The following is a 57,671-nucleotide window of genomic DNA, read 5'->3' as shown; positions in this document are numbered from 1 at the left end:
GAAGTTCACGAGAGCGATTGACCATGATTGCGCACTAGAACGCAGCACGCTCTCAACCCTGAAAAGGTCGTTTTATGACGAAATGGCTGCTAGCTGCCGGTGTCTTGATACCGCTTTACAGCGCTCAGGCTACACAGGATCCGGAAGCTGTGTACAACCGTGTTTGTGGTGCCTGTCATTCCGGCCAACTACCCATGGCGCCCCAAAAAGGCGATCAGGAAGCTTGGACGCCGAGGTTGGCGAAAGGTATGGAGACGCTGGTGCAACACGTGACCCAGGGTTTCAAGGCGATGCCGCCGCGTGGTTTGTGCATGGACTGCAGTGCCGAGGATTACCAGGCCATCATCCAGTGGATGAGCGAGTGATCCCGGTCCATAACTCTTTAACCCTTAGCCGTAGTTGGATTAGCTGATGAACAAACTGATCGTGAGTCTGCTGTTGACCGTGGGGATCTCTGGCATTGCCCATGCTGCAGATGGTGCAGTACAGCCCGGTGACGCAAAAGCCGGCCAGGCAAAAGCCGCCGTCTGTGGCGCCTGCCACGGCCCGGATGGCAACAGCATGGCGCCTAACTTTCCAAAACTGGCCGGGCAAGGTGAACGCTACCTGACCAAGCAACTGCACGACATCAAGTCGGGCAAGCGCACCGTTCTGGAAATGACCGGCCTGCTGACCAACCTGAGCGACCAGGACCTGGCCGATATCGCCGCCTACTTCGCCAGCCAGAAAGGCAGCGTTGGCGCCGCCGACCCGAAAGTCGTTTCTCGCGGTGAAGCCCTGTTCCGTGGCGGCGACCTGGCCAAGGGCATGCCATCCTGCACCGGTTGCCACTCGCCAAATGGCGCGGGTAACGCCGCTGCCGGCTTCCCGCACCTGGGCGGTCAGCACGCTCAATACGTCGCCAAGCAACTGACCGACTTCCGCAAGGAAGAAGGCGGACGCACCAACGATGGCGACACCAAGCCGATGCAGAGCATCTCCAAAAAGCTGAGCGACGAAGACATCGCGGCAGTGTCCAGTTACATTCAAGGCCTGCACTAAGGCCGGTTGATCGAGCGTTGCGAGCGATGGACACCTCCTGCAACGTTAACGCTCGATTAATCCGTCGATGCAAGCATAAAAAGGGTGGCTTTGGCCGCCCTTTTTTGTGGCCGCTGCCGTTACACTACAGAACTCACGCCCGCCATGACCTGTCTTAAAACAGGTCGCGCGAGGCGACTAAAATTGTCCAGGAGTAAAGCATGCGTAATCTGATCATCAGCGCCGCATTCGTCGCTGCCAGCCTGTTCGGCATGACTGCCCAAGCCGCCGAAGCCCCCGCCGCCCCTTACGTCGAACTGAGCAATCCGGTTCCGGTCGCCGTGCCTGGCAAGATCGAAGTCGTCGAGCTGTTCTGGTATGGCTGCCCGCACTGCTACGCTTTTGAGCCAGTGATCAATCCATGGGTCGAGAAGTTGCCTTCCGACGTCAACTTCGTCCGCATTCCGGCCATGTTCGGCGGTCCGTGGAACGCACACGGCCAGATGTTCCTGACCCTTGAAGCCATGGGCGTCGAAAACAAGGTTCACGCTGCGGTGTTCAACGCAATTCAGAAAGAACACAAGAAGCTGGTCGACAAGAATGAAATGGCAGACTTCCTGGCCACTCAGGGCGTAGACAAGGACAAGTTCCTGGCCACCTTCGACTCCTTCGCCATCAAGGGCCAGATCGTCAAGGCCACTGACCTGGCCAAAAAGTACGAAATCTCCGGCGTTCCGACCATGATAGTCAACGGCAAGTATCGCTTCGACGTGGGCTCTGCCGGCGGTGCCGAGCAAGCCCTGCAACTGGCCGACAAACTGATCGACAAAGAGCGAGCGGCTAACAAGGCTGCCGCCAACTAAGGGCTGCCTCTGCCATGCGCCGATGGGGTACTGAACGCATCGTTGGCCTGCATGATCCACGGGTCAACGAACATCATCTGGAGTCGACGGGCTTGCCCGCAGACAGTCGTCTGCGCTTGCTCAGTTTTAATATCCAGGTCGGCATCAGTACCGAGCGGTACCGGCATTATCTGACCCGGGGTTGGCAACACGTGTTGCCGCATACCGGGCGTGCCGACAATCTGCAAAAAATCGGCAACCTGCTGGGCGACTTCGATCTGGTCGCCTTGCAGGAAGCCGATGGCGGCAGTCTGCGCTCAGGCTACGTCAATCAAGTCGAACACCTGGCCCAACTCGGCGCCTTTCCTTACTGGTATCAACAACTCAACCGCAATCTCGGACGCCTCGGCCAGCACAGCAATGGCGTGCTCAGCCGCCTGCGCCCATGGGTGATCGAGGACCATCCGCTGCCGGGGCCCAAGGGTCGCGGGGCGATTCTGGTACGTTTCGGCGAAGGTCCGGAAGCGCTGGTGGTGGTCATGATGCACCTTGCGCTCGGTGCCCGCGCCCGCAGCATGCAACTGGCCTATATCCGCGAGTTGATTGGCGGCTATAAACACCAGGTGCTGATGGGCGACATGAACACCCATGCCAGCGACTTGCTGCAAAACTCCCCGTTGCGCGACCTCGGCCTGCTCGCGCCGCAACTGGAAGCGACCTTCCCCAGCTGGCGCCCACAGCGCTGCCTGGACCATATTCTGCTAAGCCCCACGCTGACCCTTGAAAAGGTCGAGGTCTTGGCACAGCCCATTTCCGATCACCTGCCGGTCGCGGTAGAAATTCGTCTGCCGGGTTCGCTCACGGCCGATGCATTGCCCGCGTTGAGTCCTGCCCTTCGCGGATCCCATGAATGAGCGACGAAACACAGCGCTGGAAAGAGAAATACCTTAAAAACATCGAACAACAGGAAAAGCTCGAACGTCGCTGGGACGCCCGGCTCGACCTGTTGCGCCGTGGGCTGGTGCGTAGCACGCTGGCGGCAGAAGGTACGGACCGTGCCGTCGACCAATGCATGAAGGAAATGCGCGAAGTCGTGCGTACCGATGACATGGACGCCGGTTTGGCCGCCCTGCTGCCGCGCCTGGAAAAAGCCGTACTCGATTCCGAGCAGCGCCGGGCAACCCGGGTCAATCAAACCAGCGCCGCACTGACCGCGCTGGTCACGCAGCTGCAATCATTGCCGCTGCCCCGGGAAGTGAGTCGACCGCTCAAGAGCTTTGCCAAAAGGCTCGATGGAAGAGTCAGTCAGGCCCGTGAGATTCCGTTACTGCTCAGTGAACTGAGCGGCCTGCAAGGCAAAGCCTTGAACCAATTGGAGAACCCTGCCGAGCCTGAACGCCCCGGTTTTCTGCAGCGACTGTTCGGCGGTCGCGAAGCGGATGAGGACATTCCGCGAGTGGTTGCTCAAGCCGTGCACACACCGGCTGCGCAGCCTGTGGAAACGGCTACCGAAATTGCGCCCGTCGTTCCCACACCCAACGAGGACACGCGATCAACCCAGCAGCCGGCAATACATGCTCCTCTCCCCGACGCGGCTGCACCTGAGCCACTGGAAATTGAAGCATCACCGGTAGTCACTGCTGAAGTGGTGGCGTTTGTCCCGCCCGTCCTTCACCCAGGCACCCCATGCGCGTCCGCTTCAGAACCACACACGCCGTCAGACATTGAAGTCCTGGAAGTGCCCGCCCTTCCCGTCCTTGCACCAGCCACTTCGGCAATCAATCCTGACGAGTTGATCCATACGGAACACACTGAACCAGAGCACTTCCTCTACGCCTTGCCCGACTCACCAGAGCCGTCCTATAGCTCCGTCGCCAAGCACATCGAAGACACGCTGCTGGGTCTTCTCGAGGACCTGACGTTACCTGAACGCCACCGCCCACAAGCTGAAGCGATGCGCGATCGCCTTCAAAACGGTTTGAACTGGTACGAATTGATCCCGATCCTCGACGATTTGGCGACCTTGATGCTGGCGATCAACGACAGCGGTCAACACGAATTCGAAGTCTATTTACAGCAACTCAATGAACGCCTGGAGTCCTTCCAGAGTAACTTGCAGGCCGCTAGCGAAGGACACGCGGACAGCCGTTCAGCGGCGCGCCAGATGGATTCGCAAATCCGCGAACAGGTCGATGGCCTGCAAAGCAGCATGCACGAAGCGGCGGACCTGGACGATCTCAAGCAGGTACTGGAGAGTCACCTTGAAGGCCTGCTCGGCACCATGGACCATCACCAGAAACAACGCGACGAGCGTGAGCAGGAGGTTGCGGCCCGGTTACACAGCCTGGCCGAACGGGTGGCGCACATGGAACAGGAAGCGCTGGGTTACCGTGAACACCTTGAAGAACAGCGCCAGAAGGCCTTGATCGACCCGCTCACTGGCCTGCCCAATCGCGCCGCCTGGAGCGAACGCCTGGAGCACGAAATCGGCCAGTGGCAGCGGCACGGCAATACCTTGCTGCTGGCCATGCTTGATCTCGATCATTTCAAAAGCATCAACGACAACTATGGCCATCTGGCCGGCGACAAGGTGCTGAAAATCATCGCCAACGTGCTGCGCAAGCGACTGCGCGGGACTGATTTCATCGCACGGTTTGGCGGCGAGGAGTTCGTTCTCATGATGCCCGGCACGGTGCCAGCAGTCGGTGCAAAACTGTTGGAAACCTTGCGCGCCGCGATCGAAGCCTGCCCTTTCCACTTCAAAGGTGAGCGAGTCACCATCACTATTTCGATGGGGCTTACAGCATTCAAACCCGGCGAACATAGCGATATGGCGCTGAAAAGAGCCGATCAGGCGCTGTATCGTGCGAAAAACGCCGGGCGCAATCGTGTGGAGGCCGGCTAACGGCCAATTGTTCCATTTTGTTTAAAACCGAGCATTTGCCGTCGGCACACAAGGCAGTACGTTACACTGTTGCATTACTGTCTTGTGTGTACTGTCTCTTGCCATGAAATATCTAGCTCTCATTGTGTCGTTGCTGTTGGCCGGTTGCGCCAGCGGTCCCCGGATCGACACCAGCCATCCTTCGGCCAATTACGACAGCCGTATCCAGTTCGTGGTGGTGCATTACACCAACGCCTCGCTAGAGCGCTCACTGCAGTTGCTGACCCATGGTGAAGTCAGCAGTCATTACCTGATTGGCGACGACAAGGGCGCCACCATCTATAAGCTGATGGATGAAAATTATCGCGCCTGGCATGCGGGTGAAAGCGAATGGCAAGGCCGGACGTGGCTGAACTCCAGCTCCATCGGCATCGAGATCGTCAACCCTGGCTTCAAAGACACTCCCACCGGGCGCCAGTGGTACCCCTACAGCGAAGATCAAGTGCAATCGTTGATCGTCCTGCTCAAGGACATCAGCAAGCGTTACCACATCAATCCCCGCGCCATCATCGGCCACAGCGACATTGCGCCGGGGCGCAAGCTCGATCCCGGTCCGCTGTTCCCCTGGAAACGCCTGGCCGCCGAAGGCCTTGGTATCTGGCCAAACCAACAGGCCGTTGCGCGCCAGCAAGTACGGTTTGCCGCACAACTGCCGAGCATCAGCTGGTTTCAGGGGCAACTGGCAACGCTGGGATATGCCACGCCACAAACCGGTGAGCTGGACGTAGCGACGCGTCAGGTACTGGCGGCTTTTCAGATGCATTTCCGCCCCTCCCGTTTCGATGGCACCCCGGACGCTGAAACCGCGGCGCTCCTGCAAGTCTTGAATCAGACAAAATAATGGCACCCGTCCGACGGTAAGAGCTTTTTCCCCATCAGCAGCTATAACTCATTGGTAATTCTTCGGATATCTATGATGGCTGTAGCTCGAGAGACACTCCGTAGCTGGTTCTATCGCCCCTGGTTTTTGGCGATGCTAGCTGCTGTCCTGAGTGCAGCTATTTTGATGGCCGGCAGCCTGTTCGTGGCGATGCATCAAGTCGAACAGAGCGAAAGCGAGGAAATGAATGCTCAGGGCGAACGCTTCCTCGCCCGCCTGGAACAGCTGTTCGGGCAGCTGCGCGAAAGCCTCGACGACCTGGAAGCCCAGCCGCTGAGAGGCTGCGATGATGAAATGATCGCGACCTTGCAACAGGTCAGTTTCAATTACCGCTTTGTCTACGAAGCGGCCTACATCGATGCGTCACGCCTGTGCTCCAACCGTCCTCGCCAGGAAGGCCTTTCGCGCCTGCGACCTCCCGATATCAGAGGCCCCACCTACAGCTACTGGCTGAATACCACGACAGAGCCCGATGAAAACCGGGCCGCGCTGATGCTTGGCAGGGGCAATTTCCGGGTGGCGACGTCTCGCGGGCATTTGACGGACATGGTCGACTTGTCGCCCGGTAGCAGTTTGCTGGTGGTGCTGGACCACGGTACTCGCGCCATTCCCGTCCTGGGTGCCGCCCAGGTCTGGCCGCCGACGGAATCCTGGACCCCCAAAAGCCGCGACGCACTGCAAGTCACGCAAACTCGTTTGATTTACCGCATGCCGACCGACAATCCGGAATACCAATTGGTCCTGATCACACCGCGCACCGGCATGCACGTGCCGGCGGTGTGGTGGTGGCTTCTTCCTGCCAGTCTCGTGTTGGGCATTATTGTCGGTTTTCTGGTGTTTCTACTGGTGCGTCAGCGCCAGTCGCTGGACGCCGAGCTACACGGAGCCATACGGCGGGGCGAGCTGCAGGTGTTGTACCAACCGATCTTCGATCTCGACAGCCGCAATTGTGTCGGTGCCGAAGCGTTGCTGCGCTGGCGAAGGCCCGACGGCTCACTGACCAGCCCCGATCTGTTTATTCCGATGGCGGAAAACACTGGCCAGATCCGGCAGATGACCGATTTCGTCCTGCAGCGCCTGCTCGAGCAACTGGGTCAATTGCTACGCGCCAACCCGCAGTTGTACATCTCGGTTAACCTGGCGGCATGCGATGTGATGGTGCCACGTATCGGCCAGGTGATGGCCCGCCTGCTGTCGCTACACCGCGTCGCTGCCAAACAGATTGCCTTCGAGGTGACCGAACGGGGTTTGATTGACGTGGTGGTGGCCAGGGAAAACCTGCAAGCGTTGCGCGATGTCGGGCATCAAGTGCTGATTGATGACTTTGGCACCGGCTATTGCAGCCTCGCGTACCTGCAAACCCTGCCGGTGGACTGCCTGAAGATCGACAAGGCGTTTATCGACGCCCTGGGCCATGACGCCGCCAGCAGCGGCGTGGCACCGCATATCATTCACATGGCACAAGCGCTGCAACTCAGGGTGATCGCCGAAGGCATCGAGCATGAAGCCCAGGCGGCGTTTCTAAGCAGCGAAGGGGTGAAATTCGGTCAGGGCTGGCTATTCGCTCATGCCTTGAGCGCCGTGCAGTTCATTGAACTGATCACCCGTGGGCGCCGAATGTCGGGCCGACGCATGAACGACGAACCGTGAAAACAACTTACACCGCCAGCGCCATGTAGAACTGAGTGCCCTGCCCCGGCCGTGAATAGACGCCCATCCGCCCACCATGCAACTGCACGATTTCCTTGCACAGTGCCAAACCCAACCCGGCCCCGCCCTTCTTGCGGCCGACCTGGACAAAGGGCTCGAAAATCCGCCCTTGCTGGCCATAGGCGATTCCTTCGCCGTTGTCCTCGACACTGATAATCACCCGCTCGCCGTGGCGCCGGGCCTGCAACCGAATCAGCCCTTCCCGTGCGGTATGGCGCAAAGCATTGTCGATCAAGTTGTCGAGCACCCGATCCAATTGCGGTTGATCGGCCTGCAGTCGGGGCAGCGGCCCCTGTACTTCAACCCGCAATTCAATCCCCTGCTCTGCTGCGGCTTCGGCAAAACGCGCCTGAGCCTGCGACAGTAGATCCTCGATGGAACATGGTGCCAAAGTCAGTTTCTGCAATCCGTTCTGGTAGCGAGAGAAATTCAGCAGGTCGTTGATCAATTGCATCAAGCGCTGCATTTCTTCATTCACGGTATCCAGCAAGTCGGCTTCGCGCGAATCCTGCGCAAATTTCGCCCGCTCGCGAAACAGACCAAAGGCCATGTGCATGCCGGTGACCGGCGTTCGCAACTCATGGGACGCACGCAGGACAAACTCGCTGCGCACCCGTTCAAACGCACGCTGTTCGGTCACGTCATGCAACACCATCACCGCACCAAGGATGTGACCTTGGGTATGGCTGACCGGCGTCAGGCTGTAGGTCAGCAACCTCGACTCGCCATCGACCTCGATGCTCAAGTCTTCCGGTGCACGCTCCAGCGTTCCACCTCGCAGCACCAGTTGCAGCTGTTCATCCAGCTCGGGACGTTCGAGGGCTGCGCCCAGCCCTTGGCCGAGACGATCGGTTTCCCAACCCAACTGGCGCTGAGCCACCGGATTGAGGTGTTCAAGATGACCTTCGCGATCGATCATCAACAAGCCATCGTCGATGCTGTCGAGTACAGCTTGCAGGCGTTGTTGACCGGCGAGCAACTCGTCGACGTTGGTGGCCTGGTGTTCACGCAATGCCTCGGCCATGATCCCGAAACGCTTGGTCAGCAGATTCATTTCCACGGCGGATGAAATCGGCAGGGTCACCTCGAAATTGCCCCTGCCAATATTATCGGCGGCCTGGGCCAAGGCTTCGATCGGAGTCCCGAATCGCCGTGCAATCCCATGGGCTGTCACGAACCCGATGATCAACACGGCCAATCCCACCAACCCGAGAAGCCCGGCGATCAGCAGCGCGCGCTCCCGGGACTGGCGCTCGGTGTCATTGATGTTATCCAGTGCGCGTTTGTGTTCAGTGAGCAGACCATTGCGCAGGGTGTTGAATTTTTCCGTCAGGACGTCATTGCCATTCAATACCTTGGTGGGATCCGTGACGTGGTCGTAGGCCTGAATAAAACTGAGATAGTCATCCTTGGCCTGCCTGAACCCGTACTCACTACCATTACCGGATTGCTCGAGCGCGATACCTTCCTCGAGCAATTCCATATAGTGCTTTCTGGCCGCCTCGAATTTTTCGGCATCAGGCTTCTCGCTGACCATGACCATCAATTGATCGCCCAAGGCCTGGCGTAGTTTGAGTCCCAGGTCCAGGGTGACGAAGTTGTCGCGAACAAGCACTTCCTGAGAGCCGGCCATCTGCATCACGCTGACCAGTCCGAGCAACAGCCCCAGCAGCGCCACGGTGATCAGTGCAGAAATACTCAAAAACAGCCGAGTACGCAGCTTCATCGCCAGTCTCATCGGTCAGCAGCTCACAAGTTGTACTGCTTGCGTTTGCGGTACAGGGTCGAGGCATCAATACCCAGTGTCTTGGCTGCCTGATCCAGTGTATCCGCCGTGGCGAGCACTGCACCGATGTGGGCTTTTTCCAGTTCATCCAGGCTCAACGCCGCACCGATGCGTGGCGCATTGTTGACCGGCGCTTCGGCCATGCCCAAATGGCTGATTTCGACTCGTTCTTGCGGACAGATGATGCTTGCCCGCTCCACCACGTTGCGTAGTTCGCGGATGTTGCCGGGCCAGCGATAACCCAGCAACGCCTCGCGGGCCTCATCGCTGAAGGCCCGGGCCGGGCGCGCGTATTCCTTGACGAAACGGGCCAGGAAACGGTCGGCCAGCGTCAGGATGTCTTCACGGCGTTCGCGCAGCGGCGGCAGGTGCAACGTGATCACGTTCAGGCGATAGAGCAAGTCTTCGCGGAATCGGCCGTCGCGCACCATGTCTTCAAGGTTCTGGTTAGTCGCCGCGAGAATGCGCACATCGGCGCGGCGGGTCACCGGGTCGCCCACCCGCTCGTATTCCTTGTCCTGAATGAATCGCAACAGTTTGGGTTGTAAAACCAACGGAAAATCGCCGATCTCGTCGAGAAACAGCGTGCCACCGTCAGCCTGATTGACGCGCCCCAACGTGCTTTCGCTGGCACCGGTAAAGGCGCCACGACTGTGACCGAAAAGTTCGCTTTCCATAAGTTCGGCGGTCAAGGACGGGCAATTGATCGTGATGCAGGACTTTTTCTGACGCTTGCTCCAGCCGTGGATGGCCTGGGACAGTTCTCCCTTACCGGTGCCGGACTCCCCCAGAATCAGAATATTGGCATCCGTGTTGGCGACCTGGCGGGCGGTTTCGAGCACCACCTTCATGGCCGGGCTGTGGGAATCCAGACCATCCTTGGGTTTACGCACCTCCCCCTCAAGGGCCTCCAGGCGAGCGGACAGCTGCCGCACTTCCAATTGCTTGGCGGTGGCCAGGCGCAATTGATCGGGGCTGCACGGCTTGACGAGGTAGTCGGCAGCCCCTGCCTGAATCGCATCGACTGCAGTGTCCACGGCTGAGTGCGCAGTGACGATCACCACCCGCATCCATGGCGCCTGGATGCGCATTTGCGCCAGGACATCCAGGCCATTGTCCTCACCGAGGCGCAAATCAAGGAAGCAAAGATCGAACACCTGACGCTGCAACAAGGCGTCGGCCTGGGCCGCGCTGGTCGCGGTGGAGACGCTATAGCCTTCATCTTCGAGGCAGTAACGGAAGGTTCGCAGGATCGCGGACTCATCGTCCACCAGCAGAATGCGGCCTTGATGCACAGTGGCTGATTCCATGTTCCTACGCTCCTTTAGTGATTATCTTGGTTAGTCCCGGATAAATCGGGCAAGTTGCATGGTCGATTCTGATCCATTCCAGCACTGGCAGGGTAGCTATCTACTGTCACCTTGCCTAATCCACTGAATAGTCTGGTTTTTTACCCAAACATCGGGTTCCAGGCGAATGCCCGCCTCCCTCTCTGACATCTGCGCTGGTCGCTCAATTCAAAAATAATCAAAGCGGCGGTGAATCTATCGTGCAATTCGCACGACCCTGCCGGGGTCATCGTGCAGGATGCGTCGCAATCGATTTGCACAAACTTTATAACTAATTGTTTTTGTTGATTTTTATTTGCAAAAAAAGCTGGCATGCCGACTGCAATGGTCTGGGTAATCAGGGCATTTAAATAACCGCCTGACAAGATCACCACCAAAGTGGGAGGAGCTACAGGATGAATAGCCACCGTGCCGCCCAAATGCGTATCTCGCCACTGCACATCCAACAAGGCTTGTTTGTTGTGCTGGCATTGCTGATCACGCTGATCGCCGGCCAACAGTTCCTTCGTTGGGAACAGAGCCAGCAGCCAGAGACGCCGCACGTGTCGATTCAACATGCAGCCCAAACCCACTTCAGCGCCGCCAGCAGCAACCTGGCTGACACCGCTCCCATGCGGATGATGGATGTCGACCAGCCTCAACCGCTGGATGAGCTGCCGCGCCAGGAGCGTTGGGTGTTCTAGGTAAACGAACTTGGCGTGCACCGCGCGCCGGGAAAAGCACCACAAGCGACACTTCTAAATAATGAAGCGTAAGGAGAATCACCATGTTGAGCTGGGCAATCACATTCTTGATCATTGCCATCATCGCTGCAGTACTGGGCTTCGGTGGTATCGCGGGCACCGCCACGGGTATCGCCAAGATTCTCTTTGTCGTGTTCCTGGTGATGTTCATCGCCTCCTTCTTCTTTGGCCGTCGCGGCCGAGGGTGAACTTTAGGGTTATGTCAAAAGACACTGGCAGCCGCCCAGCTTCTGGGCGGTAGTGCCGTCGCAAAAGCGGCGTGGTGAAGTAAGTGCGATCAGGGCATGCAGGACTGATTGATGGAACGGCTCAAAAAAATCCGCACTGGTAGCGAATTCGTCATATGAAAGAAGCACCATGCTTCTTTCTACTGCGCTACCCGAAGAAGGTAGACGCATGACCATGGGGCCGGGACGTTCTGACTGTTACAGGGTCGGAGTGACCTACGGGTACAGGGAGTACCTGCGCAAGGGCCGGGTCAGGCAAAAGCTGCGACGCAAGTTCGCCGGGTCATCGGGACTCGGCGAATTTGCGGAGAGCTTCACTCGCTGCACGCATTGTCCCCCAGACAACGGCTTTTATATCCCTATGCTGTTTCCGCTAAATCCTCGCAAAAACATTACGCAGTGTTTCTTATGGTTCTTCGCGACCGTATATCGAGAAAGCTGTGAACAAATAACACTGATTTTTCGCGGCTAAACGTAGGTTTTTTCTGAATTTTTAGCCCGTGATCCTTCGCACGAAAAATACCCAACCTCCTCTGAAATGGCCGGTTCGCGGCACTTATAGCTGCCGAAATGTCGTATTCGAACCGGTTGGGACGCCAGTTTCATTTAGAAAAGCTCATGCCGATTCGGCATAGGGTAGGCGTTTACGGCATTAGACGTCGCCCCCTTGCATCGGAATAGTTGCGCCTTTTTTCGCCTGCCAGAGAGCCATAACAAGCGCTCCGGGGCTCCTTATACGGGGGCAGATGCAAACACTTTTCGCCACAAGCGTTCCAGTGACCGCGTCTGTCTGAGTCAAACGCAAGTAAGGGTAATGATATGAAGAAGGCAAAGCTTAGCCTCGCCTGGCAGATCCTCATCGGTCTGGTATTGGGGATTGCAATTGGTGCGCTGCTCAACCATTTCAGTGCCGAAAAAGCCTGGTGGATCAGCAACGTCCTGCAACCGGCAGGCGATATCTTTATCCGTCTGATCAAGATGATCGTGATCCCGATCGTGATTTCCTCGCTGATCGTCGGTATCGCTGGCGTCGGCGACGCGAAGAAGCTCGGGCGCATCGGCCTGAAGACCATCGTCTACTTCGAAATCGTCACCACCATCGCGATTCTGGTGGGTCTGGTGCTGGCCAACGTGTTCCATCCGGGCACCGGCATCGACATGAGCACCCTGGGTACCGTGGATATTTCCAAGTACCAGGCCACGGCCGCCGAGGTTCAGCATGAACACGCGTTCGTCGAAACCATCCTCAACCTGATCCCGTCGAACATCTTCGCGGCCATGGCGCGCGGCGAGATGCTGCCGATCATCTTCTTCTCCGTGTTGTTCGGCCTCGGTCTGTCGAGCCTGCAATCGGACCTGCGCGAGCCGCTGGTGAAGATGTTCCAGGGCGTATCGGAAAGCATGTTCAAGGTCACTCACATGATCATGAACTACGCCCCGATCGGCGTGTTCGCCTTGATCGCGGTGACCGTGGCCAACTTTGGCTTCGCGTCCCTGCTGCCGCTGGCCAAGCTGGTGGTGCTGGTGTACTTCGCCATCGCCTTCTTCGCGTTTGTAGTGCTGGGCCTGATCGCTCGCCTGTTCGGCTTCTCGGTGATCAAGCTGATCCGCATCTTCAAGGATGAGCTGGTGCTGGCCTACTCCACCGCCAGTTCCGAAACCGTGCTGCCGCGTGTGATCGAGAAAATGGAAGCCTACGGCGCGCCGAAAGCCATTTGCAGCTTCGTGGTTCCAACCGGCTACTCGTTCAACCTCGACGGCTCGACTCTGTACCAAAGCATCGCGGCCATCTTCATTGCCCAGCTGTACGGCATCGACCTGTCGATCAGCCAGCAGTTGTTGCTGGTACTGACCCTGATGGTCACCTCCAAAGGCATCGCCGGCGTTCCAGGCGTGTCCTTCGTGGTGTTGCTGGCCACCTTGGGCAGCGTGGGGATTCCGTTGGAAGGCCTGGCATTCATCGCCGGCGTCGACCGCATCATGGACATGGCCCGTACCGCACTGAACGTCATCGGCAACGCCCTCGCCGTGCTGGTCATCGCACGTTGGGAAGGCATGTATGACGATGCCAAGGGTCAGCGCTACTGGAACTCCCTGCCGCACTGGCGCAGCAAGGAAAAGCTGCCGGCAGGTGAAACCACCCGCAACTGATCACGCCCCCTGTAGGAGCATGGCTTGCCCGCGATGAACGATAGCGCGGTGCATCTGATAAACCGAGGCGCCCCAATCGCGGGCAAGCCTTGCTCCTACAAGTGCGGTTACGCGTCTAAACAAACCCCGGAGAAATCCGGGGTTTGTCGTTTCTGGCTACCCCGCTATCATTCGCCGCATCTTCCGGGGGATTTGACTGATGCTTAATGGCCTGTGGCTTGGCTTTTTCATCGTGGCGGCCGTTTCGGCGCTGGCGCAATGGCTGATCGGCGGTAACGCCGGGATCTTCGCGGCGATGGTGGAAAGCATTTTCGCCATGGCCAAGCTGTCGGTGGAAGTGATGGTATTGCTGTTCGGCACCCTCACCCTCTGGCTCGGTTTTCTGCGCATTGCCGAGAAAGCCGGGATTGTCGAGTGGCTGGCCAAGGCGCTGGGGCCGTTGTTCCTGCGATTGATGCCGGAAGTGCCGCCCGGTCACCCGGCCATCGGCCTGATCACCCTGAACTTCGCCGCCAACGGCCTGGGCCTGGACAATGCCGCCACACCGATCGGCCTCAAGGCGATGAAGGCGCTGCAAGAGCTCAATCCCAGCGCCACCGTGGCCAGCAACGCACAGATCCTGTTCCTGGTGCTCAACGCCTCCTCCCTGACCCTGCTGCCGGTGACGATCTTCATGTACCGCGCCCAGCAAGGTGCGCCGGACCCGACGCTGGTGTTCTTGCCCATCCTGCTGGCCACCAGTTGTTCGACCATTGTCGGCTTCCTCTCAGTCGCGTTCATGCAACGCCTGCGCATCTGGGACCCGGTGGTGCTGGCGTATCTGATTCCCGGCGCCCTCGTCCTCGGTGGCTTCATGGCGCTGCTGGCGACGATGTCGGCGACGGCGCTGGCCGGTTTGTCGTCCATCCTCGGCAACTTGACGCTATTCGGGCTGATCATGCTGTTCCTGGTGATTGGCGCGTTACGCAAAGTGAAGGTCTACGAAGCGTTCGTCGAAGGCGCCAAAGAAGGCTTCGACGTGGCCAAGAATCTGCTGCCGTACCTGGTGGCGATGCTCTGCGCGGTGGGCGTACTACGGGCGTCCGGCGCGCTGGATTTTGGCCTGGATGGCATTCGTCATCTGGTGGAGTGGGCCGGTTGGGACACGCGATTCGTCGATGCCTTGCCGACTGCCATGGTCAAACCGTTCTCCGGCAGCGCCGCGCGGGCGATGCTGATCGAAACCATGAAGACGTCCGGCGTAGACAGCTTCCCGGCGCTGGTGGCGGCCACGGTCCAGGGCAGCACCGAGACGACGTTCTATGTGCTGGCGGTGTACTTCGGCGCGGTAGGCATCCAGCGCGCGCGGCATGCGGTGGGGTGTGCGTTGCTGGCTGAATTGGCCGGCGTACTGGGCGCCATCGGCGTTTGCTACTGGTTCTTCGGTTAACCACGATCCCCTGTAGGAGTGAGCCTGCTCACGCCTACAAGGGGTCCGTGTTGGTTTCAGGGTTTAGGTGGCGGGGCGGATTTTTGCCCTTGCTCAACCGCCCAATTCACCACCTGCACCGTCAATTGGTCACTCGCCTGGCCAAACCCGACCACTACCGCCGGCACCTTCACATCGCTCAACGGCTGGCGCACTTCGAAGCGCCGGCTGGCGAGGATTCGCTGATCGTAGCCACGCACCAGCACGGCATCCAGGCTCACGACCACGCTAGCGGTCGTGCCCTGATATTCGGTCTGAAACGACTGCAAATGGCCACCCAACTCCAGGTCCGCGTGGAAAATACTGTCATCGGTGCTCAGCAGCGGTACCCGGCCGTCCTGCTGGAAGCCGTCCAGCAGACGATTGCGCAGTAGCACCGGTGCCGGGTCACTCCAGCGTGAGCCTTTGTAGGTGCTGATCAGATCGCCTTGAGGAATTACCGCAATGTTCGGGCCGTCCAACGCATCGCTGGCGTGGAGCTTATTCAAGCGCAACGACCAGCGTTGCGGCGTGCCATGACTGGCTGACACGTTGCTCTGGGCCGAAGGCAATCGATACACATCGAACGGCTCTGGCTTGGGCAGAATCGAGCACGAACTGATCAGCGTGAAGCCGGCGAGGAGGGCGATACGAGTCAGTTTCATGGGGTGAATTCCTTATTCTTGTCGCTGCCCAGCAGGTAACCGCTGGGGTTTGCCTCCAGGCGCTGAGAGATGGCGCGCAATGAAGTCAGGGTTTCGCGCAGCTCGCGAACGGCCGGGGCCAGGCCGTTGAGGCCCTGCATGCCGTTGTTGAGCGACTCCTGATTGGTGACGAGCAACTTGTTGATCGTCGCCGTGGACTGCTCCAGCGACTTCATTGCCTGTTCGGCGCTGCCGATGGCCTGCTTGCCATGGTCATTGAGCAGGCCATTGGCGTTGCGCATCAACGCCGTGGTTTGATCCAGCATGGTGTTGGCTTGCTTGCCCACCGACGCCAGTTGCTGCATCGCCTGACGGATATCGCCACGCTGATCGGCGATGGTGCCGGTGGTCTGTTCCAGATGCTCCAGCGTCTTGCTGATGCGCTCGACGTTTTCCGTGGAGAACAGCAGGTTGGCGTTTTGCATCAATGTATTTACGCCAGACATCAGGTCATTGCTGTCATTGAGCAGGCGCGCGATAGGCGAGGGGGAGGCTACGATGGTCGGCAGATTGCCGTCCTTGCCCTTGAGCGCCGGGCTTTGTGGCGTACCGCCGCTGAGCTGGATGATCGAAGTGCCAGTCACGCCGGTCAGTGCGAGCTTGGCCTGGGTGTCTTCCTTGACCGGAGTGTCACCGCCCAGGCGAATTCGCGCCAGCACCCGGCGTGGGTCTTTGGGGTCCAGGCGCAACGTCACCACGTCGCCAACCTTGATCCCGCTGTACTGCACGGAACTGCCCTTGGACAGGCCGCTGACCGCCTCGTTGAAGACCACTTCGTAATCCTTGAACTCGGTGTCGACGCTGGACTTGGCCAGCCACAAGCCGAAGAGCAGGGCGCCCGCCACCACAATCACGGTGAACAGGCCGATCAATACATGATGGGCTCGGGTTTCCATGTCAGACCTCGTTCAACTGTTGAGCGGCTGTCAGCGCCGCGCGGCCGCGAGGGCCATGGAAGTATTCGTGAATCCACGGATCGTCGGTTTCCGAGACCTTGTCGATGGCGTCCGCCACCAGCACTTTTTTCTGCGCCAGCACCGCCACGCGGTCGGTGATGGTATAGAGCGTGTCGAGGTCGTGGGTCACCAGAAAAACACTCAGCCCAAGCGCGTCACGCAGGGTCAGGATCAACTGATCGAATGCCGCCGCGCCAATCGGGTCGAGGCCGGCGGTGGGTTCGTCGAGAAACAGGATGTCCGGGTCCAGCGCCAGCGCACGGGCCAGCGCCGCCCGCTTGATCATGCCGCCGGACAGCGCAGCGGGGTACTTGTCAGCTGCCGACAGCGGCAGCCCGGCCAGTGCCAGTTTGACCGCCGCCAGGTGTTCGGCATCTTCACGACTCAGGCCGGCGTGTTCGATCAGGGGCAGGGCGACGTTTTCGGTCACGGTCAGCGAAGTGAACAGGGCGCCTTGCTGGAACAGTACGCCGAAGCGTCGTTCAATCATCGAGCGTTCATGTTCGGACAATGTCGGCAGGTTTTTCCCGAAAACCCTCACCACCCCTTCACTGGGCTGCCGCAAACCGATAATGCTGCGCAGCAGCACCGATTTGCCGCTGCCGGAGCCGCCGACCACGGCAAGAATTTCACCTTTGTATAAATCGAGGTCGAGATTTTCGTGCACGCTCTGACTGCCGAAGCGATTGCACAGCCCACGGACTTCGATCACCGCCTCAGAAGGCGCTCGGGGTAAACGACTCACCAGCCCATCTCCATGAAAAACAGCGCGGCCACGGCGTCGAGCACGATCACTACAAAAATCGACTGGACCACACTGGACGTGGTGTGAGCGCCCACCGACTCGGCGCTACCGCTGACTTTGAAGCCTTCGAGACAGCCAATCGAGGCGATCAGAAAGGCGAAAACCGGCGCTTTGACGATCCCGACCAGAAAGTGCTGAACGCCGATGTCCGATTGCAGCAGCGACAGAAACATTGCCGGTGAAATATCCAGCGCCACCGCACACACCACGCCGCCGCCGACAATCCCCGAGACCATTGCCAGGAAGGTCAGCATCGGCAACGACACCAGCAACGCCAGGACGCGCGGCACCACCAACAATTCCATCGGGTCGAGGCCCAAGGTGCGGATGGCGTCGATTTCTTCGTTGGCCTTCATCGAGCCGATCTGCGCGGTGAACGCACTGGCAGTGCGCCCGGCCATCAGGATGGCGGTGAGCAACACGGCAAACTCACGCAGGAATGAAAAGGCCACCAGGTCCACGGTAAATACCGTCGCGCCGAAATTGGCCAACACGGTCGCCCCGAGAAACGCCACCACCGCGCCCACGAGAAACGTCAGCAGGGCGACGATGGGCGCGGCATCGAGACCGGTTTGTTCGATGTGCGCCACCATCGGCGTGATGCGCCAGCGCTTGGGTTGAAACAGGCCGCGGGCGATGGTTTCGATAATCAGCCCGACGAAGCCCAACAGTTGCAGGGTGTCCTGCCAGACCGTGTCCACGGCGCGGCCAATTCGGGTCAACAATTGAATACTGACGCTGACTTCCGGTTCCTTGATCGGTACGCAGAAATTGGTCATTGAGCAGTAGATGGTTTGCAGCAACGCGCGATCGGCAGTGGAGAGCGTGCAATCGGGATGTTCGGCGGAGCGACCGAGCCGCTCGGCCCCCAGCAACTCCACCAACAACGAGGCGCCGGCCGTATCGAGGGCGCCCAGATGATTGAGGTCGATGTGGGTGTCGTCGTTGTATTGGTCGCGAAGTTTTTCGCACAGGTGCTTGAGATCAGCGTAATGGGCGAGCGTCCAGTCACCCGTAACCCGCAGCTGTGCAGGGGAGTGAGAAGCGTCCAGTTGGGCATTGCCGGCCATTGTGCTGCTGGTCATAAACTCCGTGCTTGTTCGGTAAATGCGTAGAGCTACGTAATAGCACGAACCGCGTTACTTTTCTTTGGTCGGTGTGCTGTCCGTTACGGTGAAGCGCAGCACACCGATAAGCTGACCGTCTTCGGTCAGCACCCGGACCTGCCATTTACCTGCCGGGTTGCCCGGGAAGTTCTGCTTATGCGTCCAGGCGCGGTAGCCTTCCTTGCGTCCACCGTGGATATCCAGCGGGATGCGGTCGACTTCTTTACCGTTGAACTGCCACACGTGATAAATCCGCTCATCCAGGCCGCGCGGGGCGTTGATCGCAGTGTAGGCGTACAACCCGTCACCACGGATCTGCTCGGCGCTGACTTGATCCAGACTCTTGCCGGGGGTGCGGTCCTGCATTTGCGTGCTGATCGCCACGTCGGTCATCCACAGGGTCGCCGGCGGCACCCATGAACGCATGACCCAGCCGAGGCCACCGATGCCCAGCGTGATACTCAGAATCGCCAAGGCGTTGCGCACGGTACGGATCGGGAAGATCGACGCCAGGCTCGGGAACGACAGCAGCACGGCGATACCCAGCGCCCACTTGAAACTCTGGGACGTGGTGAGGTGCATGATGACGGGCAGGGCGGTCAGCAACGCGGCAAACAGGGTCAGCGTGTGCAGCGCCAGGAACGCCCAGCGCCGGGGGGCCAGCCATTTGTAGTAGAGCGGGTCGGTGATGGAAATCAGCGCCGCAATACCCAGCAGGCCGGTGAAGAACAGTTGGCCGCTGTTCCAGGTGGTGGTGATGAAGAAGAACGGCAGGACAAAGAACAGGCTTTCCTGGTGGATCATCTGCGTGGCGTAACGCAGCAGCGGCTGGGGAATTTCGCGCTTGAAGATTTTGGCGAACAGCTTGGTCAGGCTGTTTTCCAGCATCAGCCAGACCCAACTGAGCACCATGATGATGGTGATCCAGGTCGCCAGGCCTTGCTGGCGATCCACCAGGATGAAGCTGCCGACACCGGAAATGAACCCGCCGAGCGCAATGACCCCAGGATAGCGCTTCATCAATTCCAGGATGCGCTGGACGAAAAGGGTCAGGGTCGGCATTTGGCGGTTCACATTCGTCGTAGGAAAAATCCTCGACAGGTTACCCGCCGGGGGGCGGTGTGGCGAGGCCCGCGGCCGGAGCCGGAACCCGTGTAGCAGCTGCCGAAGGCTGCGTTCGGCTGCGCAGCAGTCGCAAATCTATTGTGTCAAATGTTCCTGATACACCGTGGTGAAGGGTTTAACGACTGCTTCGCAGCCGAACGCAGCCTTCGGCAGCTGCTACACCGGCGGCGGCGATTTTCGGTGCAAGCGCCAGCTCAGCAGTATCAGCGCAATCAGCGCCAACACCCCGCCAATCACCAAAACCAACTGGTCATCACTCATCAGTGGCTTCTCGATCCGCAAATACCCCGGTTGCAGCAACAACTCGCGCAACGCCTTGTTGGCTTCCTCCAGTGTTACGCCTTGCAGTTCTTTGGCCGGGTCAGCGAAGCGTCCGTCCTCGTAATCTCCAAGGGCACTCCAGTAATAATCGGCCAACGCGCTATTGCCCTGCACGGCCCAGGCCTGGCGGGCAATAGCCGCCTGTTTGAGGCGGTTGAATGTGTCGCTGTCGAGGCCGTCCTTGAGCAACCGGGCTTTCAACTCATCGAGGACTTGTTCAGCCTCCGGCACATTGTCACGTTCAAGGTCGGCGTTCAGGCTCATGAAGCCCACACCGCCAAACAGCTCGCGCTCGGCGGAAGGCCCGTAGGACAAACTGTGGACCAGGCGCATCTGGCGATACAGCGCCCAGTCCAGATAGTCCTTGAGCAGGTCTAACGTTTCGTCTTGCTGATCGTCCAGTACAGGCTCCGGCACCAGCCAGTGCAGCTTGGCCGCGCCGCCAAGGAAACCGCTACTCAGCGTGCGCTCGTGAGCGGCACTGGCGCGAATTTCCGGCAGGGGCAGGTGTTCGCTCGGGTCGACCGCTTTCAACTCACCCCATGCCCGCTCCAGATAGGCCGGCAGCAATCGGTCGAGGTCGCCGACCATGATCAGGGTCATGTTGTTGGGCGCGTACCAAAGCTTGCGGACTTTCTCCAGTTGCTCGCGGGTCAGGTGATCGACTTCGGCGCGCTGCGGGCATTTGAGGCCCAGCTCCACCGCCAGTTGATTACTGGCCGTGTGACCGAGGTCCTGACGATCGAGCCAGCGTTGCAGGTGTGTGTAATGACCGCCATCTTCGCGCTCGACCACTTGCTTGGCAGCGTTGATGGCGTTGTCGTCGATTCGGGTCTGGGTCAACAGCGCCAGCAACAGGTCGAGGACCTTGCGCTGGTTTTTCGCCGGTGCCTCGATGACGAATGTCGTGTCGGCGTTACTGGTGAACGCGTTCCACTCACCCCCCAGCGCTTGCATGCGCTCTTCCAGGCCGCCTTCGCCGGTGGCATCGATACCACTGAACAGCAAGTGCTCCAGCAGGTGGGGCAGTTCTTTGTCTTCGCAGCTGAAATCATCCAGACCGACGCCGACGACCAGACGAATCGCCACATGCCCGCGCTCGGTGCCCGGCTTGAGCAGCAATTGCAGGCCATTGGGCAGCGTATAACCCTCGACCTGAAAGCGATCCAGGGCAAACGAAGGGAGTGAGCCAAGCAACAAACAGGCAAACAACAGGCAACGCATAACGAGCTTCCATACGGCGAGCGCAGTTCAACAGACTTCAGACAACGGTGGACGTTCAGGGTGAATGCGTGATGTCAGCCAAATCATCGACCGCCAGCGCGCCGGTGTCGGACGTTTCAAGCACCACGTACGCACTGCTGCAGAACAGCGAATTCAAACGTTTCATGTCGGCGATCAGCTCCAGATGCAACGAGCTGGTCTCGATACTTTGCACAATCTTAAGCTGCAACCGGCTGACATGGGCATGGGCCAGACGCCGCTCCTGTGCGCGAAAACGGCGTTTCTCACGCAGTAACTGGCGAGCACTTTCCTTGTCAGCGCTCAGGAACACCGACAATCCTAGCCGCAAATTGGAGATCAACTGACGTTGCAATCCTGACAACTCCTCCAGCCCGACCTCGGAAAAGGACCGGCGGTGTGAGGTTTTCTGCTGCTGAACCTTGCGCAGCATGCGTTCAATCAGGTCGCTGGCGAGCTTGAGGTTGATCGTCAACTCAATGATTTCTGCCCAGCGCCGGCTGTCCTGGTCGCTGAGGTCTTCGCGGGGCATTTGCGCCAGATAGAGCTTGATCGCGCTGTAGAGTGCGTCGACATCATCGGTCAGACGACGCACTTCCTGGGTAACGGCCGTTTGCTTGCCATTCAACACATCGAGCATCGCTTCCAGCATGTTGTCGATCAGATCGCCCATGCGCAGGGTTTCCCGGGCCGCATTGGCCAGCGCCAGGCTCGGTGTGACCAGCGCGGTGAGATCGAGATGGCGGGGTTTGGCAGTTCCGTTGACTTCCGGCCGCTCCGGCAACAGCCAGGCGCACAGCCTGGCCATCGGACCGACGGTCGGCAGCAGGATCAAGCAGCGGACGCTGTTGTAGAGCAAGTGAAAGCCAATGACTGTTTCCTGGGGACTGAAGTCCAGGCTATCGAGCCAGTGTACCAATGGGTTCAGCACCGGAATGATCAACAACAGGCCGATCAGTTTGTACAACAGGCTGCCCAGCGCCACTTGGCGCCCGGCGGGGTTCTGCATGCTGGTACTGAGGAACGCGAGGACGCCGCTGCCAATGTTGGCGCCAATCACCAGGCCGATGGCCACCGGCAAGCTGATCACCTTGGCACCGGCCAGGGTCGCGGTCAGCAGCACGGCGGCCAGGCTCGAGTAGGAGATCATCGCGAACAATGCGCCGACCAGGGCATCGACCAAAATGTCGCCGGTCAGCGAGGCGAAGATCACTTTTACCCCTTTGGCGTGGGTGATCGGCGCAGCAGCCTCCACAATCAGTTGCAACGCCAGAATGATCAGCCCAAGGCCAATCGCCACGCGCCCCATCTGCCCGAGTCGGGTCTGTTTGCGCGACAGAAATAAAATCACCCCGACAAAGATCAGCAGCGGCGACAGCCACGACAGGTCCAGGGTCAGCACCCGCGCCATCAGCGCCGTACCAACATCCGCCCCGAGCATGGTTACCAGTGCCGGAGTCAGCGCCATCAGGCCCTGGCCGACAAACGAGGTGACCAGCATGGCGGTGGCGTTACTGCTCTGGACCATCGCGGTCACCGCGATCCCGGAGAGAAACGCCAGCCAGCGCTTGGACATGTTCTGGCCAATCACATGGCGCAGGTTGGACCCGTAGACCCGCAAAATGCCGGTTCGGACAATGTGCGTGCCCCAGATCAACAAGGCCACGGCCGATAACAAATTGAGCAGGGTGAGCATAAAGGCCCCCTGTGATGGTCGCGCCCCAGCGGGGCAAGTTGACGGTACCGCGCGTTTTTCTACGTTCTGTACTTAAGCTGTAGTTGGCTAACGGTCTGAGCGCCAGCATTACATAGCCAAGGAAGTGATTGAAACAAAAGTGTCATGAAAACGGTTTTATGCAGGCGTGAAAAAGGGGCCCGAACAGACTGTGTGAAAACCTAGCAATCTGCGCAAAGCTCAAAGAAAATGCTCCGTATCGAAAGATACGGAGCATTTTTCGTTATGGCTTACATCCAAGGTGAGTCCCGTAGCCAGACCAGTCTGTTCCCGGTCTCGCTGGAAGAACTGATCCCCGAGGATCATCTCGTTCGGGTTATTGACCTGTACGTCGCCAAGCTGGATCTGGTGCAACTGGGCTTTGATAAAGCGCTGCCCAAAAGCACAGGTCGTCCTTCTTATGATCCTGCCGATCAGCTCAAGCTCTACCTCTATGGCTATTTTCAGCGGATTCGCTCATCGCGGCGTCTCGAAGCCGAGTGCCAGCGCAACATCGAAGTGATGTGGCTGATCAACCGGCTTAAGCCCGACTTCAAGACCATCGCCGACTTTCGCAAAAACAACAAATCCGCCTTTGTGGCGACGTGCGGTGCCTTCGTCCGGTTTTGCCGCATGGCCGGTCTGATCGCAGGAGACTTGGTGGCCATCGACGGCAGCAAGTTTCAGGCAGTCGCTTCCTCGCGGCGCCATATGAACCTCAAGCAACTCAAGCGTCAGGAAGAAAAACTGGATAAGCGCATCGCTCAGTATCTGGCCGAACTGGATGAGGCTGACAGGCTCGATGCGGGAGAGGTGATTGATCGCGGCGCGATCAAAACAGCACTGGTGCAGCTTAAAGTTCGCCAGCAGGACAATCAGAGCTGCCAAGCGCTGATGAACTCGATGGGCCTGGAGCAGTTCAACACCCACGAAAGCGATGCCCGAATGATGCGCACGCCCAAGGGGCCGCGTGTGTCCTATAACGTGCAGAGCGCCGTGGATGCCAAGCATTGCCTGATTCTGCATCATGAGGTTACCCAGGATGGCGACGACCGCAAGCAACTCGAACCAATGGCTAAAGCCGCCAAAGAACAGCTGGAACAAGATGCCCTGACCGTGACTGCCGATGCCGGCTACTCCAACGGCCAGCAGTTTCAGGCCTGCGAGGAGGCTGCGATTACCGTTTATGTGCCGCCCAACCGCTCGGTCAATCCTGGTGGTGAGGACTTTTTTGAGCGCAAAGACTTTATCTACGAAGCCGAACACGATCGTTATCAGTGCCCGGCAGGCAAGTGGTTAACGCTCAAACAGCGCCACAAGGGCGATCGGATCTATCAGGCAGATGTCAGCGACTGCGCCGCCTGCCCGCTCAAATCCCAATGCACTGGCGCTCAGCGCCGCTACGTCTCACGCCACGCCCATGAAGAAGCCTTTGAGCGAATGGAGCAACGAATGCTGGCCCATCCGCAGATGATGGCCAACCGAAGATCCATTGTTGAGCACCCCTTCGGCAACCTGAAGCAATGGCTGTTTGGCAATGCTCGCTTCCTGTTGCGTCAACTGGAGGGCGCGAGAGCGGAAATGGCCTTGGCAGTGAGTGCCTACAACCTAAAACGCGCAATTAGTGTGCTCGGGGCCCGCCAATTGATGGCGTTAATGGGCTGAAAGGCTTTTTTCGCCTGTCGCCCGCACCAAAACAAACGCCCCGAACAAGTCGGGGCGTTTGTTGGGCCGGCCTTCAGCGCGTTTTCACACAGTCTGCGAAGGCCCCTTTTTCTATCGCATGACAATCGGGTTATTGGCCCGGAATGTCCTTACGCAGTTTCACCGGATCTTGCTGCTTCTTCTTTTTCGCAATCGCGGTGCGCATCTTGATGTTGATCGCTTCAACCGCCAGCGAGAACGCCATGGCGAAGTAGACGTAGCCTTTTGGTACGTGTACGTCCAGGGACTCGGCAATCAGCACGGTACCGACGATCAACAGGAACGACAGCGCCAGCATTTTCAGCGACGGGTGTTTGTCGATGAACTCGCTGATGGTGCCGGAAGCCCACATCATCACCAGTACTGCAACGACGATCGCCGCGACCATGACCGGAACATGGGAGACCATGCCGACAGCGGTGATCACCGAATCCAGCGAGAACACGATGTCGATGATCGCGATCTGCACGATGGTGTAGAGGAAGTTGCCGCCCTTGCCGCTCGGTTCCTCGTTGGTTTCGTCTTCGCCTTCCAGCGCGTGGTACATCTCTTGCGAGCTCTTCCACAGGAGGAACAGACCACCGAAGAACAGAATCAGGTCGCGGCCGGAAATGCCCTGGCCAAACACCACGAACAGGTCCGCCGTGAGGCGCATGACCCAGGTGATCGACAGCAGCAACAGGATCCGCGTGATCATGGCCAGCGCCAGACCGAAAATCCGGGTGCGCGCCTGCATGTGCTTGGGCATGCGGCTGACCAGGATCGAAATCATGATGATGTTATCGATGCCCAGGACGATTTCCAGGGCGGTCAGGGTGAAGAAGGCAACCCAGATTTCAGGGTTGGTCAGCCATTCCATGTGTATTCCTTTGAGCGATTGTTAAACCGCAACGGGCCCAGGCTTCAAACCGCGAAGCCGGGACCCGTTGTGGTGAGTCTTGGGCTTATAGAGTGCTGAAGAGCGGAAAGATCCCCATCAGCAACGCTGCAACCAGTATGCACATGCACACCAACACTGCCCATTTCAGGGTAAAGCGCTGATGGTCACCGAATTCGATACCGGCCAGTGCCACCAACAAGTAGGTCGATGGTACCAGCGGGCTCAGCAAGTGGACGGGCTGACCGACGATCGAGGCACGTGCCATTTCAACTGCGGTTATACCGTAATGACTGGCGGCTTCGGCAAGTACTGGTAACACGCCGTAATAAAATGCGTCGTTCGACATGAAAAACGTGAACGGCATGCTCACCAGCGCAGTAATGACTGCCAGGTACGGACCGAGGAATTCAGGGATGACCGCCAACAGGCTCTTGGACATCGCATCGACCATACCGGTGCCGGTCAGGATACCGGTAAAGATACCGGCCGCGAAGATCAGGCCGACCACCGATAGAACGCTACCAGCGTGGGCCGCAATGCGATCCTTCTGCTGTTGCAGACATGGGTAGTTAACGATCATCGCGATACTGAACGCCACCATGAACAGCACCGGCAGCGGCAACAGGCCGGCGATCAGGGTGCACATCAGCGCCAGGGTCAGGAGGCCGTTGAACCAGATCAGCTTCGGACGACGCGCATCCGGGAACTGCGAAACGCTGATTTCACTGTGGTCGATTTCATCGCCGATCAGGTGCAACTCACCCAGGCGAGCACGCTCACGCTTACCGTAGAAGTAGGCAATCGCCAGGATCGCCACCACACCGGCCAGCATGGCTGGAATCATCGGTACGAAAATATCGGACGGGTCCACATGCAGTGCACTGGCCGCACGGGCGGTCGGGCCACCCCACGGGGTCATGTTCATCACGCCACCGGCGAGGATGATCAGACCGGCCATGATCCGCGGGCTCATGCCGATGCGGCTGTAGAGCGGCAGCATCGCGGCCACGCAGATCATATAAGTGGTCGCGCCGTCACCATCGAGGGAAACAACGAGCGCCAGAACGGCGGTGCCGACCGAAACTTTCAACGGGTCGCCCTTGACCAGTTTGAGGATCTTGCGCACGGCCGGGTCGAACAGGCCGGAGTCGATCATCAGGGCGAAGTACAGAATGGCGAACATCAGCATCACACCGGTCGGCGCGAGCTTGGTGATGCCTTCGAGCATCATCGGACCGATCTTCGGTGCAAAACCGCCGAACAGGGCGAAGAGGATCGGGATGATGATCAGGGCGATCAGCGCGGACAGGCGCTTGGTCATGATCAGGAACATGAACGTGATGACCATGGCAAAGCCAAGGAAAGTCAGCATGGGAATACTCCAGGCGTAGCGCGGCGAGGGGAAATGGGCGAACCGGGTGGGGTCAGCGCAGAACGGGGAGCACGAGGCGTACGGACGGAGTGACAGCGAAGCGGCGGGTAGCAGAGAACATCAGGATCACCATTGTTGTTGTTAAATGGGCCGTGCGAGCGATAAAACACTCATTGGCCAACCGGTCTGTTGCCGGCAGTGGGGCGATCCTAATCGGGGAAGCTTTCAGCCAGCTTTCGCCGATGAAAGCTTTGCGCGGATGTGCGACCGGTCGTCGGACGGGTTCAAAGCCCCTGAATACGGGGCAGGAGGCGAAATATGGGTGAAATTCATACAGGCGGATGCCACTGCGGACACATACGCTACCAATTCAGCGGGCCGCTGCACGACATCGCCCACTGTCATTGTTCGATTTGCCGAAGGGTCAGCGGCGGGATCGTGACCACCTGGATCACTGTGCCGACATCGGCGTTTGAATGGGTGAAAGGCACACCGACGCAGTACGATTCTTCAACAACCGGCGTACGTTACTTCTGCCCGAATTGTGGGGCGCAACTCGCGTTTATGACCCGTCTCAGCCCGCAGAGCATCGACCTGACCATCGCCACCCTCGACCACCCGGAGCAGGCCCCGGCCGAGCGGCATATCTGGATGGACAGCCGCTTGCCCTGGTTGCACCTGGACGAGCACTTGCCGGGCGAAGCCGAAGAAAGCCTCTGATCAAAAAATAGACAGATCCAGCGGCCGGATTGCACCCATCCAGATCGCGTGCTCGGTGTGGTCGAGCAAGTCGTCGCCGGTGTCCGGGTGCAGGAACACCACCAGCCCCTTGCGGTTGAGGGCCAGCCACGGCAATACATCGCCGATGAGTTCGGGGCCGAACGCCAATTGGCAGCTCCAGTCCGGGTGCGGGCCGACCAGGCGTTCATGCACGCGGCCCATCTTCAGCGGGAACAACTGCGCCGCCTGCTCGCACAAGGCCCGTGCCTGGTCGACCGTCCCGGCATCGAAATAAACGTGGGCGTGATAACCCTTGATCGGTTGCATCTGAATCCCTCAAATCCTGTTCGAACCCTCGACGATCCCCGCAGGTCACACGTCATATACTCAATGGAGGAGGAGTCTCAGCCATGAAAAACGCGGAAACCCCGGTGGTCAAAGTAGTGCTTTATGGTGCCATGAGTAGCTTGGGCAGTGCGCTGATTGCGCAAATGCTGCGCCGCCAACATGAAGTGATCGCCATTCTGGATGACCTGACGGCGCTGGCACCGCGCCCGGGCCTACGAACTAAAACCGGTGACCTGTTCGAGGCACAACGCGTTAAACAAAGTGTGGCGGGCTGCTCGGCCGTCATCTGCCTGTTAGACGCACCCGGGTTGCCTTTCAACAGCGAATACGTGGAAAAAACCATCGTGGTGGGCCCGGTCGAACAAGTGCTGGCGGTGGATGCACTGATCGACGGCATGCAAGCCGCCGGGGTGCACCGGCTGTTTCTGGTGGGCGATTTTGAAGTGCTGGATGATTCAGAAACAGAGGATCAGCTGCAACTCCACGCCGCCGAAGAAATCCGCGAGTCGCTACAAGCCAGTGCCTTGAAGTGGACCCTGGTGAATGCGCCACGCGGGGTGCCCGGGTTGAGCATCGAACATTTCAGCCATGTCTCCAGCCATCTGGAGCCGGGGCTGGCCGAACCGCTGGAGCGTCTGAACCGGGTCGCGGTGGGCATCGCCGATGAGCTAAAGCTGAACCTGCACATCCGTGAACACGTGAACTTCATCGCCACGGATCCTAAATAGCGATGGAAGGCAGCGCCAGGCCATTGAGCGATTGCGCGCTGCTGGCCTGCTCGGCCATCAACCAGTCCACAAACTGTTGAATCAACGCCCCGCGCCGTTTGCGCTGGGGCACGACCACGTAATAGCCGAGGCTGGACATCGCCGATTCCGCGACGGGACGACACAACAAACCCTGCGCCAGCAAGTTATCCACAAGGTGCCGCCAGCCGATCGCCACGCCCTGGCCGCCAATCGCCGCTTGAATCAGCAGCGTGTAATTGTCGAAGCGCAGCTGCCCCGGCGCCGGCGCCGAAGTTATCCCCAATTGACGAAATACACCGCTCCAGTCGAACCAGTTGCTGCTGTGTTCTCCCCGCAAGTGCAGCAAGGGAAATTCCAGCAGCGACTTGGCCGGCAAGGGCAGGGGCCGATCCTTGAGCAACAGCGGGCTGCACACCGGAAAGACTTCTTCGCTGAACAGCCAATGGCTTTCACCCTGTTTGAAACGCCCATCGCCAAACAACACCGCCACATCGATATCCGTGCGCAGCATGTTGTGACTGCGCTCGCTGGTGACCAGGCTCACATCGACGTGCGGATTGGCGGCATGGAAGCGGTGCAGACGTGGCATCAGCCAGTACGCGGCGAAGGCAAAGTCGGTCGCCACTTGCAACACTTCATGTTGCTGTTGTGCGCTGATTGCGCTCAATCCTGCGTCGATATTCTGCAAACCGAGCTGAACCTGATCAAAAAGTATGGCCCCGGCCTCGGTCAGTTCGATACCTCGGTAGATGCGGTCGAACAGCCGCGTGGCGAGTTGCTCCTCCAACCGTTTGATCTGCTGGCTGACCGCCGGCTGCGTCGTGCCAAGCTCCACCGCCGCAGCGGTAAAGCTGCGATGGCGGGCCGCCGCTTCAAAGGCCCGCAGCAGGTCCAACGACAAGTCACCAAGGGCGTCATACATAAGCTGTGCTAATCCTAGTCATTGCCTGGCGTGGGCTTTACCAACAATGTGCATGGGTTACATGCTCGATCGCAGCACTCTCGCATAAATATTCACTATGGAATGCCGCGATCACATGAAGCGCAAGAACATTCTTTTCATCATGGCCGATCAAATGGCCGCGCCAATGTTGCCGTTCTACGGTCCTTCGCCCATCAAACTGCCGAACCTGAGCCGCCTCGCCGCCGAAGGCGTGGTGTTCGATGCCGCCTATTGCAACAGCCCCCTGTGCGCACCATCGCGTTTTACCCTGGTCAGCGGCCAGTTGCCGAGCAAGATCGGCGCCTACGACAACGCGGCCGATTTCCCCGCCGATGTGCCGACCTATGCCCACTACCTGCGTCGACTCGGTTATCGCACGGCGCTGTCCGGCAAAATGCACTTTTGCGGCCCGGACCAACTCCACGGCTACGAAGAGCGCCTGACCAGCGATATTTACCCGGCTGATTACGGCTGGGCAGTGAATTGGGATGAACCGGACGTGCGTCCGAGCTGGTATCACAACATGTCGTCGGTGCTGCAAGCCGGGCCGTGCGTGCGCACCAATCAGCTGGATTTCGATGAGGAAGTGGTGTTCAAGGCCCAGCAATACTTGTTCGACCACATCCGCGAAGACGGCGACCAACCGTTCTGCCTGACCGTTTCGATGACCCACCCACACGATCCGTACACGATTCCCAAGGCTTTTTGGGATATGTACGACGACGCCGACATCCCGCTGCCCGAAACACCGGCGCAGACAGAACTCGATCCGCACGCCCAGCGCTTGCTCAAGGTTTACGACCTGTGGGACAAGCCATTGCCTGTGGATAAAATTCGCGATGCGCGCCGCGCCTACTTTGGTGCTTGCAGCTATATCGACAGCAACGTCGGCAAACTCCTGCAAACGCTTGAAGAAACAGGGCTGATCGATGACACGATTATTGTCTTCTCCGGTGACCATGGCGACATGCTCGGCGAACGCGGGCTCTGGTACAAAATGCACTGGTACGAAATGGCTGCGCGAGTACCGCTGCTGATCAATGCGCCAGGGCAGTTCGGGCCAGGGCGAGTCAGCGCGGCTGTTTCCACCGCCGATCTGCTGCCCACCTTCGTAGAACTGGCTGGCGGCTCACTGGAACCTGGCTTGCCGCTAGACGGTCGTTCGCTGGTTTCGCACCTGCAAGGGCAGGGCGGTCACGACGAAGTGTTCGGCGAATACATGGCCGAAGGCACCATCAGTCCATTGATGATGATCCGTCGCGGCGCCTACAAATTCATCTACAGCGAAGACGACCCTTGCCTGCTCTTCGACGTACACAACGATCCGCGAGAACAGGAAGAACTCAGCCAGTCACCACAACATCGTTCGCTTTTCGAAGAATTTCTTGCCGAAGCCCGGGCCAAATGGAACATCCCGGCGATTCACCAACAGGTGCTCGCCAGCCAGCGACGCCGGCGTTTCGTTGCCGATGCGCTGACCCTCGGCAAGCTGAAGAGCTGGGATCACCAGCCGCTGGTCGACGCCAGTCAGCAGTACATGCGCAACCACATCGACCTCGATGATCTGGAGCGCAAAGCACGTTATCCACAACCCTGCCAAAACCAATAATCTCAAGGGGAAGTCCATGCAAAAGTTATCCACAGCACTGACGGTCGGGCTGCTGGCTCTGGGCAGTGCATCGGTGTTCGCCGATCAGAGTTGCGAGACGGTAAAAATGGCCGACCCAGGCTGGAGCGACATCGCCGCGACCAACGCCATCACCGGGTTTTTGCTGGATGGCATGGGCTACAAGGCAAAAGTCGACACCCTCGCGGTGCCCATCACCTTCGGCGGCCTGAAGGATGGCCAGGTCGATGTGTTCCTGGGTAACTGGATGCCGGCCCAGCAGGGTTTTTACGACAAGTTCGTGGCCACCGGCGATGTCACGCAATTGGCGAAAAACCTCGACGGCACCGAATTTACCCTCGCGGTTCCGGATTATGTGTGGGACGCGGGTGTGCATAACTTTGCCGACCTGAACAAATACGCCGACAAGTTCGACCATAAAATCTACGGCATTGGCTCCGGCGCCCCGGCGAACATCTCGCTACAGGAAATCATCAAGAAGAATGATTTCGACATGGGCCAATGGAAACTGGTGGAGTCCAGCGAGCAGGCGATGCTGGCCGAAGTGTCTCGCGCCGTGAAAAAGCAGAAATTCGTGACCTTCCTCGGCTGGACCCCGCACCCGATGAACGTGCAGTTGAAAATGCACTACCTCAAGGGTGGCGAAAAGTATTTCGGTGACACCGGCAGCGTCCATACCCTGACCCGCAAGGGCTACGCCGAAGCCTGTCCGAATGTGGGTAAGTTGCTGACCAACCTGAGCTTCACCCAGGACATGGAGAACAGCATCATGGCCGAGGTGGTGAACAAGAAGGTCAGCAATGCGGAGGCGGTCAAGGCGTGGATCAAGGCCAATCCAGCGGTGCTGGATAAATGGCTCGATGGCGTGAAAACCGCCGATGGCAAGGATGCGTTGCCGGCGGTGAAAGCCAAACTCTGAACCCCCGCCACCGATCGTTCCCACGCTCTGCGTGGGAATGCATCCCGTGACGCTCCGCGTCACATCTCCAAGCGGACGCAGAGCGTCCATGGCGGCGTTCCCACGCGGAGCGTGGGAACGATCGGCGGCTAGTCCTGCTACCCTTGCGCAAAAACCCACCCGAGAGGACCCATGGCCTTCCCCAGCCGCCATTCACTCTTTCCCTTTCTCAGTTGGTTGCCCCGGCAAACCCGCGCCAGCGTTGGTCGTGACCTGATCGTCGGCCTCAGCGGCGCGATTCTCGCGTTGCCGCAGTCCATTGCCTACGCACTGATCGCCGGTCTCCCACCTGAATACGGGTTGTACGCGGCCATCATCCCCGTGTTGATCGCCTGCCTGTGGGGTTCCTCGTGGCATTTGATCTGCGGTCCTACAGCGGCGATCTCCATTGTCCTGTTCGCCAGCGTCAGTCCTCTGGCCGTCCCCGCGTCACAGGACTACATCACGCTGATTTTGCTGCTGACACTCCTGGCCGGCGTTTTCCAGTGGCTGTTGGGCCTGTTACGTTTCGGCGCCTTGGTGAATTTTGTCTCGCATTCCGTGGTGCTGGGTTTCACCCTCGGTGCGGCGGTGGTAATTGCCATCGGCCAGTTGCCGAACCTGTTGGGCCTGGACTTGCCCAGCCAGGCCACGGCGCTCGACAGTTTCCTGATGCTGTTCAAGCACCTCGGCGCCCTGGATAAACCGTCGTTGGCGCTGGGGCTGGCGACGGTTGTTGTCGGCGCGGTGCTGAAATCATTGCTGCCTCGCTGGCCGACGCTGTTGATCACGCTGGTCCTCGCCGGGCTGCTGGTGTGGCTATGGCCCTCCATGTTCGGCCATGTGAAATTGGTCAGCGCATTTGTCGGGCGCTTGCCACCCTTGAGCCCCCTGCCGCTGGATCTGGACCTTATCCTGCGTTTGCTGCCGAGCGCAGTGGCGGTGGGCATGCTGGGGCTGGTGACCAGCCTGTCGATTGCCCGCTCGTTGTCGGCCCGCTCCCAGCAGTTGCTCGACGCCAATCAAGAAGTTCGCGCCCAGGGCTTGTCCAACATTGTCGGTGCGTTTTTTTCCGGTTCGCTGTCCGCCGGCTCCTTCACCCGCTCGGGCCTGAGCTATGAAGCCGGCGCCTGCTCACCCATGGCCGGGGTGTTCTCGGCGGTGTGGGTCGCGCTGTTCGCCATCTTCGGCGCCGGGTTGATCGCCCACATCCCGATCCCGGCCATGGCCGGCAGCATTTTGCTGATCGCCTGGGGATTGGTGGACCATCGCGGGATTCGTGCCCTGTTGCGCGTCAGCCGTGCCGAATTCGCGGTCATGGCCCTGACCTGTGTCGCCACTTTGCTGCTGGAGTTGCAGACGGCGATTTATGCCGGGGTGCTCGCCTCGTTGTTCTTCTACCTCAAACGCACCTCGCAACCGCGCGTGCAGCATTCGCGCGATGGGGATGAAGACATTCTGCGGGTGGGCGGTTCGATTTTTTTCGGCGCCAGCCATTACCTGCAAGTGCGCCTGCAACGTCTGCACGGTGCGCGCGTCGTGATCGAGGCGCAGCAGATCAACTTCATCGATTACTCAGGGGTGGAAATGCTGCATCAGGAAGCGCGGCGGCTGCTCAAGCAGGATCGCAGCCTGACCCTGCGACGCGCGCGGCCGCAGGTGGTGGACGAATTGAGGAAGCTGGAAGGGGCCGACAAGTGCCCGATCCGGTTTGAAGACTGAAACACGCCTTTGTAGGAGCAAGGCTTGCCCGCGATAAACGATAACGCGGTATGCCTGAGACACCGCGGCGCCTGAATCGCGGGCAAGCCTTGCTCCTACAAAGTTATATGGCGAGCTGGCGGCGCAGTTCGGCCAGCACTGGCGCCGTATCCGGGCGCACACCGCGCCACAGGAAGAAGGCTTCTGCCGCCTGTTCAGCGAGCATGCCCAAACCATCCATCGACACCGCCGCGCCATGCTCCGTGGCCCAACGGCAGAACGAAGTCGGCTCCTTGCCATACATCATGTCGTAGCAAACGGTTTTGCCCGGCTCGATCAAGCTGCCGGCAATCGGCGGCACGTCACCCGACAGGCTCGCCGACGTCGCATTGATGATCAGGTCCACCGACTCTTTCAACCAGTCGAAACTACTGGCCGAGACCGGGCCCAGGTCTGCGAACAACTCCGCCAGTAACTCGGCTTTTTCCACGGTGCGGTTGGCGATCACCAAGGAGGCCGGTTGTTCGGCCAGCAACGGTTCCAGAGCGCCGCGCACTGCGCCACCCGCCCCCAGCAACAGGATGCGTTTGCCCTTGAGGCTGAAACTGGCGTTGACCGTCAGGTCCCGCACCAGCCCGGCGCCGTCGGTGTTATCGCCCAGCAGGCTGCCATCGGCGAGTTTGCTCAGGGTGTTTACCGCACCGGCCCGCTGTGCCCGCGCCGTCAGGCTATTCGCCAGCCGATAAGCCTCTTCTTTGAACGGTACGGTCACGTTGGCGCCGCGACCTTCGAGGAAAAATGTCCGGGCGCAGGTGGAGAAGTCGTCAAGTGGCGCCAGCAGCGTGTTGTAGTCCAGCTTTTGCGCGGTCTGCTCGGCGAACAGGCGATGGATCAGAGGCGACTTGCTATGGCCAATCGGGTTACCGAATACAACGTAACGGTCCATAAGAACTCCTCGTTCAGGCCTCGGCCAACCAATCGCGGTCTTGCAGGAAGTACTCGGTCAGGCGGGCTTCTTCGCTGCCTGGTTCGGCTTTCCAGTCATAGCCCCAGCGCACTTGCGGCGGCAGGGACATGAGGATCGACTCGGTACGCCCGCCCGATTGCAGGCCGAACAAGGTGCCACGGTCGTAGACCAGGTTGAACTCAACGTAACGGCCACGACGGAATTCCTGGAATTCACGCTGCTGGGCGGTGAACGCATCCTGTTTGCGGCGCTGCACGATCGGCAGATAAGCGTCGATGTACGCATCACCGATGGCGCGCATGAACGCGAAGCTGGTGTCGAAGTCCCACTCGTTCAAGTCATCGAAGAACAGGCCGCCGATGCCGCGCGGCTCGTGACGATGCTTGATGTGGAAATAGCTGTCGCACCAGGCTTTGTAGCGCGAATAGACGTCCGGGCCGAACGGTGCACAGGCCTGCTCGGCGACGCGGTGCCAATGCACGCAATCGTCTTCATTGCCGTAATAAGGGGTCAGGTCGAAGCCGCCGCCGAACCACCAGACCGGTTCTTCACCTTCTTTTTCAGCGATGAAAAAGCGCACGTTGGCGTGGGAAGTGGGTACGTGCGGGTTGTGCGGATGAATCACCAGCGACACGCCGAGGGCTTCGAAGCCACGCCCGGCCAGTTCTGGCCGATGAGCGCTGGCAGAAGGCGGGAGGCCGCTGCCGAAAACGTGGGAAAAGTTGACACCACCCTTTTCGATCACTGCACCGTTTTCGATCACTCGCGTGCGACCGCCGCCACCGGCAGGCCGGGTCCAGGCGTCTTCGACGAAGCGTGTGCCGCCGTCTTCAGCTTCGAGGGCCGCGCAAATGCGGTCTTGCAGGTCGAGCAGGTAGGCTTTTACGGCCTCGGTGCGGGTCGTCATGTCATCACCTTGAATCGGGCAAAACTACGCGGCGCTCCATCAGAGCGGGGACCGGCGCAAATGGGCGCGTAGCATAACATCGCAGACAGGCCTGCCGCAGTTGACGAAGATCAGGGTTAGGAGTTCGATAGGGCGCTTCGCGCTACAACCCCAGTAGCTAAGACCTAAGGAGAGTTCTGATGGCCAAGCGTATCCAGTTCCGCGCCCATGGCGGCCCCGAAGTGCTCGAGTATGTCGATTACCAACCCGCCGAGCCCGGCCCGCATCAGGTCCGCGTCACCAACAAGGCCATCGGCCTGAATTTCATCGATACCTATTACCGCAGCGGCCTCTATGCGCCCCCCGCGCTGCCGTCAGGTGTGGGCTCGGAAGGCGCGGGCGTGGTCGAGGCGGTGGGCAGCGAAGTCACACGTTTCAAGGTTGGTGATCGCGTGGCTTACGGCAGCGGTCCGTTGGGCGCCTACAGCGACGTTCATGTGTTGCCCGAGGCCAATCTGGTGCTTCTGCCGGACGCCATCAGCTTCGAAACAGCGGCCGGGGTCATGCTCAAGGGCCTGACCGTGCAGTACCTGCTGCGTCAGACCTATGAACTCAAGGGTGGCGAAACCATTTTGTTCCACGCTGCCGCCGGTGGCGTAGGCTCCCTGGCTTGCCAATGGGCGAAGGCGTTGGGCGTGAAGTTGATCGGTACGGTCAGCTCGCCTGAGAAAGCCGCGCTCGCCAAGGCCAATGGCGCTTGGGCGACCATCGATTACAGCCATGAAAACGTCGCACAACGCGTGCTGGAACTGACTGACGGGAAGAAAGTACCGGTGGCGTATGACGGTGTCGGCAAAGACACCTGGCTGACATCGCTCGATAGCGTTTCGCCGAGGGGGTTGGTGGTGAGCTTCGGCAATGCGTCCGGCGCGGTGGACGGGGTGAACCTGGGGATTTTGGCGGCGAAGGGTTCGCTGTACGTGACCCGGCCAACGCTGGCGACTTATGCCAACAATGCCGAGAACTTGCAGCGCATGGCCGATGAACTGTTCGAGATGATCATCAGTGGGAAACTGAAGGTGGACATCAGCCAGACGTTTGCCTTGGCAGACGCGGCGAAGGCGCAGACCGAATTGTCGGCGCGGCGCACGACGGGTTCGATAGTGCTGCGGCCATAAGACATTCGATGTCAGTCAGGACCTCATCGCGGGCAAGCCCGCTCCCACAGGTCCGAGTCGTACACAACTTATGTGAACGACCGAAACCTTGTGGGATCGGGCTTGCCCGCGATGAGCGATGACGCGATCTTAGTCCGGGCGCACAACGTGCCCGGTCGCGAGGTCTCGAATCACGCTCGGGTTCTTGCGCCCCCCCAGATTCCCGCCCAACACCAAATCCAGCTCTCCGCGGAAATACTGCTCCACGCGAAGCCGCGTGCGCGCCGCCGGCCGTCCCTGCGGGTTGGCCGAAGTCGACACCAACGGCCCGACAATGGCGCATAAATCCCGCACCAGCGGATGATCGCTGACCCGCAACGCAACGGTTTCATGCACTCCGGTGATCCACTGCGGCAACAGATTCTGATGCGGCACCAGCCAGGTGTTAGGCCCCGGCCAGGTACTGGCCATGCGGTCCATCCACAGTTCCGGGAAGTCTTCGAAGAGGAAGTCGAACTGACGAATGTTGTCGGCTACCAGAATCAGGCCCTTCTCCATAGACCGACCCTTGAGCATCAGCAGACGATACACCGCTTCTTCGTCCCACGGATCGCAACCCAGCCCCCAGACCGCTTCGGTCGGATAGGCAATGACCGCCCCTGCGCGAACGGCTTGCGCGGCTTGTTGCACACGCCAACTGTTGACCATGAAAAACTCTCCAGAATAAGGCTCTGCGCAGTTTACCGATCTTCCTTATAAAACCTAGCTCACCCGCGCAAACCAACGCCCGCTTTCGCAGATTGCGCGACCGTCCATCTCCAGCTCCGTCAGCGCGGCCAGCACTTTGGACAACGCCCAGCCACTGGAGACGGACAACGCCTCACTGGTGTGCGGCGCGGCGTGCAACAGTATGAGCAACGGATGGGTCACCGAGGGTTTCTCGCTGGATAACGGCAACCGTTGCCAGCCACGCAAGGCTTCGAGGATATGCTCGACAGTTTCCACCAGTATCGCACCGTCACGGATCAGCCGATGGCAGCCCTTCGCGCCTGGGTGATGAATCGACCCGGGAATCGCATAAACCTCCCGACCTTGCTCCCCTGCCAGTCTCGCCGTAATCAACGAACCACTGGCAACGCTGGCCTCGACCACCAGCACGCCGAGCGACAAACCGCTGATAATTCGATTGCGCCGGGGGAAGTTGCTGGCGGTAGGGCCGGCGTCCAGCGGGAACTCCGAAAGCACTGCGCTCCCCGACGCAATCATGGCGTCAGCCAGACGTCTGTTGCGCTGTGGATAAAACTTTTCAAGTCCCGTGCCAAGTACCCCGACCGTTCGCCCGCCCACATCCAGAGCGGCTTGATGCGCGGCGGCATCAATACCCAGTGCCAGACCGCTGGTGATGACAAAACCGGCACCCGCCAGGCTGCGGGAAAACGCGGCGGCGGTGTCCATGCCCGGACGCGAGGCGCGACGACTGCCGACCATCGCCAGCTGCGGTTTCTCCAGAATCCCGGGATCACCTGCAACGAACAACAATGGCGGCGCATCACTGATTTCTGCGAGCAGCGCCGGGTAGTCGGGTTGGTCCCACATTAATAAATGCTGGCCCGGACGCTCTAACCAGGCCAATGCGTGGCTGGCGCCATCACGTACTTCATTGGTACGGCGAGCTTCGGCGCATGCCAATGGCAAGCCCAGCGAACGCCAGGCACTGGCCGGCGCGCTGAGGGCTTTTGAGGCCGAGCCGAAGGCTTCGAGCAGTTTTTTGAAACGCGCCGGGCCGAGTTCAGGCAAACGGTGCAAACGTAAACGAGCTTCCAGCTCCGCAGGGGACACCGGTGTAACAGCAGGCAGCGACATGGATCATCCTTGATCGTTATGAGCCCCGTCGAAACGGGAATAAGCTGTGGATAACTCTGTTGGTAACTTGTGGAGCAGGTTAAGGATTTCGCACCTTGTCCATGACGGCCAGCGAGCGCGATGCGTTGAGCACAAGCCCGTAGCTGAGCTTGTCGTAAGTGCGGAAAACCATCAGCAGACCGGCGCGCTCATCGGGAATTTTCAGTGGCTGACCGGTGATCCGGTCGCGTACGGTTTCGCCGGTTTTCATCACCACCAGCACGTTGCCTTCGGCCAGGCCATCACGTTGCCCCTTGTTCAGCGTGACCACGTCCAGCGCGCCGATCTGCGTCACCCCTCGCGGAACATCGATGATCACCCCGTTGACCTGGGTTTTCGGTGCACTGGGCATAAAGGTCGAGTTGATCGAGCGTTCTTCGCCACTGAACAAACGGTCACCGAGACGCACCTCTTGAGTCGTGCGATGTAGCGCCAATGTTGCGACGTCGCCTTCGGTGGCGACAATTTCGCCGCCGCCGATGTCGTCGGCGTTGATCCCCAGGAACTCCTTGCTCTCGGGATCGGTGTAGACCTTGCCTTGGCGGAAAATGCCGTAGACCGGCTGGTTCGGGTCAAAGTGGCCACGGGCGAAGATGCGGTCGCCCATGCCGCTGAGCACGCGCTCCGCATCGCCGGCGACGATGTAAGGCGCCTTGTCGAAATCCTCGACCTTGTCGACGATGCGGTTGCTCAACAGAAAGCTGTTGATCGATCGCAGCGCAATGCTCGGGATGGCCTCGGCCACTGGCGAGCTGCGCACCTGTGGCGAGAGTTTGATGGTGCCGCGCGATGCCCCGCGATTGAGGGTCAGACGGGGCTGGCCGTTGACGTAGACCAGCGACAGTGAGTCGCCGGGGAATATCAGATTGGGGTTTTCGATTTGCGGATTAACCTGCCACAGCTCGGGCCATTGCCACGGCTGGCGCAGAAATTTTCCCGAGATGTCCCAGAGTGTGTCCCCCGCAACCACTGTGTATTGCTGTGGAAAACCTTCCTTGAGTTGCACTTGCCCGTGCGCCAAACCGGCCGAGGCCAGAAGGAGCAAGGCGAGTAGTGATTTCCTCATGCGGTGAATCCCTTTATTATGTGCGTTCGCGTAAAACGCCAGAGCCTTCGTGGCTCGCTCCCTTTTTCTTTCCTGAACAGAAAAAGAGAGCTACGTTTTACAACGGTAGCCTGCATCTTCGGACCCGCCAGGCCATCGACCCGACTTCCCTCACACGTGCAGCAATTGAGCTTATGGCCATTTTAAACATCCTCGAATTCCCCGATTCGCGCCTGCGCACTATCGCCAAACCTGTGGCCGTAGTGGACGACGAAGTGCGTCAGTTGGTCGATGACATGTTTGAAACAATGTATGAAGCGCCAGGCATCGGCCTCGCCGCGACCCAGGTCAACGTGCACAAACGCATCGTGGTGATGGACCTCTCCGAAGACCGCACCGAACCACGGGTGTTCATCAACCCCGAGTTCGAAACCCTGACTGACGAGATGGAGCAGTATCAGGAAGGCTGTCTCTCGGTGCCGGGCTTCTACGAAAACGTTGATCGCCCGCAGAAGGTCAAGATCAAGGCCCTGGACCGCGACGGCCAGCCTTACGAACTGATCGCCGAAGGCCTGCTCGCGGTGTGCATCCAGCATGAATGCGACCACCTGAACGGCAAATTGTTCGTCGACTATCTGTCCAGTCTCAAACGCGACCGAATCAAGAAGAAACTGGAAAAGCTCCATCGCCAGAACGCTTGATGCCCTCCTTTCAAAGGCTTGCTGCGGCAAGCCTTTTTCTTTTGCGAGACCTTCTATATGACTGAGCCACTGCGCATCGTCTTTGCCGGCACCCCGGAATTCGCCGCCGAACACCTCAAGGCCCTGCTTGACAGCCCTTATGAGATCGTCGCGGTTTACACCCAGCCGGACCGTCCGGCGGGCCGTGGGCAAAAGCTGATGCCTAGCCCGGTCAAACAGTTGGCTCAGGAAAACAACATCCCGGTGTTGCAACCGCCAACCCTGCGCAACGAAGAGGCTCAGGCTGAACTGGCCGCGCTCAAGCCGGACTTGCTGGTGGTGGTCGCCTACGGCCTGATCCTGCCGCAAGTGGTGCTGGATATTCCGCGCCTGGGTTGCATCAACAGCCACGCCTCGCTGCTGCCACGCTGGCGCGGGGCGGCGCCGATCCAGCGCGCCGTCGAAGCAGGCGATGCTGAAAGTGGCGTGACCGTGATGCGCATGGAACTGGGCCTGGACACTGGCCCGATGCTGCTGAAAGTCACCACACCGATCACCGCTGAAGACACCGGTGGTAGCCTCCACGACCGTCTGGCGGAACTGGGCCCACCGGCCGTGATTCAAGCCATTGCCGGCCTCGCAGCGGGCACGTTGGAAGTCGAAGTGCAGGACGACAGCCTCGCCACTTACGCACACAAATTGAACAAGGATGAAGCGCGCATCGACTGGAGCCGTCCGGCCATCGAGCTTGAACGTCTGGTCCGCGCCTTCAACCCATGGCCGATTACCCACAGCACACTGAACGGCGAAGCGCTGAAAGTGCTGGCCGCGAGCCTCGCTGAAGGAAAGGGCGCGCCAGGGGAAATTCTCAGCGCCAGCAAGGACGGTCTGATCGTCGCGTGCGGTGAGCAGGCGTTGTGCCTGAGCCGTCTGCAATTGCCCGGCGGCAAGGCACTGAACTTCAGCGACTTGTTCAACAGCCGTCGTGAGAAATTCGCGGTCGGCACCGTGCTCGGTCACACGGCGGACGCTCAATGAACCCGCGCCTGGCCGCCGCCAAGGCACTTGCCGCTGTTCTTAACGGAAAAGCCTCACTCAACAGTTCTCTGCCCACGCAAATGGACAAGGTGGAAGACCGCGACCGCGGTTTCACCCAGGACCTGGCGTTCGGCACCGCGCGCTGGCAGCCGCGTTTGTCGGCGCTGGCGGCCAAGTTGCTGCAAAAACCCTTCAAGGCTGCGGATGCCGACGTCGAGGCGCTGTTGCTGGTCGGCCTCTATCAACTGCTCTACACCCGCGTTCCGGCCCACGCCGCCATCGGTGAAACGGTCGGTTGCGCCGACAAGTTGAAGAAGCCTTGGGCCAAAGCCTTGCTCAATGCTGTGCTGCGCCGCGCCCAGCGGGAAAGCGAAGCGTTGCTGGCCGAGCTGGAGCACGACCCGGTGGTGCGCACCGCCCACCCGCGCTGGCTGCAAAAGTCTCTGAAAGCGTTCTGGCCGCAGCAATGGGAAGCCATTTGCGCGGCGAACAATGCGCATCCACCGATGATTCTGCGGGTCAACCGTCGTCATCACACTCGCGATGCTTACCTTGGGTTGCTGACCGAAGCCGGGATCGCCGCGACGCCGTGCGTGTACAGTCAGGACGGCATCATCCTGGAGTCCGCCGCCGATGTGCGCAGCCTGCCGGGGTTCGCCGAAGGCTGGATCAGCGTGCAGGATGAAGCGGCGCAACTGGCTGCCGACCTGCTCGATCTGGCGCCGGGCCAACGGGTACTGGACGCTTGCTGCGCACCGGGCGGCAAGACCTGCCACATCCTTGAAGCCGAACCGAAGCTGGCGGGCGTGGTAGCGGTGGACCTTGAAGCCAAGCGTCTGGTGCGGGTGCGGGAAAACCTCGAACGCCTGAAACTCAGCGCCGAGCTGATCGCCGCCGATGGCCGTGACACCGCCACCTGGTGGGATGGCAAACCGTTTCAACGCATCCTGCTGGACGCGCCATGCTCGGCGACGGGGGTCATCCGTCGTCATCCGGACATCAAGTTGACCCGCCAACCCGACGACATCGCCGCGCTGGCGGTGCTGCAAGGTGAACTGCTCGACGCCCTGTGGATAACTCTGGAAGTGGGCGGCATTCTGCTGTACGCCACCTGTTCCACACTGCCAACCGAAAACACTGAAGTCATCGAAGCCTTCCTCGCCCGTACGCCGGGCGCCCGTGAGCTGGACCTCGCCACTGCCGCCGGCATCAAGCAACCTCACGGTCGCCAGTTGCTGGCCCAGGAAGGCGGTCACGACGGGTTCTACTACGCCAAAATGATCAAGATTGCCGCTGCGCGCGGTTAAACGGATTTAATGGAGTGACTGGATGAAAATCATCATCCTCGGTGCAGGGCAGGTCGGCGGTTCACTGGCGGAGCACTTGGCCAGTGAAGCCAACGACATCACGGTGGTCGACACCGACGGCGAACGCTTGCGCGACCTCGGTGATCGCCTGGACATCCGCACGGTGCACGGCCGCGGCTCGCTGCCGACGGTACTGCGCCAGGCCGGCGCAGACGATGCCGACATGCTGGTGGCCGTGACCAACAGCGATGAAACCAACATGGTTGCCTGTCAGGTCGCGCACACGCTGTTTCATACGCCGACCAAAATCGCCCGGGTGCGCGAAGCGGCGTACCTTACGCGCTCCGAATTGTTCGATAACGACGCGATCCCGGTGGATGTGCTGATCAGCCCGGAACAAGTGGTGACCAACTACATCAAGCGCCTGATCCAGCATCCGGGCGCCTTGCAGGTGATCGACTTCGCCGAAGGCAAGGCGCAACTGGTCGCGGTGAAGGCGTATTACGGCGGGCCGCTGGTGGGTCAGCAATTGCGGCAATTGCGCGAACACATGCCGAATGTCGAAACCCGTGTCGCTGCGATTTTCCGCCGTGACCGGCCGATCCTGCCGCAGGGCGATACAGTCATCGAGGCGGACGACGAAGTGTTTTTCATCGCGGCCAAGGCGAATATTCGCGCCGTGATGAGCGAAATGCGCCGGTTGGATGAAACCTACAAACGCATCGTGATTGCCGGGGGCGGGCAGATCGGCGAGCGCCTGGCCGAGGCCATCGAAAGCCGTTATCAGGTGAAAATCATCGAGATGAACCCGGCACGCTGCCGTCATCTCTCGGACACCCTCGACAGCACCGTGGTGTTGCAGGGCAGTGCCTCCGACCGCGACTTGTTGATGGAAGAGAACATCGCCGACGCCGATATCTTCCTGGCCCTGACCAACGATGACGAAGCCAACATCATGTCCTCGTTGCTGGCCAAGCGCCTGGGCGCGAAGAAGGTGATGACCATCATCAACAACCCGGCGTATGTGGACCTGATTCAGGGCGGTGACATCGACATCGCCATCAGCCCGCAATTGGCGACCATCGGCACGTTGCTGGCCCACGTGCGCCGCGGCGATATCGTCAGCGTGCACTCATTGCGCCGGGGCGCGGCAGAGGCGATTGAAGCGATTGCCCACGGTGATGCGAAATCGAGCAAGGTGATCGGCAAGGCCATCGAGAACATCGGTTTGCCGCCGGGCACCACCATCGGCGCGATTATTCGTGATGAAGAAGTGATCATCGCGCATGACAACACCGTGATTGAAACGGGCGACCATGTGATTTTGTTCCTTGTGGATAAAAAGCATATTCGCGATGTGGAGAAGCTGTTCCATGTGGGGCTGAGTTTCTTCTGAGGTTTTAACTGATCGTTCCCACGCTCTGCGTGGGAATGCAGCCCGGAACGCTTCGCGTCCCTGCCGAAGCGGACGCCGAGCATCCATTGAGGCATTCCCACGCGGAGCGTGGGAACGATCACTGACTGAGGGGTAGTGCTGATGATCGAATCCCTGGAAAAAATGCTCGCCAAGGGTGTGGATAACTCATTGCTGCGCTTTGGCCTGGGCAAGGGTTATCTGGATCTTGGGGAAAACGCCAAGGCTGCCGAGCATTTCCAGCGCTGTGTCGAGTTCGATCCGAAGTATTCGGCGGCCTGGAAACTATTGGGCAAGGCCTGGCTGGCGCAGGAGGATTTCGCGGCGGCCCGGCAGGCGTGGGAACAAGGTCTGAATGCCGCTCGCGCCCATGGCGACAAGCAGGCAGAGAAGGAGATGACGGTGTTTCTGAAGAAGCTCGAGCGCAACGCGCACTGATCAGAGGTAGCGCAGGCCTATCCCGTCGGCATCCACCTGAATCACTTCCATGCGCACACGCGGCGCACCTGTGGGTAAGCCCTGCACCTGCCCATAGACCACCGCGCCCTTAGGCAACGACGACAGCCCCGGATGTTTGACGTAGACACCCGTGGTCGAAAGGTTTCGTGTCTGGCCCAGGCATTCACCGAAGCTTTCATGGCTGATTTTGATGCGAAACGATTTGCGGTGTTCGGACATCTTCTGCGCCCTTTAATGAACAGTTGTGGATAACCCAGGCTCGGGAATTATCCACAGATCATGCCAATCAACTCAATACCAGCGTTCTTCACCCGGTGGACGCTTCTTGAAGCGCTTCATACTCCACATGTACTGGCTCGGATACGCCCCGACATAACGCTCGACCACTTTACTCATGGCCGCACAGGACTCCGCTGTGTCGGTGCTGTACATGGCCTCTGGCGCGGCTTCCAGGATCACTTTGTAGCCCGAACCGTCCGGCAACCGCAGGGCATGCAGGAACACGCCGACCGCTTTGCCGCCGGCGAGCATGTTCGGCACGAACTTGCTGGTCAGCGCCTGGGTTGCGAAGAAGGGCACGAAAATTCCGGCGGATTCGGCCGGTTCCGGGTCAGCGGGAATGCCCACTGCACCACCTTTGCGCACTTCTTTGATGACGCTGAGGATGCCTTCCTTGGTGGAAGCGGCCACTTTGTTGCCAAGCTGTACCCGTTGCTTTTGCAGCAATTCATCCACAGCCTTCAACTTCGGTGGACGATAAAAAATGATCGGTTTGCACTGGCTGCAATAGAAGTGATTGAGCACTTCCCAGTTGCCCAGGTGGCTGGTGATGCCGACCACGCCTTTGCCGGAGGCGAGGGCGTCCTTCAAAATGTCGAGGCCTTCGACTTCGCGCACCAGGTCAATGGAGCGCTGGGCCGGCCAGATCCACGCGCAGGCGCTTTCGGTCAGGGACTTGCCGATGTCCTTCAGGCTCTGGCCCACCAGGCGCTCACGCTCGGCCGGGTCCATCTGTGGAAAACATTTGGCGAGGTTGATCCGCACCACGTCGCGGGATCTGTTCGGGGTTTTCCACATGACCCAGCCAATCGCCGAGCCCACGGCCTGTACGGCCCGCCACGGAAGCAGGGCAAACAGCCGCAGAGCGCCTACCAGCAAGGCGCCTTTCAACTTATCCACAGGTCACTCCTGAATTTGTGCTGTGCGCGAGGCGGCTATTCTAACCGCCGTTCGCTAAAGTCGCGTAGCGATCGCAATCGCGGGTGTGGTCCATGACCATGCCCGAGGCCTGCATCAGCGCGTAGCAAATCGTCGGGCCGACGAACGTGAAGCCGGCCTTTTTCAGGCCTTTGCTCATTTCCACGGCGGTCGGCGTGACGGCCGGAACTTCGCTGCGATCCTTGAAATGATTGATCACCGGCGTACCGCCGACGAACGACCAGAGAAACGCCACCGGGTCCTCCAGCGCCAGCCAGGCCTGCGCATTACGCCGGGCCGCGTTGAGCTTGAGGCGGTTGCGGATGATGCCCGGGTCGAGCATCAATTCATCGATTTCCGCGTCGCTCATTTGCGCCACGCGCTGTACATCAAACCCAAACATCACCTGGCGATAATGCTCGCGTTTGCGCAACACAGTGATCCAGGAAAGACCGGCCTGGAACCCTTCGAGCAAAAGCAACTCGAACAATCCCTGCGCATCGCGTAGCGGCGTGCCCCACTCCTGATCGTGATAAGCCATGTACAGCGGATCTTCGGAACACCAAAAGCAGCGTGGCATAAGGCTCCAGGGGGCGTGCGCAGCAACGAATCGGGTATACTCCCGCTCTTTAAATCGCAGCCCAAGAAACAGGTGAATTTCGTGAGCCAGCCTACGCCAGCCGTGCGTACCTTCCAAGACTTGATCCTCGCCCTCCAGCAATACTGGGCCGAGCAAGGTTGTGTGGTACTTCAGCCCTACGATATGGAAGTAGGCGCCGGCACTTTCCACACCGCGACCTTCCTGCGCGCCATTGGCCCGGAAACCTGGAACGCCGCCTACGTGCAACCAAGCCGCCGTCCGACTGACGGCCGCTACGGTGAAAACCCGAACCGTCTGCAGCACTACTACCAGTTCCAGGTTGTGCTGAAGCCGAACCCGGACAACTTCCAGGAACTGTACCTGGGCTCCCTCAAGCATGTCGGCCTGGACCCGCTGGTCCACGACATTCGCTTCGTCGAAGACAACTGGGAATCGCCAACACTCGGCGCCTGGGGTCTGGGCTGGGAAGTCTGGCTCAACGGCATGGAAGTGACCCAGTTCACTTACTTCCAGCAAGCGGGCGGCATCGAATGCTACCCGGTGACCGGCGAGATCACGTACGGTCTGGAGCGTCTGGCCATGTACCTGCAAGGCGTGGACTCGGTCTACGACCTGGTCTGGGCTGACGGTCCGTTCGGCAAAGTGACCTACGGCGACGTGTTCCACCAGAACGAAGTGGAGCAGTCCACTTACAACTTCGAACACGCCAACGTCGAGAAACTGTTCGAACTGTTCGATTTCTACGAAAGCGAAGCCAAGCGCCTGATCGAACTCGACCAGCCGCTGCCGTTGCCGAGCTACGAAATGGTGCTGAAGGCCTCCCATACCTTCAACCTGCTGGATGCACGCCGGGCGATCTCGGTGACCGCGCGTCAGCAATACATTCTGCGAGTACGCACCCTGGCGCGTTCCGTTGCGCAAGCCTACCTGCTGGCTCGCGCCAAGCTGGGCTTCCCGATGGCGACCCCGGACCTGCGTGACGAAGTACTGGCCAAGCTGGAGGCTGCACAATGAGTGCTCTGGATTTTCTGGTTGAACTGGGCACTGAAGAACTGCCACCCAAAGCCCTGAACACCCTGGCCGAGGCGTTCCTCGCCGGTATCGACAAGGGCCTGCAAGCGGCCGGCCTGAACTACGAGACCAAAACCGTCTACGCCGCGCCGCGTCGCCTGGCCGTGCTGATCACGTCGCTGGCCACCCAGCAACCGGATCGCAGCATCAACCTCGATGGTCCGCCACGTCAGGCAGCGTTCGATGCCGAAGGCAACCCGACCCAGGCAGCCCTGGGTTTTGCCAAGAAGTGCGGCGTCGAGTTGAGCGAAATCGATCAGAGCGGCCCGAAACTGCGTTACAGCCAAAGCATCGCCGGCAAGCCGACCGCGAGCCTGCTGCCGACCATCGTCGAAGATTCGCTGAACGACCTGCCGATCCCGAAACGCATGCGTTGGGGCGCTCGCAAGGAAGAATTCGTTCGTCCGACCCAATGGCTGGTGATGCTGCTCGGTGACGAAGTCATCGATTGCACCATCCTCGCCCAGAAGGCTGGCCGCGATTCCCGTGGCCACCGCTTCCATCACCCGGAAAATGTACGCATCACCTCGCCGGCCAATTACCTGGCCGACTTGCGTGCCGCTTACGTCCTGGCCGATGCCAACGAGCGTCGCGAGATCATCAGCAAGCGCACCGAAGAACTGGCCACCCGTCAGGAAGGCACGGCGATTGTTCCACCGGCGCTGCTCGACGAAGTGACCGCGCTGGTCGAATGGCCAGTGCCGCTGGTGTGCTCGTTCGAAGAGCGTTTCCTCGACGTGCCGCAAGAAGCGCTGATCACCACCATGCAGGACAACCAGAAGTATTTCTGCCTGCTGGATGCCGACGGCAAGTTGCTGCCACGTTTCATTACCGTGGCCAACATCGAAAGCAAAGACCCGCAGCAGATCATCGCCGGTAACGAGAAAGTGGTTCGCCCACGACTGACCGACGCCGAGTTCTTCTTCAAGCAAGACAAGAAGCAAAAACTCGAAGACTTCAACCTGCGCCTGCAGAACGTGGTGTTCCAGGAAAAACTCGGCAGCGTCTATGACAAGGCCGAGCGTGTTTCCAGACTCGCTGCGTTCATCGCCCAGCGTATTGGCGGCAATGCAGCCTGGGCGTCCCGTGCTGGCCTGCTGTCCAAGTGCGACCTGTCGACCGAAATGGTCGGTGAGTTCCCGGAGATGCAAGGTGTCGCCGGTTACTACTACGCCCTCAACGACGGCGAGCCGGAAGAAGTCGCTCTGGCGCTGAACGAGCAGTACATGCCGCGCGGTGCCGGTGCTGAACTGCCGACCACCTTGACCGGTGCAGCCGTGGCCATCGCCGACAAGCTCGACACACTGGTTGGCATTTTCGGTATCGGCATGCTGCCAACCGGTAGCAAAGACCCGTACGCCTTGCGCCGTGCTGCACTCGGCGTGCTGCGTATCCTGATCGACAAGAAGCTCGATCTGGACCTGAACGACGCCGTGGCTTTCGCCGTGAATGCGTTCGGTGCCAAGGTCAAGGCTGCCGGCCTCAACGACGCCGTGCTGGAGTTCATCTTCGACCGTCTGCGTGCCCGTTACGAAGACGAAGGCGTGGATGTCGCGACTTACCTGTCGGTGCGTGCCCTGAAGCCGGGTTCGGCACTGGACTTCGACCAGCGTGTTCAAGCGGTAGAAGCTTTCCGCAAATTGCCGGAAGCTGCGGCCCTGGCTGCGGTGAACAAGCGCGTATCGAACTTGCTGAGCAAGGTCGAAGGCTCCGTTCCGACGGTGGTTGAAGCCAAGTACTTCGACAATGCCAACGAGTTCTCCCTGTACTCGGCGATCCAGCAGGCGGACCAGGCTGTTCAGCCGATGGCCGCGGCCCGTCAGTACAGCGAATCGCTGGCACGCCTGGCCGCATTGCGCGAGCCGGTGGATGCCTTCTTCGAAGCAGTGATGGTCAACGCGGAAGATGCCAAGGTGCGCGCCAACCGTTATGCATTGCTGGCACGTCTGCGCGGTCTGTTCCTGGGCGTCGCTGATATCTCGCTGCTGGGCTAAGGGGCTGCTGTTGAAACTGCTGATTCTCGATCGCGACGGGGTGATCAATTACGACTCCGACGCTTACATCAAGTCGGTGGAGGAGTGGATTCCACTTCCCGGTTCGATCGAAGCCATCGCGCAGTTGAGCAAGGCCGGCTGGACGGTAGCCGTCGCTACCAACCAGTCGGGCATCGCTCGCGGCTATTACGACATTGCCACCCTGGACGCCATGCACGAGCGCTTGCGCTCATTGGTGGCGGAGCAGGGCGGTGAAGTCGGGCTGATCGTCTATTGCCCGCACGGGCCGGACGAAGGCTGCGATTGCCGCAAGCCGAAACCCGGGATGTTGAAAACCATCGCCGGGCATTACAACGTGTCGCTGACCAATCTCTGGTTCGTCGGCGACAGCCTTGGTGACCTGGAAGCCGCCAAAGCCGTCGATTCACAACCTGTTTTGGTAAAGACCGGGAAAGGCGTAAAGACTCTGGGCAAGTCCCTACCGGTGGGCACCTTGATTTTTGACGATCTGGCGGCGATTGCCGCAGAACTTATCCACAATTAAAGTGCTTCGATTGTTCCGATTAAGGACTGATCGGGAGTGCGCTTATAGACGGGCAGAGCCCGCACGGTAAACGTCACCATGTCGATACTGCAGGCCATCAGAACGTTCCTCTTTTATCTGTTGCTGGGCACCAGCTCTTTGCTTTGGTGCAGCCTGAGCTTTTTCATCGCGCCTTTTCTGCCGTTCAAGGCGCGATATCGCTTCATTAATGTGTACTGGTGCCGCTGCGCCTTGTGGCTGAGCAAAGTGTTCCTGGGCATCAGCTACGAAGTGAAGGGCGCCAAGAACGTGCCTGACCAACCCTGCGTGATCCAATCGAACCACCAGAGCACGTGGGAGACGTTCTTTCTCTCCGCTTACTTCGAGCCGTTGAGCCAGGTGCTCAAGCGTTCATTGCTGTATGTGCCGTTCTTCGGCTGGGCCATGGCCATGCTGCGACCAATTGCTATCGACCGCGACAATCCAAAAGCCGCGCTCAAGCATGTGGCGAAGAAAGGCGACGAGTTGCTCAAGGACGGCGTCTGGGTCCTGATCTTTCCGGAAGGGACACGGGTTCCGTTTGGCACCATCGGGAAATTTTCTCGCGGTGGTACCGCCTTGGCCGTCAACGCTGAGCTTCCCGTGTTGCCGATTGCGCACAATGCCGGCAAGTTCTGGCCAAAAACCGGCTGGGCGAAGAAGCAGGGTGTCATCACCGTGATCATAGGCGAACCGATGTACGCAGAGGGTAGCGGGCCTCGCGCCATTGCCGATCTGAACGACCGGGTGCAAGCCTGGAACGAGCAGATGCAACGGGAAATGGGTTCACTTCCGGCAACCCCGGCGGCGCCGACTGCCAGTGATCAAGTGACTGTCTGAGATTCTGTGGATAACCTGTGTACCGTTTTGTCGAAAAGCAGCGTTATTGTTTTATAAGTTTATGATTTATATACATATTTCTTAAACACATAAAACGCAGAAAATGGTGCATAAGTTTTTTTCGGGCGCAAAAAAACCGGCTGATATAGCCGGTTTTTTTATGCCTCGGATTTGCGGTTTTCCACTCTATGAACTAAAGGAGTGGACGACCTGAATCGAGGTGTTTTTAGTCCATAAAAAAGGCCAACGCTAAGCGTTGGCCTTTTTGGTTTGGCAGGTTCGCTGGATCAGAAATCCAGGTTGGAAACCGCCAAGGCGTTGCTTTCGATGAAGTCACGGCGAGGTTCGACCGCATCACCCATCAGGGTGTTGAAGATCTGGTCTGCGCCGATGGCGTCTTCGATGGTCACTTTGAGCATCCGGCGCTGGCTTGGGTCCATGGTGGTTTCCCACAGCTGATCCGGGTTCATTTCGCCCAGACCTTTGTATCGCTGGATGGTGTGACGCTTGGTGCTTTCAGCCATCAGCCATTCAAGGGCTTCCTTGAACTCGGTCACCGGCTTCTTACGCTCGCCACGCTGGATGTACGCACCGTCGTCCAACAGGGTGCTCAGTTGCGCGCCCAGGGAAACGACAGTCCTGTAATCGTTGCTGCCGAAGAAGTCGCGGTTGAAGGTGACGTAGTTCGACAGGCCGTGGGAGATCAGTTCGACCTCTGGCAGCCAGACGTTACGTTCGCGGTCTTCACGCAGGCTGGCTTTGTAAACCAGGCCGGACTTCTCGACGGTACGCAGGCGAACTTCGTACTGAGCCAGCCAATCCTGCATTGCTGCGTGATCGGACAGTTGCTCCATGCTCACCGCGGGCAGGTAGATGAAATGCTCGGTCAGCTCCTGAGGGTACAAGCGCGACAGACGCTTGAGGGTCTTCATCACCAGACGGAAGTCATTCACCAGACGCTCAAGCGCCTCGCCGGAGATACCTGGGGCTTCTTCGTTCAGGTGCAGGCTCGCATCTTCAAGGGCCGACTGCGTCATGTACTCTTCCATGGCGTCGTCGTCTTTGATGTATTGCTCTTGCTTGCCTTTCTTGACCTTGTACAGCGGTGGCTGAGCGATGTAGATGTAGCCGCGTTCGATCAGCTCTGGCAACTGACGGAAGAAGAAGGTCAGCAGCAGGGTACGGATGTGCGAACCGTCGACGTCAGCATCGGTCATGATGATGATGTTGTGGTAGCGCAGCTTGTCGATGTTGTACTCGTCGCGGCCGATGCCGCAGCCCAGCGCGGTGATCAAGGTGCCCACTTCTTGCGAAGAGATCATCTTGTCGAAGCGCGCCTTCTCGACGTTCAGGATCTTGCCCTTGAGCGGCAGGATGGCCTGGGTGCGACGGTTACGCCCCTGCTTGGCGGAGCCGCCAGCAGAGTCACCTTCCACGAGGTACAGTTCGGAAAGGGCAGGGTCTTTTTCCTGGCAGTCAGCCAGTTTGCCCGGCAGGCCGGCGATATCCAGCGCGCCTTTGCGGCGGGTCATTTCACGGGCTTTACGCGCCGCTTCACGAGCACGCGCCGCGTCGATCATCTTGCCGACGACCAGTTTGGCTTCGTTCGGGTTTTCCAGCAGGAAGTCGGAGAAGTACTTGCCCATTTCCTGTTCGACGGCGGTCTTCACTTCGGAAGAAACCAGCTTGTCTTTGGTCTGGGAGCTGAACTTCGGATCCGGTACTTTCACCGAAATGATCGCGGTCAGGCCTTCACGGGCGTCGTCACCGGTGGTCGCGACTTTATGCTTCTTCGCCAGACCTTCAGCTTCGATGTAGGTGTTCAGGTTACGCGTCAGTGCGGAACGGAAACCCACCAAGTGAGTACCGCCATCGCGCTGTGGAATGTTGTTGGTGAAGCACAACAGGTTCTCGTTGAAGCTGTCGTTCCACTGCAGGGCGATTTCCACGCCAATGCCGTCTTCACGCTGGATGTTGAAGTGGAACACCTGGTTGACCGCAGTCTTGTTGGTGTTCAGGTATTCAACGAATGCACGCAGGCCGCCTTCGTACTTGAACAGCTCTTCCTTGCCGCTGCGCTCGTCCTTGAGGACGATGCCGACACCGGAGTTGAGGAAGGACAGTTCACGAATCCGCTTGGCCAGGATATCCCAGCTGAAGTGGATGTTCTTGAAGGTGTCTTCTGAAGGCTTGAAGTGAATCTGGGTACCAGTGGATTCGCTTTCGCCAACGATCTTCATCGGCTCTTTCGGAACACCATGAATGTAAGTCTGTTCCCAGATCTTGCCACTGCGGCGAACGGTCAGGACCAGTTCTTTGGACAGGGCGTTCACCACCGACACACCTACACCGTGCAGACCGCCGGATACTTTGTAGGAGTTGTCATCGAACTTACCGCCGGCGTGCAGCACGGTCATGATGACCTCGGCTGCCGAAACGCCTTCTTCTTTGTGCACGTCTACCGGGATGCCACGGCCGTTGTCACGAACGGTGATGGACTCATCCGGGTGAATGATGATGCTGATGTCGTCGCAGTGGCCGGCGAGAGCTTCGTCGATCGAGTTATCGACCACTTCGAACACCATGTGGTGCAGACCGCTGCCATCGTCGGTGTCACCAATGTACATACCGGGACGTTTGCGTACGGCATCCAGGCCTTTCAGCACTTTAATGCTCGTTGAGTCGTACGTATTTTCTTCGCTCAATGCCTTCACTCCCGATGGTCGTGGGTCTGGGTGATACGGCCCTGTTCCACGTGGAACAGAGCGACTGGCGTTTCCGTCTGCCAGCCTTCCCTCAATAATTCATGATCTACACAGGTGATAAAGACCTGGCAGCGTAAGTCTTCCAGCAAGCGGCACAGCGCGCGTCGGTGGTGCTCGTCCAGTTCGGACGGCAGGTCATCCACCAGATAAATACACTGGCCGCGTCGAGCTTGGCTAACCAAGTGCCCTTGGGCTATCCGCAATGCGCAGACCACCAACTTCTGCTGACCCCGGGACAAGATGTCCGCGGCATTATGTGCGCCCAGTCTTAGACGCAAATCAGCGCGTTGTGGTCCGGCCTGGGTGTGACCCATTTGCTGATCCCGTTGCAGGGATCCAGCGAGTACTGCACTCAGTTCGCGGTCTTTGTCCCAGCCTCGGTAATAGCTGAGGGTCAAGCCTTCAAGCTCAACCAGTTCGCTCAAGGTTTGTTCAAAGACTGGTTTCAAGACTTTGATATAAGCGCGGCGGTATTCATCGATTTCAGCGCTGGCCTGGCACAGTTCCCTGTCCCAAACCGCTTGCGAAACGGCGTCAAGTGTACCATGTCGCAGCCAAGAGTTTCTCTGGCGCAGGGCCTTCTGCAAGCGCTGCCAAGTGGACATGAATCGTGGTTCCACATGGAACACACCCCAGTCGAGAAACTGTCGGCGAATCTTCGGTGCGCCTTCAAGCAAACGAAAGCTGTCAGGGTTGATCAGCTGCAACGGCATGATTTCCGCCAGCTGCGCCGCACTGCGCGCATTCTGACCGTCGATGCGGATCTGAAATTCACCCTGACGGTCACGCGATATGCCCAACGCGCTGTTCCCCCCCTCAGCCAATTCGATCTGACCAAATACCGTACAGGCTAATTGTTCGTACTGAATGACCGGCAACAGACGGGTGCTACGGAACGAACGGGCAAGCCCCAGCAGGTGAATGGCTTCCAGAACACTGGTTTTGCCGCTGCCGTTGGCGCCGTAAAGAATGTTGATTCGGGGGGAGGGAGAGAAGGTCACCGGGTGCAAATTGCGCACCGCGGTGACCGAGACGCGACTGAGCGACATCTAGCTTCTGCTGAACATGATTACAGGCGCATCGGCATGACAACGTAAGCCGAGTCGTCGTTGTCGGACTCTTGCACCAACGCGCTGCTGTTGGAGTCGGACAGGATCAGGCGAACTTGTTCAGTGGTCATCACACCCAGCACGTCGAGCAGGTAACTCACGTTGAAGCCGATTTCCAGATTGCCGCCGTTGTATTCAACACCCACTTCTTCTTCCGCTTCTTCTTGCTCCGGGTTGTTCGCCTGGATTTTCAGCTGACCGTTGGCCAGTTGCAGACGGATACCACGGTACTTCTCGTTGGACAGAATCGCGGTACGGCTGAAGGCTTCACGCAGCGCTTGACGGTCGCCCAGTACAAGTTTGTCGCCACCTTTAGGCAGAACGCGCTCGTAATCCGGGAATTTGCCGTCAACCAGTTTCGAGGTGAACGTGAATTCGCCGGTAGTTGCACGGATATGGTGCTGACCCAGGACGATGCTGACGATGCCGTCCGGCTCGGTCAGCAGGCGCGCCAGTTCAAGGATACCTTTGCGTGGGACGATGACCTGATGGCGATCGGGTTGACCGATGTCGGCCTGCATCGAGCACATGGCCAGACGGTGACCGTCGGTGGCAACGGCGCGGATGATGCCGGCCGACACTTCCAGCAGCATGCCGTTCAGGTAGTAACGAACGTCCTGCTGAGCCATGGCGAAGCTGGTGCGTTCGATCAGGCGACGCAGTTTGCTTTGCTCCAGGCTGCACGTCAGCGAGCCCGGGCCTTCTTCCACTGTAGGGAAATCGTTGGCGGGTAGCGTCGACAGGGTGAAGCGGCTACGGCCAGCTTTCACCACCAGCTTCTGCTCGTCGACCTTGATGTCGATCAGCGCGTCATTCGGCAGGCTCTTGCAGATGTCCATCAGCTTGCGCGCCGGCACGGTGATGGAGCCTGGGTCTGCCGGCTCTTCGAGTTGCACACGACCAACCAGCTCGACTTCCAGGTCGGTACCGGTCAGCGAAAGTTGCTGGCCTTCGACAACCAGCAGCACGTTGGAGAGCACCGGCAAGGTCTGTCGGCGTTCGACGACGCCTGCGACCAGTTGCAGGGGTTTCAACAGGGCTTCGCGTTGAATGGTGAAATGCATGGTCTAGTCCCTTGCCTTAATAAGCTGCGCTGGTGTTCATCATGTGGTCAGTGTACGCAGCAGGTTCTTGTAGTCCTCGCGGATGTCCGCGTCGGATTCCTTAAGCTCGTTGATCTTGCGGCAGGCGTGCAAAACCGTCGTGTGGTCGCGGCCGCCAAACACATCGCCGATTTCCGGCAGGCTGTGGTTAGTCAACTCTTTGGACAATGCCATTGCAACCTGACGCGGACGTGCGACCGAACGTGAACGACGCTTGGACAGCAGGTCGGAGATCTTGATCTTGTAGTACTCGGCGACCGTGCGCTGAATGTTATCCACAGAGACCAGTTTGTCTTGCAGCGCCAACAAGTCTTTCAGGGATTCGCGAATCAGCTCGATGGTGATGTCGCGGCCCATGAAGTGCGAGTGGGCGATCACGCGTTTCAGCGCGCCTTCCAGCTCACGGACGTTGGAGCGAATACGCTGGGCAATGAAGAACGCCGCGTCATGTGGCAGATCAACTTTGGCCTGATCGGCCTTTTTCATCAAGATCGCCACACGGGTTTCCAGCTCCGGCGGCTCGACGGCAACCGTCAGGCCCCAGCCGAAGCGGGATTTGAGGCGCTCTTCAAGGCCTTCGATTTCTTTCGGGTAGCGGTCACTGGTGAGAATGACTTGCTGACCACCTTCAAGCAGGGCGTTGAAGGTGTGGAAAAACTCTTCCTGGGAACGCTCCTTGCGGGCAAAGAATTGAATGTCATCGATCAACAACGCATCCACTGAACGGTAGAACCGCTTGAATTCGTTGATGGCATTCAGTTGCAACGCCTTGACCATGTCGGCCACGAAACGCTCCGAATGCAGGTACACGACCTTGGCATTCGGATTCTTCTTTAGCAGGTGGTTACCCACAGCGTGCATCAAGTGGGTTTTACCCAAGCCGACGCCGCCATAAAGGAAGAGCGGGTTATAGCCATGCTTTGGATTGTCCGCCACCTGCCAGGCCGCAGCCCTGGCTAGTTGGTTGGACTTGCCTTCGACGAAGTTTTCGAAGGTGAAGGTGCGGTTCAGGTAACTGGTGTGCTTGAGCGCGCCTTCAACCTGAACAGTACGCTGTTCGGCACGAACCGGAGCCTGTTGAGAACTGGCGCCGGCCATCGGGTCGAAACTGTCGCGGGACGGCTCTTCACTGACCTCGGCAACCTTTTGGGTAGCCCGCTTGGTCGGTGCAGCTGTCGGAGCGGGTGCCGGTGCGCTAATCGGCGCTTGAGCAGCCTGAGCCTGGGACGCTGCAGCAGCCAGCGGAGCATTGGGTGCTGCGCGTGGTGCTGAACTGCGTTTACTGCCTATTAATAAGGACAGTGCCGGCGCCATCCCGTTGCCATGCTCATCCAGCAGTTCAAGGACGCGGCCCAGGTACTTTTCGTTGACCCAGTCGAGAACAAAACGATTCGGTGCGTAGACACGCAACTCGTCGCCTTCGGCTTCGACCTGTAGTGGACGGATCCAAGTGTTGAATTGTTGGGCAGGCAGCTCTTCGCGCAAAAGCTCCACGCACTGCTGCCAAAGTTCCACTGACAC

General features: G+C 59.2%; 52 protein-coding genes. 27 read left to right on the top strand and 25 right to left on the bottom strand.

Annotated features, from left to right (window positions below; genetic code table 11):
• Positions 1-74 precede the first annotated feature (74 nt).
• The 7 genes from LOY55_RS00260 (at position 75) to LOY55_RS00230 (ending at position 7,336) form a co-directional block, all read left to right on the top strand.
• On the top strand, positions 75-365 hold the full coding sequence (locus tag LOY55_RS00260; protein WP_046031055.1) for a cytochrome c5 family protein: 291 nt from the start codon (positions 75-77) through the stop codon (positions 363-365).
• Between the two features lie 46 nt (positions 366-411).
• Positions 412-1,041 (top strand): cytochrome c, encoded by a 630-nt coding sequence (locus LOY55_RS00255; RefSeq protein WP_109786891.1) that lies wholly within the window; start codon positions 412-414, stop codon positions 1,039-1,041.
• A gap of 200 nt (positions 1,042-1,241) precedes the next feature.
• Positions 1,242-1,883, top strand: coding sequence for a thiol:disulfide interchange protein DsbA/DsbL (locus tag LOY55_RS00250; RefSeq protein ID WP_109786890.1), 642 nt, complete (start codon positions 1,242-1,244; stop codon positions 1,881-1,883).
• 14 nt (positions 1,884-1,897) lie between these two features.
• Positions 1,898-2,776: an endonuclease/exonuclease/phosphatase family protein gene (locus tag LOY55_RS00245; RefSeq protein ID WP_046031052.1), complete on the top strand. Its 879-nt coding sequence runs from the start codon at positions 1,898-1,900 to the stop codon at positions 2,774-2,776.
• Positions 2,773-4,767, top strand: coding sequence for a GGDEF domain-containing protein (locus LOY55_RS00240; protein ID WP_109786889.1), 1,995 nt, complete (start codon positions 2,773-2,775; stop codon positions 4,765-4,767). The genes LOY55_RS00245 and LOY55_RS00240 overlap by 4 nt, the downstream gene beginning before the upstream one ends.
• A gap of 103 nt (positions 4,768-4,870) precedes the next feature.
• Positions 4,871-5,647, top strand: a complete 777-nt coding sequence (locus LOY55_RS00235; RefSeq protein WP_046031050.1) for an N-acetylmuramoyl-L-alanine amidase — start codon at positions 4,871-4,873, stop codon at positions 5,645-5,647.
• Positions 5,648-5,722: 75 nt separating this feature from the next.
• Complete coding sequence (locus LOY55_RS00230; RefSeq protein WP_109786888.1) at positions 5,723-7,336, top strand: EAL domain-containing protein; 1,614 nt, start codon at positions 5,723-5,725, stop codon at positions 7,334-7,336.
• A 7-nt stretch (positions 7,337-7,343) separates the two neighbouring features.
• Here the strand turns inward: LOY55_RS00230 and LOY55_RS00225 are convergent, their stop codons facing one another.
• Together LOY55_RS00225 and algB are read right to left on the bottom strand one after the other, a co-directional pair.
• The gene (locus LOY55_RS00225; RefSeq protein ID WP_046031048.1) at positions 7,344-9,134 is read right to left on the bottom strand and encodes an ATP-binding protein; all 1,791 of its coding nucleotides are present in this window, start codon (positions 9,132-9,134) and stop codon (positions 7,344-7,346) included.
• An 11-nt stretch (positions 9,135-9,145) separates the two neighbouring features.
• Positions 9,146-10,492 (bottom strand): sigma-54-dependent response regulator transcription factor AlgB, encoded by a 1,347-nt coding sequence (gene algB, locus LOY55_RS00220; RefSeq protein WP_046031047.1) that lies wholly within the window; start codon positions 10,490-10,492, stop codon positions 9,146-9,148.
• A gap of 434 nt (positions 10,493-10,926) precedes the next feature.
• On the opposite strand from algB, the gene LOY55_RS00215 reads away from it, so the two are divergent.
• The 4 genes from LOY55_RS00215 to LOY55_RS00200 all read left to right on the top strand — a co-directional run bounded on the left by LOY55_RS00215 (position 10,927) and on the right by LOY55_RS00200 (position 15,081).
• Positions 10,927-11,214 (top strand): hypothetical protein, encoded by a 288-nt coding sequence (locus LOY55_RS00215; protein ID WP_077430968.1) that lies wholly within the window; start codon positions 10,927-10,929, stop codon positions 11,212-11,214.
• 83 nt (positions 11,215-11,297) lie between these two features.
• Entirely contained in the window at positions 11,298-11,462 is a 165-nt protein-coding gene (locus LOY55_RS00210; RefSeq protein ID WP_003177151.1) for a DUF1328 domain-containing protein, read from the top strand.
• Between the two features lie 858 nt (positions 11,463-12,320).
• The gene (gene gltP, locus LOY55_RS00205; protein WP_046031045.1) at positions 12,321-13,652 is read left to right on the top strand and encodes a glutamate/aspartate:proton symporter GltP; all 1,332 of its coding nucleotides are present in this window, start codon (positions 12,321-12,323) and stop codon (positions 13,650-13,652) included.
• A gap of 199 nt (positions 13,653-13,851) precedes the next feature.
• Positions 13,852-15,081: a nucleoside recognition domain-containing protein gene (locus LOY55_RS00200; protein ID WP_046031044.1), complete on the top strand. Its 1,230-nt coding sequence runs from the start codon at positions 13,852-13,854 to the stop codon at positions 15,079-15,081.
• A gap of 56 nt (positions 15,082-15,137) precedes the next feature.
• Here the strand turns inward: LOY55_RS00200 and LOY55_RS00195 are convergent, their stop codons facing one another.
• From LOY55_RS00195 to LOY55_RS00165, 7 genes are all read right to left on the bottom strand, one after another.
• Positions 15,138-15,764 carry an ABC-type transport auxiliary lipoprotein family protein gene (locus tag LOY55_RS00195; RefSeq protein ID WP_109786886.1) on the bottom strand — a complete coding sequence of 209 codons (627 nt, stop codon included), beginning with the start codon at positions 15,762-15,764 and terminating at the stop codon, positions 15,138-15,140.
• The gene (locus LOY55_RS00190; protein WP_109786885.1) at positions 15,761-16,699 is read right to left on the bottom strand and encodes an MlaD family protein; all 939 of its coding nucleotides are present in this window, start codon (positions 16,697-16,699) and stop codon (positions 15,761-15,763) included. The genes LOY55_RS00195 and LOY55_RS00190 overlap by 4 nt, the downstream gene beginning before the upstream one ends.
• A gap of 1 nt (position 16,700) precedes the next feature.
• On the bottom strand, positions 16,701-17,504 hold the full coding sequence (locus LOY55_RS00185) for an ABC transporter ATP-binding protein (RefSeq protein ID WP_109786884.1): 804 nt from the start codon (positions 17,502-17,504) through the stop codon (positions 16,701-16,703).
• Entirely contained in the window at positions 17,501-18,649 is a 1,149-nt protein-coding gene (locus tag LOY55_RS00180) for an ABC transporter permease (protein WP_109786883.1), read from the bottom strand. Before LOY55_RS00180 ends, LOY55_RS00185 begins: the two co-directional genes overlap by 4 nt.
• Positions 18,650-18,703: 54 nt before the next feature.
• Entirely contained in the window at positions 18,704-19,732 is a 1,029-nt protein-coding gene (locus LOY55_RS00175) for a DUF5924 family protein (protein ID WP_046031039.1), read from the bottom strand.
• Between the two features lie 219 nt (positions 19,733-19,951).
• Entirely contained in the window at positions 19,952-21,340 is a 1,389-nt protein-coding gene (locus tag LOY55_RS00170) for a pitrilysin family protein (protein WP_046031038.1), read from the bottom strand.
• A 55-nt stretch (positions 21,341-21,395) separates the two neighbouring features.
• A complete protein-coding gene (locus tag LOY55_RS00165) occupies positions 21,396-23,054 on the bottom strand; it encodes a Na/Pi cotransporter family protein (protein WP_046031036.1) in 1,659 nt (552 codons plus the stop codon).
• A 264-nt stretch (positions 23,055-23,318) separates the two neighbouring features.
• Here LOY55_RS00165 and LOY55_RS00160 point away from each other — a divergent pair, with 264 nt between their 5' ends.
• Positions 23,319-24,737, top strand: a complete 1,419-nt coding sequence (locus tag LOY55_RS00160) for an IS1182 family transposase (protein WP_223525272.1) — start codon at positions 23,319-23,321, stop codon at positions 24,735-24,737.
• A gap of 130 nt (positions 24,738-24,867) precedes the next feature.
• Here the strand turns inward: LOY55_RS00160 and LOY55_RS00155 are convergent, their stop codons facing one another.
• Together LOY55_RS00155 and LOY55_RS00150 are read right to left on the bottom strand one after the other, a co-directional pair.
• On the bottom strand, positions 24,868-25,635 hold the full coding sequence (locus LOY55_RS00155) for a TerC family protein (RefSeq protein WP_046031033.1): 768 nt from the start codon (positions 25,633-25,635) through the stop codon (positions 24,868-24,870).
• Between the two features lie 85 nt (positions 25,636-25,720).
• A complete protein-coding gene (locus LOY55_RS00150) occupies positions 25,721-27,028 on the bottom strand; it encodes a CitMHS family transporter (RefSeq protein WP_109786881.1) in 1,308 nt (435 codons plus the stop codon).
• 318 nt (positions 27,029-27,346) lie between these two features.
• On the opposite strand from LOY55_RS00150, the gene LOY55_RS00145 reads away from it, so the two are divergent.
• The gene (locus LOY55_RS00145; protein WP_223522371.1) at positions 27,347-27,748 is read left to right on the top strand and encodes a GFA family protein; all 402 of its coding nucleotides are present in this window, start codon (positions 27,347-27,349) and stop codon (positions 27,746-27,748) included.
• Here the strand turns inward: LOY55_RS00145 and LOY55_RS00140 are convergent, their stop codons facing one another.
• On the bottom strand, positions 27,749-28,075 hold the full coding sequence (locus LOY55_RS00140; protein WP_046031026.1) for a DOPA 4,5-dioxygenase family protein: 327 nt from the start codon (positions 28,073-28,075) through the stop codon (positions 27,749-27,751).
• Positions 28,076-28,158: 83 nt separating this feature from the next.
• Here LOY55_RS00140 and LOY55_RS00135 point away from each other — a divergent pair, with 83 nt between their 5' ends.
• Positions 28,159-28,824, top strand: a complete 666-nt coding sequence (locus tag LOY55_RS00135; protein WP_046031025.1) for an NAD(P)-dependent oxidoreductase — start codon at positions 28,159-28,161, stop codon at positions 28,822-28,824.
• On the opposite strand, the gene LOY55_RS00130 is transcribed toward LOY55_RS00135, so the two are convergent.
• Positions 28,817-29,767, bottom strand: coding sequence for a choline sulfate utilization transcriptional regulator (locus tag LOY55_RS00130; RefSeq protein WP_223522370.1), 951 nt, complete (start codon positions 29,765-29,767; stop codon positions 28,817-28,819). The two genes, LOY55_RS00135 and LOY55_RS00130, sit on opposite strands and share 8 nt — an antisense overlap.
• Before the next feature lie 115 nt (positions 29,768-29,882).
• Here LOY55_RS00130 and betC point away from each other — a divergent pair, with 115 nt between their 5' ends.
• The 3 genes from betC (at position 29,883) to LOY55_RS00115 (ending at position 34,074) form a co-directional block, all read left to right on the top strand.
• Complete coding sequence (gene betC / locus LOY55_RS00125; RefSeq protein ID WP_223522369.1) at positions 29,883-31,397, top strand: choline-sulfatase; 1,515 nt, start codon at positions 29,883-29,885, stop codon at positions 31,395-31,397.
• A 16-nt stretch (positions 31,398-31,413) separates the two neighbouring features.
• A complete protein-coding gene (gene choX / locus LOY55_RS00120; RefSeq protein ID WP_223522368.1) occupies positions 31,414-32,334 on the top strand; it encodes a choline ABC transporter substrate-binding protein in 921 nt (306 codons plus the stop codon).
• A 171-nt stretch (positions 32,335-32,505) separates the two neighbouring features.
• Positions 32,506-34,074: a SulP family inorganic anion transporter gene (locus tag LOY55_RS00115; RefSeq protein ID WP_077430974.1), complete on the top strand. Its 1,569-nt coding sequence runs from the start codon at positions 32,506-32,508 to the stop codon at positions 34,072-34,074.
• Positions 34,075-34,177: 103 nt separating this feature from the next.
• On the opposite strand, the gene aroE is transcribed toward LOY55_RS00115, so the two are convergent.
• Complete coding sequence (gene aroE / locus LOY55_RS00110; protein ID WP_109786877.1) at positions 34,178-34,999, bottom strand: shikimate dehydrogenase; 822 nt, start codon at positions 34,997-34,999, stop codon at positions 34,178-34,180.
• 13 nt (positions 35,000-35,012) lie between these two features.
• Positions 35,013-35,927, bottom strand: coding sequence for an oxygen-dependent coproporphyrinogen oxidase (gene hemF, locus LOY55_RS00105; protein ID WP_223522367.1), 915 nt, complete (start codon positions 35,925-35,927; stop codon positions 35,013-35,015).
• 179 nt (positions 35,928-36,106) lie between these two features.
• Here hemF and LOY55_RS00100 point away from each other — a divergent pair, with 179 nt between their 5' ends.
• Positions 36,107-37,084: an NADPH:quinone reductase gene (locus LOY55_RS00100; RefSeq protein ID WP_223522366.1), complete on the top strand. Its 978-nt coding sequence runs from the start codon at positions 36,107-36,109 to the stop codon at positions 37,082-37,084.
• A gap of 129 nt (positions 37,085-37,213) precedes the next feature.
• Here LOY55_RS00100 and LOY55_RS00095 read toward each other — a convergent pair whose 3' ends face one another.
• From LOY55_RS00095 to LOY55_RS00085, 3 genes are all read right to left on the bottom strand, one after another.
• On the bottom strand, positions 37,214-37,771 hold the full coding sequence (locus LOY55_RS00095; RefSeq protein ID WP_109786874.1) for an L-threonylcarbamoyladenylate synthase: 558 nt from the start codon (positions 37,769-37,771) through the stop codon (positions 37,214-37,216).
• Between the two features lie 54 nt (positions 37,772-37,825).
• On the bottom strand, positions 37,826-38,926 hold the full coding sequence (gene dprA, locus LOY55_RS00090) for a DNA-processing protein DprA (protein ID WP_223522365.1): 1,101 nt from the start codon (positions 38,924-38,926) through the stop codon (positions 37,826-37,828).
• Between the two features lie 79 nt (positions 38,927-39,005).
• Positions 39,006-40,031: a LysM peptidoglycan-binding domain-containing protein gene (locus LOY55_RS00085; protein WP_223522364.1), complete on the bottom strand. Its 1,026-nt coding sequence runs from the start codon at positions 40,029-40,031 to the stop codon at positions 39,006-39,008.
• A 173-nt stretch (positions 40,032-40,204) separates the two neighbouring features.
• Between LOY55_RS00085 and def the strand changes: the two genes are divergently transcribed.
• The 5 genes from def to LOY55_RS00060 all read left to right on the top strand — a co-directional run bounded on the left by def (position 40,205) and on the right by LOY55_RS00060 (position 44,887).
• Positions 40,205-40,711 (top strand): peptide deformylase, encoded by a 507-nt coding sequence (def, locus tag LOY55_RS00080; protein ID WP_046030998.1) that lies wholly within the window; start codon positions 40,205-40,207, stop codon positions 40,709-40,711.
• Between the two features lie 57 nt (positions 40,712-40,768).
• Positions 40,769-41,728: a methionyl-tRNA formyltransferase gene (fmt, locus tag LOY55_RS00075; protein ID WP_109786872.1), complete on the top strand. Its 960-nt coding sequence runs from the start codon at positions 40,769-40,771 to the stop codon at positions 41,726-41,728.
• On the top strand, positions 41,725-43,035 hold the full coding sequence (gene rsmB / locus LOY55_RS00070) for a 16S rRNA (cytosine(967)-C(5))-methyltransferase RsmB (protein ID WP_223522363.1): 1,311 nt from the start codon (positions 41,725-41,727) through the stop codon (positions 43,033-43,035). The genes fmt and rsmB overlap by 4 nt, the downstream gene beginning before the upstream one ends.
• 22 nt (positions 43,036-43,057) lie before the next feature.
• Positions 43,058-44,431, top strand: coding sequence for a Trk system potassium transporter TrkA (trkA, locus tag LOY55_RS00065; RefSeq protein ID WP_223522362.1), 1,374 nt, complete (start codon positions 43,058-43,060; stop codon positions 44,429-44,431).
• Between the two features lie 138 nt (positions 44,432-44,569).
• Positions 44,570-44,887 (top strand): tetratricopeptide repeat protein, encoded by a 318-nt coding sequence (locus tag LOY55_RS00060; protein ID WP_177412261.1) that lies wholly within the window; start codon positions 44,570-44,572, stop codon positions 44,885-44,887.
• Here LOY55_RS00060 and LOY55_RS00055 read toward each other — a convergent pair whose 3' ends face one another.
• The 3 genes from LOY55_RS00055 to LOY55_RS00045 form a co-directional block, all read right to left on the bottom strand.
• Positions 44,888-45,127, bottom strand: a complete 240-nt coding sequence (locus LOY55_RS00055) for a PilZ domain-containing protein (protein WP_109786870.1) — start codon at positions 45,125-45,127, stop codon at positions 44,888-44,890.
• A gap of 72 nt (positions 45,128-45,199) precedes the next feature.
• On the bottom strand, positions 45,200-46,087 hold the full coding sequence (locus tag LOY55_RS00050; RefSeq protein ID WP_046030983.1) for a lysophospholipid acyltransferase: 888 nt from the start codon (positions 46,085-46,087) through the stop codon (positions 45,200-45,202).
• Between the two features lie 40 nt (positions 46,088-46,127).
• Complete coding sequence (locus LOY55_RS00045) at positions 46,128-46,685, bottom strand: DNA-3-methyladenine glycosylase I (protein ID WP_046030982.1); 558 nt, start codon at positions 46,683-46,685, stop codon at positions 46,128-46,130.
• An 81-nt stretch (positions 46,686-46,766) separates the two neighbouring features.
• Here LOY55_RS00045 and glyQ point away from each other — a divergent pair, with 81 nt between their 5' ends.
• The 4 genes from glyQ to LOY55_RS00025 all read left to right on the top strand — a co-directional run bounded on the left by glyQ (position 46,767) and on the right by LOY55_RS00025 (position 51,173).
• Positions 46,767-47,720: a glycine--tRNA ligase subunit alpha gene (glyQ, locus tag LOY55_RS00040; RefSeq protein WP_003213601.1), complete on the top strand. Its 954-nt coding sequence runs from the start codon at positions 46,767-46,769 to the stop codon at positions 47,718-47,720.
• Positions 47,717-49,771: a glycine--tRNA ligase subunit beta gene (gene glyS, locus LOY55_RS00035; protein ID WP_258667404.1), complete on the top strand. Its 2,055-nt coding sequence runs from the start codon at positions 47,717-47,719 to the stop codon at positions 49,769-49,771. The genes glyQ and glyS overlap by 4 nt, the downstream gene beginning before the upstream one ends.
• 4 nt (positions 49,772-49,775) lie before the next feature.
• Positions 49,776-50,315 carry a D-glycero-beta-D-manno-heptose 1,7-bisphosphate 7-phosphatase gene (gene gmhB, locus LOY55_RS00030; protein WP_223522376.1) on the top strand — a complete coding sequence of 180 codons (540 nt, stop codon included), beginning with the start codon at positions 49,776-49,778 and terminating at the stop codon, positions 50,313-50,315.
• A 78-nt stretch (positions 50,316-50,393) separates the two neighbouring features.
• On the top strand, positions 50,394-51,173 hold the full coding sequence (locus tag LOY55_RS00025) for a 1-acyl-sn-glycerol-3-phosphate acyltransferase (protein ID WP_046030975.1): 780 nt from the start codon (positions 50,394-50,396) through the stop codon (positions 51,171-51,173).
• 287 nt (positions 51,174-51,460) lie between these two features.
• Here the strand turns inward: LOY55_RS00025 and gyrB are convergent, their stop codons facing one another.
• The 4 genes from gyrB to dnaA are packed head-to-tail and all read right to left on the bottom strand — an operon-like array spanning position 51,461 to position 57,671.
• Positions 51,461-53,878: a DNA topoisomerase (ATP-hydrolyzing) subunit B gene (gene gyrB, locus LOY55_RS00020; protein WP_109786917.1), complete on the bottom strand. Its 2,418-nt coding sequence runs from the start codon at positions 53,876-53,878 to the stop codon at positions 51,461-51,463.
• A gap of 5 nt (positions 53,879-53,883) precedes the next feature.
• Positions 53,884-54,987: a DNA replication/repair protein RecF gene (gene recF, locus LOY55_RS00015; RefSeq protein ID WP_109786867.1), complete on the bottom strand. Its 1,104-nt coding sequence runs from the start codon at positions 54,985-54,987 to the stop codon at positions 53,884-53,886.
• Between the two features lie 20 nt (positions 54,988-55,007).
• Positions 55,008-56,111, bottom strand: coding sequence for a DNA polymerase III subunit beta (gene dnaN, locus LOY55_RS00010; RefSeq protein ID WP_017341709.1), 1,104 nt, complete (start codon positions 56,109-56,111; stop codon positions 55,008-55,010).
• Between the two features lie 39 nt (positions 56,112-56,150).
• Entirely contained in the window at positions 56,151-57,671 is a 1,521-nt protein-coding gene (gene dnaA / locus LOY55_RS00005; protein WP_046030917.1) for a chromosomal replication initiator protein DnaA, read from the bottom strand.

It is taken from the genome of Pseudomonas sp. B21-040, assembly GCF_024748695.1.
GTDB lineage: Bacteria > Pseudomonadota > Gammaproteobacteria > Pseudomonadales > Pseudomonadaceae > Aquipseudomonas.
This window is presented reverse-complemented; position numbering and strand designations above follow the sequence as displayed.

Coding starts and splice junctions, on each gene's coding strand:
- LOY55_RS00250 (WP_109786890.1), top strand. CDS start 1,242: ATGCGTAATCTGATCATCAGCGCCGCATTCGTCGCTGCCAGCCTGTTC.
- LOY55_RS00190 (WP_109786885.1), bottom strand. CDS start 16,699: ATGGAAACCCGAGCCCATCATGTATTGATCGGCCTGTTCACCGTGATT.
- fmt (WP_109786872.1), top strand. CDS start 40,769: ATGACTGAGCCACTGCGCATCGTCTTTGCCGGCACCCCGGAATTCGCC.
- def (WP_046030998.1), top strand. CDS start 40,205: ATGGCCATTTTAAACATCCTCGAATTCCCCGATTCGCGCCTGCGCACT.
- LOY55_RS00025 (WP_046030975.1), top strand. CDS start 50,394: ATGTCGATACTGCAGGCCATCAGAACGTTCCTCTTTTATCTGTTGCTG.
- LOY55_RS00135 (WP_046031025.1), top strand. CDS start 28,159: ATGAAAAACGCGGAAACCCCGGTGGTCAAAGTAGTGCTTTATGGTGCC.
- dprA (WP_223522365.1), bottom strand. CDS start 38,926: ATGTCGCTGCCTGCTGTTACACCGGTGTCCCCTGCGGAGCTGGAAGCT.
- LOY55_RS00200 (WP_046031044.1), top strand. CDS start 13,852: ATGCTTAATGGCCTGTGGCTTGGCTTTTTCATCGTGGCGGCCGTTTCG.
- betC (WP_223522369.1), top strand. CDS start 29,883: ATGAAGCGCAAGAACATTCTTTTCATCATGGCCGATCAAATGGCCGCG.
- LOY55_RS00160 (WP_223525272.1), top strand. CDS start 23,319: ATGGCTTACATCCAAGGTGAGTCCCGTAGCCAGACCAGTCTGTTCCCG.
- dnaN (WP_017341709.1), bottom strand. CDS start 56,111: ATGCATTTCACCATTCAACGCGAAGCCCTGTTGAAACCCCTGCAACTG.
- LOY55_RS00170 (WP_046031038.1), bottom strand. CDS start 21,340: ATGCGTTGCCTGTTGTTTGCCTGTTTGTTGCTTGGCTCACTCCCTTCG.
- LOY55_RS00145 (WP_223522371.1), top strand. CDS start 27,347: ATGGGTGAAATTCATACAGGCGGATGCCACTGCGGACACATACGCTAC.
- glyS (WP_258667404.1), top strand. CDS start 47,717: ATGAGTGCTCTGGATTTTCTGGTTGAACTGGGCACTGAAGAACTGCCA.
- LOY55_RS00195 (WP_109786886.1), bottom strand. CDS start 15,764: ATGAAACTGACTCGTATCGCCCTCCTCGCCGGCTTCACGCTGATCAGT.
- trkA (WP_223522362.1), top strand. CDS start 43,058: ATGAAAATCATCATCCTCGGTGCAGGGCAGGTCGGCGGTTCACTGGCG.
- recF (WP_109786867.1), bottom strand. CDS start 54,987: ATGTCGCTCAGTCGCGTCTCGGTCACCGCGGTGCGCAATTTGCACCCG.
- LOY55_RS00255 (WP_109786891.1), top strand. CDS start 412: ATGAACAAACTGATCGTGAGTCTGCTGTTGACCGTGGGGATCTCTGGC.
- hemF (WP_223522367.1), bottom strand. CDS start 35,927: ATGACGACCCGCACCGAGGCCGTAAAAGCCTACCTGCTCGACCTGCAA.
- LOY55_RS00155 (WP_046031033.1), bottom strand. CDS start 25,635: ATGGAATGGCTGACCAACCCTGAAATCTGGGTTGCCTTCTTCACCCTG.
- LOY55_RS00100 (WP_223522366.1), top strand. CDS start 36,107: ATGGCCAAGCGTATCCAGTTCCGCGCCCATGGCGGCCCCGAAGTGCTC.
- LOY55_RS00130 (WP_223522370.1), bottom strand. CDS start 29,767: ATGTATGACGCCCTTGGTGACTTGTCGTTGGACCTGCTGCGGGCCTTT.
- LOY55_RS00045 (WP_046030982.1), bottom strand. CDS start 46,685: ATGCCACGCTGCTTTTGGTGTTCCGAAGATCCGCTGTACATGGCTTAT.
- LOY55_RS00230 (WP_109786888.1), top strand. CDS start 5,723: ATGGCTGTAGCTCGAGAGACACTCCGTAGCTGGTTCTATCGCCCCTGG.
- LOY55_RS00245 (WP_046031052.1), top strand. CDS start 1,898: ATGCGCCGATGGGGTACTGAACGCATCGTTGGCCTGCATGATCCACGG.
- LOY55_RS00240 (WP_109786889.1), top strand. CDS start 2,773: ATGAGCGACGAAACACAGCGCTGGAAAGAGAAATACCTTAAAAACATC.
- LOY55_RS00115 (WP_077430974.1), top strand. CDS start 32,506: ATGGCCTTCCCCAGCCGCCATTCACTCTTTCCCTTTCTCAGTTGGTTG.
- LOY55_RS00225 (WP_046031048.1), bottom strand. CDS start 9,134: ATGAGACTGGCGATGAAGCTGCGTACTCGGCTGTTTTTGAGTATTTCT.
- LOY55_RS00085 (WP_223522364.1), bottom strand. CDS start 40,031: ATGAGGAAATCACTACTCGCCTTGCTCCTTCTGGCCTCGGCCGGTTTG.
- LOY55_RS00215 (WP_077430968.1), top strand. CDS start 10,927: ATGAATAGCCACCGTGCCGCCCAAATGCGTATCTCGCCACTGCACATC.
- LOY55_RS00140 (WP_046031026.1), bottom strand. CDS start 28,075: ATGCAACCGATCAAGGGTTATCACGCCCACGTTTATTTCGATGCCGGG.
- algB (WP_046031047.1), bottom strand. CDS start 10,492: ATGGAATCAGCCACTGTGCATCAAGGCCGCATTCTGCTGGTGGACGAT.
- LOY55_RS00180 (WP_109786883.1), bottom strand. CDS start 18,649: ATGACCAGCAGCACAATGGCCGGCAATGCCCAACTGGACGCTTCTCAC.
- gltP (WP_046031045.1), top strand. CDS start 12,321: ATGAAGAAGGCAAAGCTTAGCCTCGCCTGGCAGATCCTCATCGGTCTG.
- choX (WP_223522368.1), top strand. CDS start 31,414: ATGCAAAAGTTATCCACAGCACTGACGGTCGGGCTGCTGGCTCTGGGC.
- LOY55_RS00210 (WP_003177151.1), top strand. CDS start 11,298: ATGTTGAGCTGGGCAATCACATTCTTGATCATTGCCATCATCGCTGCA.
- LOY55_RS00235 (WP_046031050.1), top strand. CDS start 4,871: ATGAAATATCTAGCTCTCATTGTGTCGTTGCTGTTGGCCGGTTGCGCC.
- rsmB (WP_223522363.1), top strand. CDS start 41,725: ATGAACCCGCGCCTGGCCGCCGCCAAGGCACTTGCCGCTGTTCTTAAC.
- LOY55_RS00055 (WP_109786870.1), bottom strand. CDS start 45,127: ATGTCCGAACACCGCAAATCGTTTCGCATCAAAATCAGCCATGAAAGC.
- LOY55_RS00150 (WP_109786881.1), bottom strand. CDS start 27,028: ATGCTGACTTTCCTTGGCTTTGCCATGGTCATCACGTTCATGTTCCTG.
- LOY55_RS00260 (WP_046031055.1), top strand. CDS start 75: ATGACGAAATGGCTGCTAGCTGCCGGTGTCTTGATACCGCTTTACAGC.
- LOY55_RS00095 (WP_109786874.1), bottom strand. CDS start 37,771: ATGGTCAACAGTTGGCGTGTGCAACAAGCCGCGCAAGCCGTTCGCGCA.
- LOY55_RS00175 (WP_046031039.1), bottom strand. CDS start 19,732: ATGCCGACCCTGACCCTTTTCGTCCAGCGCATCCTGGAATTGATGAAG.
- LOY55_RS00165 (WP_046031036.1), bottom strand. CDS start 23,054: ATGCTCACCCTGCTCAATTTGTTATCGGCCGTGGCCTTGTTGATCTGG.
- aroE (WP_109786877.1), bottom strand. CDS start 34,999: ATGGACCGTTACGTTGTATTCGGTAACCCGATTGGCCATAGCAAGTCG.